This is a genomic window from Pseudonocardia terrae (genome assembly GCF_021343995.1).
In the GTDB taxonomy this organism is placed as follows: Bacteria; Actinomycetota; Actinomycetes; order Mycobacteriales; family Pseudonocardiaceae; genus Pseudonocardia; species Pseudonocardia terrae.
The window spans coordinates 1-56,310 of record NZ_JAJTTE010000046.1; the positions used below are offsets into that span (position 1 = coordinate 1).

The following is a 56,310-nucleotide window of genomic DNA, read 5'->3' on the forward strand; positions in this document are numbered from 1 at the left end:
AGCCAACCGAGCAGCCCACACTGCCGAACCGACCGTTCGACACCAGCCACCTAGGCCGTGTTCAAGAAGTCACGATCGATGGGCTTCTTGATCCAGATCGCGGCTGGCAAGGCGCCACACCGGCCTCGTACCGGGCGTACTCGGCCGCGGGCGGCAACGCCACCAGGCGCGATCTGGGCGCGAAGACCGCGATCAGGGAATTCTTGAACACGGCCTAGCACCGCCGCGGCCGGCCCCGGGTTCGCCAAGATCACCACCTGCGACCGTTTCCCGTCGGATATGACGGCTCAGCGGTCGCAAGCGGCGATCATGGCCAGAGCGCGCGCCCCGCCGCGGCCCTCCCGGCAGCTCGTGATCATCAGTTGGGACCGTTCTCCGCCACACACGGCGGCGTACGCTCACCACCGGCGATCATGTCGAGCAGCCTGCCGACCGCCGGCTTCCGTCTCGCGGACCCGTGATCGTCACCCGGGACCGTTCTCCGCCACACACGGCGGCGTCCGTCACCACCGGCGATCATGACCCCGGCGCCCTGTCCAGGCCTCACTCACGGGCGGGAGCGAGGACGAGCTGGTCCACCTCGCCCTCGAGCACCGCGCGGGCGTCGGCGTCGAGGCCGTCGTCGCTGACCAGCACGTCGGCCTCGGAGAGCTCGGCGATCGTGGAGATGCCGGCGGTCCCCCACTTCGTGCTGTCGGCGACCACCACGAGCCGCTGACCGGCCTCGACGAGCGCGCGGTCGGTCTCGGACTCCATGAGGTTCGGGGTGGTGAAGCCGCTGGCCGCGCTCATCCCGTGCACACCGAGGAACACGACGTCGAGGTTGAGCGAGCGCAGTGCCGCCACCGCGACCGGCCCGACAAGCGCCTCCGACGGCGTCCGGATCCCGCCGGTGAGCACGACGGTGCGGTCCGGGCGGCGGGCGGCGTGCAGGACCTCGGCCACCGCCATCGAGTTGGTGACGACGGTCAGGTCGGCGACGTCGGCGATCCGCCGGGCCAGTGCCCACGTCGTGGTGCCCGCGGACAGCCCGACCGCCGTGCCGGGCTCGACCAGCCGGGCAGCGGCCTCCGCGATGGCCTCCTTCTCCGCCTGCTGCCGGCCGGACTTGACCGCGAAGCCGGGCTCGTCCGTGCTGGCCGCGACCGGTCCCACCGCCGTCGCGCCGCCGTGCACCTTGTCGACAAGCCGCCGCCGGGCGAGGACGTCGAGGTCGCGGCGGACGGTCATGTCCGAGACGCCGAAACGCTCGGCCAGATCGGAGACGCGGACGGCGCCGCGCTCCCGCACCTGTTCGAGGATGAGCGCCTGACGCTGGCGCGCGAGGAGGCTCACGACCGCCCACCCTCGTTCCGCACCACATCGCACACAATGCAACGCCACCACACGGGCGTCAACGGGCCGTCCGGACAGATTCGTGCAGTATCGGCGCAGATCGTTGGGCCCGTGGGGTCGAACGATCCTCCCCGTTCGCACATCCTCGACCGATTCAGCCTGTCGGATAATGTTCAGTTTCGCGCGGGAAGGGGTACCTTGCGTCCCGACACGTACCACCGCACCGGGACCGGCGAGGGAGCCGCTATGACGCGAACCGGACGGGGCCGCACGGCGGCCCGGCTGCGAGGCGGACTCGCATGACGACCATCCTTGCGCAGGGGGGACAGACGGACCTCCGGCTGAACGCCTCTGTCCTCGACTACCTGCTCGTCGCCTTCTACTTCCTCCTGGTGCTCGGCATCGGCTACGCGGCCCGCCGGTCGGTGTCGTCGAGCCTGGACTTCCTGCTGTCCGGCCGCTCGATGCCGGCGTGGGTCACCGGCCTCGCCTTCATCTCGGCCAACCTGGGCGCGCTCGAGCTCATCGGCATGGTCGCCAACGGTGCCCAGTACGGCATCCCGACCGTGCACTACTACTGGATCGGCGCGATCCCGGCGATGGTCTTCCTCGCCCTGGTGATGATGCCGTTCTACTACGGCAGCAAGGCGCGCAGCGTCCCCGAGTTCCTCTACAAGAGGTTCAACCGGACCACCCAGCGCGTGCAGGCCGTGATCTTCGCGCTGTCCTCCGTGTTGATCGCCGGCGTCAACCTGTTCTCGCTCGGCCTGCTGCTGGAGGCCCTGCTCGGCTGGTCGCTGGCGGTGGCGATCCCGGTCGCCGCCGTGATCGTGCTGGCCTACATCACCCTCGGCGGACTGTCCGCGGCGATCTACTCCGAGGTCCTGCAGTTCTTCGTGATCCTCGCGCTGCTCATTCCGCTCACGATCTCCGGCCTGGCCCGGGTCGGCGGCTGGGACGGACTCAAGGCGGCCGTCACCAACGGCCCCGGCGGCGCCGAGCAGCTCTCGTCCTGGCCGGGCACGTCACTCACGGAGATCGCGAACCCGGCGCTGTCGGTGATCGGGATCGTCTTCGGCCTCGGGTTCGTGCTGTCCTTCGGCTACTGGACCACCAACTTCGCCGAGGTCCAGCGCGCGCTCTCCGCCAAGAGCATGTCCGCCGCGAAGCGCACGCCCCTGATCGGCGCCTACCCGAAGGCCCTCATCCCGCTGGTCATCATCATCCCCGGCATGGTCGCGGCCGTGCTGGTCCCGCAGCTGCAGGTGCTCAAGGCCGGCGGCACGACGGACGTCACCTACAACAACGCGCTGTCGCTGCTGATGAAGGAGGTCCTGCCGAACGGCATCCTCGGCGTCGCGATCGCGGGCCTGCTGGCGGCGTTCATGGCGGGCATGGCGGCGAACATCAGCTCGTTCAACACGGTGTTCACCTACGACATCTGGCAGGACTGGGTGAAGCCGGGCAAGTCGGACCGGTACTACCTGCAGGTCGGCCGGTGGATCACGGTGATCGGCTGCGTGCTCGCCATCGCCACCGCGTTCATCGCTTCGGGCTCGGGCAACATCATGGACTACCTGCAGTCCCTGTTCAGCTTCTTCAACGCACCGCTGTTCGCCATCTTCATCCTGGGCCTGTTCTGGCGGCGGATGACCGGCACGTCGGCCTGGATCGGGCTCCTGTCGGGCACCGCGGCGGCGGTGGTGGTGAACATCCTGGTCACCACCAACGTCCTCGCCCTGTCGAGCCAGGCGGGCAGCTTCGTCGGCGCCAGCGCCGCGTTCATCGTCGGCGTCCTGGTGGCCATCGGGGTCTCGATGGTGAGCACCCCGAAGCCGGCGGCGGAGCTCGGCGGGCTGGTCTGGAGCCTCACCTCGAAGGAGGAGCGTACCCACGAGAGCCACGGCGAGGACAGCGGTTGGTACCGCGACCCGAAGGTCCTCGCGGTGGGCGTGCTCGCGCTGACCACCATCCTCTACATCATCTTCTGGTAAGGGACGGGCCATGACGGAACCGGAAGGCCCCGCGACGGGTCAGGACACGGCGGTCTCGACCACCGCGTCGCGGCTGTTCGACCTGCGCACGGTGCTCGCGCTGCTGTTCTACGTCTACGGGATCGTGCTGCTCATCGTCGGCCTCGTCTCGACGACCGAGGCGGACATCGCGAAGGCGGGGGGCTGGAACATCAACCTCGTCACGGGGATCGCGATGCTCGTGATCGCGATCTTCTTCACCGTGTGGGTCCGGCTGCGACCGGTGAAGGCGCCGATCGAGGAGATCGAGGGGACGGCCGGCGACACTGCCGGTCCCCCCGGACAGTAGAGCCGGACCGTGCCCGGTCGGCTCCGCGGGGGCGTCAGCTGCGGGAGCCGACCGGGTACTGCGGGTTGAACGCGTGGAGCGTCCAGTCGTCGAAACGGCGGGCGGTGGTGCGGACCGAAGTCCAGAACGCGGTCATCTCTTCCTTCCCATCGGGATCTTCCCTGTGTGACCTTCTCTGTCGTGAGGGCCTGTCGCCGACCCTCGCCCTGTGTGACGACCTGATCTTCTGAATCGTTACCGAGGCCCTCCGCAACGCGAGTCGTGTCACACCGCGTACCCGAAAGCGGCGATGACGGCCGGGTGGTCGCGCCGGCCGGTAGCGTCGCCGGAATGCCGGATCCGCTGCTCGTGCTCGCCCGGGACGGCGAGCACGAGATCGAGATCCAGCGCTCCCGTTTCCTCTGCCGGCTGGCCCGGGTGCCCGACGCCGACGCCGCCGCCGCGGTCATCGCCGACGTCCGGCGCGCGCACTGGTCGGCCACCCACAACTGCACGGCCTTCCGCGTCGGCCGTGCCGGTGAGGTCCAGCGCTCCTCCGACGACGGCGAGCCGGCCGGCACCGCGGGCGTCCCGATGCTCGAGGTGCTGCTGCGCCGCGAGCTCACCGACGTCGTCGCCGTGGTCACGCGGTACTTCGGCGGCGTGAAGCTCGGCGCCGGCGGGCTGGTGCGCGCCTACGGCCGGGCCGTGTCGGAGGCCGTCGACGCCGTCGGCGTGCTCCGCCGGGTCCGGCACACCCGGTTCCTGCTCGCCGTCCCGCACGCCGACGCCGGGCGACTGGAGAACGCCCTGCGCGCCGCCGGGTACCCCGTGGTCGACGTCGGCTACGGGCGGGACGTCGAGATCACCGCCACCGCCGCCGAGCCGGAGACCTTCCGCGCCTGGCTGGCCGCGCGGACCGGGGGCGGCGTCGAGGCGGTCGAGGTCGGCGAGGTCGACGTCGAGGTCTAGGTCTAGGTCTAGGGCCTTGCCGCGGCGATGATCTTCAGGTCGGCGACGAAGGCCGCCAGCCGCTCCTGGCGCTCCTGGGGGTCCGACCGCAGGATCGAAGACGGGTGCACCGTCGGCACGACCGTGCGCCCGTCCTGTTCCAGCCGCTCCCCGCGGTGGTCGGTGATCCGGAAGTCCTGCCCGAGCAGGGACTTCGCCGCGACCGCGCCCAGCACCCCGACGACCGGCGGTCCGACCAGCCGCAGCTCGGCGTCGAGCCAGGGGCGGCAGGCGCGGACCTGGCGCACCGTCGGCTGCTTGTGGATGCGGCGTTTGCCGCGCTCCTCGAAGCGGAAGTGCTTGACCGCGTTGGTCACGAACACCTCGTCGCGGGCGATGCCGGCCTCGTCCAGCGCCTGGTCGAGCAGGCGGCCCGCCGGCCCGACGAAGGGCTTGCCCGCCTTGTCCTCCTGGTCGCCGGGCTGTTCGCCGACGAGCATGAGCCAGGCACCGCGCGGGCCCTCGCCCCCGACCGTCGGCCCGGCGGCCTTGTAGAGCTCGCACCCGGTGCACCCGGCCTCGGCCTCCGCGAGCCGGTCGAGGTCGGTCACGGACGGGCCGTCGGTGGCGGGCTCGGTCATGCGGGAGCAGTGCCCGTGCCGGGACCTGGTGAAACGCCCGGCAGCGCGAGTCGGGAGCTCGGGCAGCGCGAGTCGGGGTTTCCGGCAGCGCAAGTCGGGCGATCCGGCAACGCGAGTCGGACTTCGAGCGGCGCGAGTCGGACTTCGAGCGGCGCGAGTCGGGCATTCGGGTAGCGCGAGTCGGGGGCTCCAGTAGCGCAACTCGCGCTGCTGGAGCTCGCGGGTCGTCTCGCACACCTCGTCGACCGCGTGGATGTCGGTCGGGCGGGTGCTCCTGGCTGCTCCGCTCGCACACCCGTTCTCGTGCGTCACACCCGTCCGGGCGCGACCTCACATCACCCGAGCGCGTCGCACACCCCGTCGACGGCGTGTATCGCGGTCGACCGGGTGTGAGACGGCGGTACTGCCCGATCGGTTGCACGCCGGGCGCGCCCACGCGTCGAGGGCGCGCCGACTCGCGCCACCCGAACTCCCTACTCGCGCTATTGGACCTCCCGACTCGCGAGAGCCCGCAGCGCGACTCGCGGGAGCCCACAGCGCGACTCGCGGGAGCCGACGGCGCGACTCGCGGGAGCCGACGGCGCGACTCGCGGGCTCAGCTCAGGCGGGGGCGGAACCGCCGGCGGTGCGCCAGGCGGTGGAGTCGTCGACGCCGATCGTGCGCGCCCACACCCTGGTGAGCGACTCGAGCACGTCCTCCTCCTCGAACGGCTTGCCGAGGGAGAGCCAGACGTAGCAGGTGTGGTCGGCCATCGCGCCCAGCACCTGCACCGTCATCGACGGGTCGAGCGTCGGGTCGGCGATCCCGTCGGCCTGCTGCCGCTTGAGCACCCGCTCGAGCTGCGCCAGCCACGCCTCCCGGACGTGCAACCGCATCTCGCGCATCTCGGCGCTGAACGTGCCGACCTGCTCCATCAGCGCGATCATCCGGGCGTTCTCCCGGTAGACCTCGATGTAGCCGCGCAGACCGGCCCGGATGCGCTCCAGCATCGACGCGTCGCGCGGGACCACGGTGGCCGCCGCGACGTCGACCATCATCCGCTGGACCACGCTCTCGCAGACCTCGCGGAAGATCGTCTCCTTGGAGTCGAAGTAGCTGTAGAAGGTGCCCTGCGCGACCCGCGCCTCGGCCACGATGTCGGCGACTCGGGCGTCGACGAACCCCTTGCGCTCGAAGACGACGTGCGCCGCCTCGAGCAGCTGGTCACGGCGCTGCTGGCCCTTGTCGGTCTGCGGGCCGCTCTCCCGACGCTGCTGTTGTGGGTCGCTGGCGCCGGTGACCCGCCTGCCGCGGGTACTGCCGCCGCGCGATGCCATGGTCCGTCCCTTCGGAGCCGTCCGGCCCCCTGTCATCGCGGCCCCCGGGGTGGGGTACGGCCGCGCGTCACACCGTCCGGACGGACCAGTCTACCGGCGGTGACCTGCAGGGTCGCCGCGCGGGCGGTCACGACCCGGCCCGTCTGAGCTCGCGCTTGAGGATCTTGCCGCTCGCGTTCATCGGCAGCTCGTCGCGGCGCTCCACCTCGGCGGGCACCTTGTAGCGGGCGAGCCTGCCCCGGCACAGCTCGACGAGCTCGGTGGCCAGCTCCTCGTCCGTGCCGGTCCACGACGGCGCGCTGACGAAGGCGCGCACGATCTCGCCCCAGTGCTCGTCGGGCACACCGACCACGGCGCACTGCACCACGGCCGGGTGTTCCGCGAGCACGGTCTCGATCTCCACCGGGTAGATGTTCTCGCCGCCCCGGATGATCATGTCCTTCTTGCGTCCGTGCAGGTAGAGATAGCCGTCCTTGTCCCGGTAGGCCATGTCACCGGCCCGGAACCACCCGCCGGTGAAGGCCCGCTCGGTCTCCTCGGGCATGTCGAGGTAGCCGTCCATCACCATGTCGCTGCGGGTCGCGATCTCGCCGACCTCGCCGTCGGGGACGTCGTTGAGGTCCTCGTCGAGCAGGCGCAGCGCGATGCCGTACCCGGGCCGCCCGATCGAGCCCAGCAGCTCCGGCCGCCCGGCCAGCGCCAGCCGGTGCTCCTCCGGGGTGAGGAAGGCCTGCAGGCCCGCCTCGGTGCCAGCACCGAAGAGCTGCAGGAAGTCGCAGTCGAACACGTCCATCGCCCGGCGCAGCAGCGTCGGCGACATCGGCGCGGCGCCGTAGTAGATCAGCCGCAACCGGTCGTAGGTGTGGTCCGCGACCCCGGGCTGCTGGAGCAGGGTGCTGATCATGGTCGGGACGAGGAACGCCCCGGTGATCCGGTCCTCCGCCATGAAGCCGAGCACGGTGGCGGGGTCGAACTGCGGCAGGAGCAGCGAGGTGAACCCGGTCGCCACCCCGCCCAGCAGCCCGGCGATACCGGTGACGTGGAAGGCCGGCGCGGCGACGTACCGGATGTCGTCCGGCCGCGGCTGGTTGGTGATCATCCCGTGCTCGACGATCGCCTTCATCATCCCCTGGGACTGCAGCACACCCTTGGGGGTCCCCGTCGTGCCGGACGTGAACGCCAGGCCCAGCAGGTCGCGGTCCCGGCAGACGACCGGCGGCTCGGCGTCCTGCCCGGTCTCCACGAACTCGTCGAACGCGGTCTCCATCTCGATCACGAGCCGCAGCGACGGGTGCTGGTCGGCGAGACCCGCCAGCAGGTCCGCGTACCGGGCGTCGTGGAACATCGCGACGGCCTGCCCGCGCTCGAGGAAGACGTCCACCTCGGGCCGCATGAGCCGGTAGTTCAGCGGCATGTAGACCGCGCCGAGCTTGAGGCACGCCAGCACGATCTCGACGTACCGGTGCGAGTCGAGCGCCAGCACCGCCAGCCGGTCACCGCGCCCGATCCCCTGCGCCTGCAGCGCCGAGACCAGCTTGTTGACCCGGGAGTTGGTGAGGGCGAACGTGTGCTCCGTCCCGTCGGGGAACAGGAAGGCTGCCTTGTCGGGGTGGCGCGCCGCGGACAGCGGGAGCGCCTCGCCCAGGGAGAACGCGAGCGGGGCCGTCATGGGATCTCCTCGTCGAGACCGATGGTCGGGAAGGGGTGCTACTTGCCGGTCCAGACCGGCGGGCGCTTCTCGGCGAACGCGGTCGCGCCCTCGCGGGCGTCGTCCGAGGACGGGATCGGCGCGGCGAGCTCGGCCTGGCGGGTCCACTTCTCCGCGGCGGGCCAGCCGAGCGACTCGGCGATGATCCGCTTGCTGATCCGTACCGCGAGAGGTCCGTTGGCGGTGATCTCCGCGGCCAGCGCGAGGGCCGCGTCGAGCGCCCCGCCCGTCGGCACTAGGCGGTTGACCAGCCCGAGCTCCGCCATCCGCGGGGCGGGCACGTGGTTGCCGGTCAGGGCCAGCTCCATCGCCACGTGGTACGGGATGCGCTCGGGCAGCCGCAGCAGCCCGCCACCCGCCGCGACCAGGCCCCGCTTGACCTCGGTGATGCCGAAGGTGGCGGTCTCCGCCGCGACGACCAGGTCGCACGACAGCACGATCTCGCAGCCGCCCGCCAGCGCGTAGCCCTCGACCGCGGCGATCAGCGGCTTCTCCGGGGGCTGCTCGACGAGTCCGGCGAACCCGCGGCGACCGGCGTAGGGCCGCTCGCCGCGGACGAACGCCTTCAGGTCCGCACCGGCGCAGAAGGTGCCGCCCGCGCCGGTGACGATCCCGACCCGCAGGTCGGGGTCGGAGTCGAGGCGGTCCATCGCCGCGGAGACACCTTCGGCCAGGGCGACGTTCACCGCGTTGCGGGCCTCGGGGCGGTCGAGGGTGACCAGCAGGACCCCCTCGGCCGGGACGGTGACGCGAACCGGCTCGGTCACCCTCGGCCCCTCTCGTTGAAGGGCAGGTGGCGCTCGGGGTCCGGGTCCTTCGGCAGCCCCAGCACCCGCTCGGCGATGATGTTGCGCTGGATCTCCGACGTGCCGCCCGCGATCGAGTAGGTCTTCATCGCGAGGAACCGGTCGGCCGCCTCGCTGCCCTCCGCCGGGTCCCACGCCACGGCGTCGTCGGGTTCGAGGTCGGTGCCGAGCACGCCCAGCTTCTCGGCGAGCACCGAGTGGGCGAGCTTGCGGATCGACCCTTCGGCCGTCGGCGCGGCGTCGCCGGAGGCGACGAAGCTGCGCACGGTCGTCATCTGGAGGACCTTCTCCTCCACGTAGGCCTCGAGCAGCCGGTCCCGCAGCACCGGGTTCTCCCAGGCCCCGTTCCCGACGGCGCGGGCGATCAGCGCGTCCGCCTCCCCCGGTCCGACGGCGGGGCGCCCGGACAGCCCGTTGCGCTCCTGCATCAGCGTGGTGATCGCCACCGACCAGCCCTGGTTGACCGGGCCGATCCGCGCCGAGTCCGGCACGACGACGTCGGTCAGGAAGGTCTCGTTGAACTCCGCGTTGCCGGTCATCTGCTTCAGCGGCCGCGGCTCCACGCCGGGCGTGCGCATGTCCAGCAGGAAGTACGTGATCCCGCGGTGCTTCGGCGCCGCCGGGTCGGTGCGGGCCATGAGCAGCCCGAAGTCGGCGAGGTGGGCGTAGGAGTTCCAGACCTTCTGTCCGTTGACCAGCCAGGTGCCGTCCGCCTGCTGGACGGCCCGGGTGGACAGCCCGGCCAGGTCGGAGCCCGCGCCCGGCTCGCTGAACAACTGGCACCAGAACTCGCGGCCCCGGCGCAGCGCGGGCAGGCGCTCGGCCTTCTGCTCGTCGCTGCCCCAGTCCAGGATCGTGTGCCCGGCCAGGACGAGTCCGACGAAGTCCCGGTTGTGCCGCTCGGCCCGGTAGCGCGCCAGCGTCTCGGTGACGACGGCGCCGCGGTCCGCCGGGAGCCCCAGTCCGCCGTGCTCGGCCGGCCAGGTCGGCGTGGCCAGCCCGGAGTCGCCGAGCAGGTCGAACCACGCGGGCCCGCGCTCCGGGTCCTCGCGGATCGCCTCGACGGCGGCCAGGTCGCCGCGCGCGACGGCGGCCTGCCAGTCCTCGGGCAGGTGGGCCCGCAACCAGGCCTCGACGGTCGCGATGATCTCGGCGTCCGAGGCGTCGGCGGCGAGCGTGACCCGCTCGGTGACGGGTTCGGTTCCGGGTTGTGTCACGGTCATGCGGGGACCCCCTCGATGGTCACGCGGGACAGCAGGGCGGGCACCAGCTCGGCCCTGGCCTGCTGCGGGGAGCCGAGCAGCGCCCGGTCGGCGCGGGCCCGGCGCAGGTAGAGGTGGGCGTCGTGCTCCCAGGTGAAGCCGATGCCGCCGTGCAGCTGGATGGCGTCGAGCCCGGTCTGCAGGAAGGCGTCGCCGCAGTAGGAGCGTGCGATCGCGGCGGCCTCGACGAACTCCGGCGTGCCGGGCTCCTGCCATGCGGCGAAGTAGGCCGCGGAGTGCGCCATCTCCTGCCGGACGGCCATGTCGGCCAGCCGGTGCTTGACGCCCTGGAAGGAGCCGATCAGTCTGCCGAACTGCCGGCGGGTGCGGGCGTACTCGGCGGTCAGCTCGGTCGCCGCCGTCATGCCACCGACCTGCTCGGCCGACACCAGCACGGACGAGACCGCCCGGGCCCGGGCGAGCACGGCGCTGCCGCGGGCCGGGTCGCCGAGGGCGCGGGCGGGCGTGCCGTCGAACGTGATCCGGGCGGCGCGCCGGGTGAGGTCCAGGGTCTCCAACGGCGTCCGGGTCAGGCCGGTCGCACCCGCCTCGACCAGGTACGGCGCGGGTCCGGCGGGCCCCTGCGCGGCGACGACCAGCAGGTCGGCGTCGCCGCCGTCCACGACGACCGGAACGGTGCCGGTCAGCCGCCCGGAGGCGTCGGCCGTGGTCGACGTGACGGGGCCGCCGGCCGCGTCCCAGGCCTCCACCGCGAGGGCGGCCGTCAGGGAGCCGTCGGCGATCCGGGGCAGGTACTCGGTGGCCGGCCCGTTCCCGTCGGCGTTCCCGTCCCCGGGGTCCTCGGCGGCGAGCAGGACCGGGGCCGCGAGCCCGACGGTCGGCAGGAACGGGCCGCCGTGCAGCACCCGGCCCATCTCCTCGACGACGATCGCGAGGTCGAGCAGGGTGCCGCCGTACCCGCCGTACCGCTCGGGGAGGGCGAGGCCCTGCAACCCGACCTGCCCGGCGAGCTCGGACCACAGCGCGGGGTCGTGCCGCTCCCCCGCCTCGGCCAGTTCACGGGCCCGTGCGACGGGCGCCCGATCGGCGAGGACCCGCCGCACGGTCTCGCGCAGCCCACGGTGCTCGTCGGTCCACCCGAACTCGGGTTCACGCTGCTCTGCGTACACGGCCGACAGCGTGCAGCGGATGTGACGTCGGTGTCAATCTCACATTTTCGTACCGGCTGCGAGCTGGAGGATCGTCGGAAACTGGTGGTTGACATGACTGGGATCACGGTCGATATTGCCACATGACGACGACGTCACAATCACTCGCCGGTCCGCCCCTGGGCCGGCCGCCGGCGTCGTCCATCCGCCGACGATCGGGAGCGCCAACGCATGCTGACCGGCCAGGAGTACAAGGAGTCCCTCAAGGACGGCCGGAAGGTCTACTTCCAGGGCAGGCTCATCGAGGACATGGACGCCGAGCCCGGGCTGTCCGTCCCGCTCAACGCCGTCGCCGACGGCTACGACAAGTACTACTCGTCCGCCCCGGACGCGGTGAACCCCGTGGTCACCGCTCCGCGCAGCGCCGAGGAGCTGCGGGACCGCATCCCGGAGCTCATGGAGCTCGACCTGGTCCTCAACGTGACCTACCAGTCCCTGATGACCGTCCTGGTCGCCGCGGGCCGGCTGGAGGGCGCCGCCCCGCAGTACATCCCGCGCATCGAGGCCTACGTGGAGAAGGCCCGCCGGGACGACATCCGGATCACCGAGTGCATCACCGACGCCAAGGGCAACCGCAGCCTGCACCCGGGCAAGCAGGAGGACCCCGACGCGTACGTGCGGGTCGTCTCCCGCAGCGACGACGGCGTGGTCATCCGGGGCGCCAAGCTGCACATCAGCGGCGCCGCGCTCGGCCACGACCTGATGGTCATGCCGACCAAGACGATGCGCCCCGGCGAGGAGGACTACGCCATCGCGTGCGCGGTCCCGGTCAACTCCCCCGGCGTGCACATCACCAACACCACCTACCACCCGCTGCACGGCGACCCGCGGGACTTCCCGGTGTCGGCCCACGAGTCCATGCCGGACTCGATGTGCATCTTCGACGACGTGTTCGTCCCGAACGAGCGGGTCTTCCTCGACGGCGAGACCGAGCACGCCGCGGTGTTCGCGCACTCCCTGGGCCTGTGGGAGCGCCTCGGCGGCATCTCGTTCATGGTGCAGCAGGCCGACGAGCTCGTCGGGCTCGCGCACCTCATCGCCGAGGCCAACGGCACGGCGAGGGTCTCCCACGTCCGGGAGAAGATCGACGAGATGATGATCCACGCGACGCTGCTGCGGGCCGGGCTCGAGGCCGCGATCGCGAACGCGCACAGCACGCCCGAGGGCTACTTCTACCCGGACGACATGTTCACCAACGTCACGAAGTACCAGGGCGCCTCGCAGTTCGGCGTGATGGTGCGCCACCTGCACGACATCGCGGGCGGGGCCGTGGTCACCGCGCCGTCGATGGCGGACTTCGAGAACCCGACGCTGCACCCCTTCCTCGAGAAGTACATGAGCACGGGCGGCGGCATCTCCGGCGAGTACCGCTCCAAGCTGTTCCACGCGATCCGGGACACCACCGCGGACGCGTACGGCGGGTGGCACCTGGTCACCAACATCCAGTCCGGCGGCGGGCTCTACGCCCAGCGCCTGGTCACCCGCAAGAACTACGACCTGGACCGGGCCCGCGCCCTGGGTATGAAGGCCGCCGGCCTGTCCAGCTGACCGGGACCGGCCCGCTCCGGTCCCCCGAGGGAAGCAGGCCCGGCGGGACGCGCCCCCGACGACGTGGGCGCCCCGCCGGGTCGCTCTCCCCTGCCCGCGCACTTCCCCCGATGAACCCAGCGTGTCCCGCCGAAAGGGATGGATCTCGATGAAGAGAACGCTCGCCGCGGTCGCCTCCGCCGCGGCCGTGGCCCTCGCGCTCGCCGGATGCAGTTCCGGCGACAGCTCCTCCGACGCCTCGGGCGGCCTCTCCGGCCAGCCCGTCACCATCGGGGTCCAGGCCCCCATGGAGGGCGCAACGGCGTACCCCCAGACCGGCTACGGCGCGCAGGCCGCCGAGCGCTACGTCAACGAGAAGCTCGGCGGGATCAACGGCCGGCCCGTGAAGATCCAGCTCTGCGCGGGCGACGGCAGCCCCGAGACCGCCGTGAACTGTGCCAACCAGTTCGTGCAGTCGAACGTCGCCGCGGTGTTCGACGCCTACGACGCCTCGATCGGCTCGGCGGTCCCCGTGCTGACCTCCGCCAAGATCCCGATCATCGGTGAGCTCGGCGGCCAGGCCACGGCCGACGCGCTGCCCTGGGGCCAGGCCTTCTACTTCACCGGTCCGCTGGAGACCAGCGCGCTGGGCATGGTCACGATCCTCGACCAGCTGGGCAAGAAGAACGCCTCGCTCGCGGTCACCGACTCCCCCGCCTCGCACGGGTACGTCGACAAGCTCGTCATGCCGGCGGCGAAGAACCTCGGCATGAACGTCTCGCCGCTGTACGCGCCCGGCAACAACATGAACTTCAACGTCCTGGCGGCCACCGAGCTGTCGAGCAACCCGGACGTCGCGGGCATCATCGCGATGCCGGAGGACGGCTGCACCGGCCTGTTCAAGGCGCTGCGCCAGCAGGGCTACCAGGGCTCGCTGTTCGCGGGCTCCTGCTCGCAGTTCATCGCGCAGATGAAGCAGCAGGCGGCGGGCGCCATCATCCAGCCCCGCGTCTGGGTGCCCGAGTCCAAGGCGAGCGCGCCCGCCGAGGTCCAGAAGCAGCTCGGCGACTTCGACGCCGCCATGCAGGAGATCGACCGCGGCGACCAGCAGTCCGCGCGCTCGCTCTACTCGTTCGCCGGGATGGTCAACCTCGCCAACGTCCTGAAGGGCATTCAGGGCGACATCACGCCGGAGAGCATCACCGACGCGATGAAGAAGGTGAAGGACATGCCCACCTTCGCCGGGCCGCCCGTGACCTGCGACGGCAAGCAGTGGGCCGGCCGCCCGTCGTCGTGCAGCCACCAGGGCATCTTCTTCGAGGTCCAGCCGGACGGCTCGATGAAGCCGGTCGACCCGAACGGCTTCATCGACCTCGACCCGTCGAAGATGACGGCCGCCTCCTAGGCGGACCACGAGCGGACCCGCCGCCGGCGGTCCGACGAGGAGGAAAGCAGTGGGGACGTTCCTGCAGTTCGTGGTCCTGGGCCTGGGTCTCGGGTCCATCTACATCGGTCTCGGCACGGGCCTGCTGCTCGTGCACCGGGCCACCGGCATCATCAACTTCGCGCAGGGCGCGATGGCCATGTGGGGCGCCTACGTCTTCGCGCAGCTGCGCGTGGACGGGCGGCTCGTCTTCCCGATCGGCTCGATCGAGTTCGCCCGCCGGCCCACGGTCGCGGTCGCGGCGGTGATCGGTCTCGTGACGGCCTTCGTGCTCGGCCTCGTGGTGCACTACCTGGTGTTCCGGCCCGTGCGCAACGCCCCGGTGCTGGCCCAGGTGGTCGTGTCCGTCGCGGTCATGATCACCCTTCAGGCGCTGGTGGTCCTGCGCTTCGGGGCGAACAACATCGACGTCGCGTCGATCCTCCCGGAGGGCACGATCCACGTGCTCGACGTGGACCTGCCCACGCGCGAGATCATCATGGCGGCGATCATGGTCGTGCTCGCCGCGGCCGTCTGGGCCTACCTGCGGTTCACGCGCGCCGGCGTGGCCACCCGCGCGGCGTCGGAGAACGAGCGCGCCGCCGTGCTGATGGGCTTCTCGCCGGACCGGCTCGCCGCGGTCGCCCAGGTCGTCGCGGTGATGATCGGCACCATCTCCGTGATGCTCGGCAGCTCGCTGACCGGTCTGAACCCGGACAACTACACGCTCCTGGTCGTCCCCGCGCTGGCGGTACTGCTGGTCGCGCGGATGGAGTCCATCGGGGTCGTGGTGGTCGCGGCGCTGCTGCTCGGCGCGTTCCAGTCGGTGATCGGCCTGCTGGTGACCAAGTCCTGGTGGCCGGTGTGGGCGCAGTCGGGGCTGGACCAGGTCATCCCGTTCGCCGTGGTCATGGTGATCCTCTTCGTGCAGGGCAAGCGCCTGCCGTCGCGCGGCTCTTTGCAGACGCTGCGGCTGCCCGACGTGGCGATCCCGAAGCTCAAGCCGATCCCGGCCGTGATCCTGCTGGTGCTGGGCGTGGCGGCGCTGTCGCTCACCACCGGCACCTACCGGTTCGGCGTCACGACGTCGATCATCGTCATGCTCCTGGCGCTGTCCTACGTGGTCATCACCGGGTACCTCGGGCAGATCTCGCTGGCCCAGGGTGCGTTCGCCGGCGCCGCGGGCTTCTGCCTGTCGAAGGTGACCACGGAGTGGGGCGTGCCGTTCCCGCTGTCGCTGATCCTCTGCGCCCTGGTCGCCACCGCGCTGGGCATGCTCGTGGCCCTGCCGGCCTTCCGGATCCGGGGCGCCCAACTGGCGATCATCACGATCGCGGCGGCGCTGGCCATCGAACGCTTCGTGTTCAACAACTACACGCTCACGCCGCCCGAGGGAAACCCGATCGCCGACGCCACCCTCTTGGGCCTCAACCTGGGCGTCCGCGAGGGGCGCGACCTGTCCCGCATGGCGTTCTCGCTGATGGTGCTGGTGGTCGCGGCCATCCTCGTGTGGGTGTTCATCAGGGTCGCGTCCGGTGACACGGGCCGCACCTTCCTGGCGGTGCGCGCCAACGAGCGGGCTGCGGCGTCGAGCGGCATCAACGTCCGCAAGACCAAGCTGATCGGCTTCGCGATCTCGGCGTTCATCGCGGGCATCGCGGGCTGCCTCATCGGGTTCAGCCGCGGCCAGCTCTCCGCCGAGTCGTTCACGGTGTTCGCCGGCCTGCAGGTGCTCGCCGTCGCCTACCTCGGCGGCATCACCAGCGTCGGCGGTGCGATCGTGGCCGGCGTCCTCGGCCCGCTCGGCATCGTCTACGTCCTGCTGCGGGGCGTGTTCGACCTCGGCGAGTACTACCCGCTGATCTCGGGCCTCGGCCTCATCCTCACCGCGATCCTCAACCCGGTCGGCATCGCCGGCGCCACCCGCGAGCAGGTCGACTGGGTCAGGAGCAAGCTCCGCCGCGGCCCGGCAGCCGGGCCGTCCGCGGAGACCGGGTCCGCCGCACCCCGGAAGGAGCCGTCCCGTGTCTGACCACTCCGCGTCCGCCCCCTCCGCGCAGCGCGGGCTGCACGCCCGCGAGCTGACCGTCCGCTACGGCGGGCTGGTGGCCAACGACTCGGTGACCATCGACGTCGAGCCCGGCCGCGTCGTCGGGCTGATCGGCCCCAACGGCGCGGGCAAGACCACGTTCGTCGACGCCGTCAGCGGGTTCACCGCGGCCGAGGGCGAGATCACCCTCGACGGCGCGCGGATCGACGCCCTGCCGCCGCACGAGCGGCGGGCGGCGGGTCTGTCCCGGACCTGGCAGTCCGGCGAGCTCTTCGGCAACCTCTCGGTGGCCGAGAACCTGCTCGTGGCGGCCCGGACCGGTGGTTGGCGCACCCTGGCCCGCGACATCTTCGTCCGGCGCCGGCGCGGGGCGGGCGACGAGGTCGCGGCCCGGGCGCTGGAGGTCGTCGGGCTCGACGGGGTGGCCGACACCCTGGCCCGCGACCTCACCCTCGGCCAGCAGAAGCTCGTCGGTGTCGCGCGGGCGCTGGCCGGCGGCGCCGAGGTCCTGCTGCTCGACGAGCCGGCCGCCGGCCTGGACTCCATGGAGAGCCAGGCCTTCGCGGCGCGGGTCCGGTCGATCGCGGACTCCGGTCCCGGCATCCTGCTGATCGACCACGACATGTCCCTGGTCCTGGGCGTCTGCGACATCGTCACCGTGCTGGAGTTCGGCAAGCAGATCTTCACGGGCACTCCCGCCGAGGCCCGGACCGACCCGACGGTGGTGGCGGCCTACCTGGGCGCCCCGGTGGAGGCGAGCCATGCCTGAGTCCCCCGCACAGGAACCCACAGAGGCTTCGCGGGAGCCCCTGCTCGAGACCGTCGACCTGGCCGCCGGGTACAACGGCGTGGCCGCGATCCGCGGGCTGTCACTGTCGGTCGGGCCGGGCGAGGTCGTCGCGCTGCTGGGACCCAACGGTGCCGGCAAGACGACCTCACTGCTGGCGATGGTCGGCCTGGTGCGCCCGCTCGCCGGGGAGGTCCGGGTGCTCGGCGCGCCGCTGGGCCGGCGCCGCCCGCACCAGATCGCCCGGGCCGGTGTGCTGCTCGTGCCCGACGACCGCGGCATCTTCTACGGCCTCACCGTCCGGGAGCACCTGCGGCTCGCGGCCCGCAAGGCCGATGCGGAGCGCGAGACGCAGGTCCTCGACCGCTTCCCCGTGCTGCGGAAGCTGGAGGGCCGCCGGGCGGGCCTGATGTCCGGCGGCGAGCAGCAGATGCTGGCGATCGCGAAGGCGCTGCTGGCCCGGCCCAAGGTGCTGATCATCGACGAGATGAGCCTCGGGCTCGCGCCGAAGATCGTGCAGGAGATGCTGCCGGCGATCCGGGACCTCGCCAAGGAGGACGGCATCGGGCTCGTGCTGGTCGAGCAGCACATCGAGCTTGCGCTGTCGATCGCCGACCGGGGCGTGATCCTCAACCACGGCCGCGTCGTCCTCACCGGGGCGGCGGGCGACCTGCTCCGCGACCGGCACCTCGTCGAGGCGGCCTACTTCGGCGCGGAGCAGTTCGCCGACACGGAGGGCACGCTCGCCGGATGACCGCCGTCCTCGGCCCGACGACCGCCACCTCCACCGACGGGGTCCCGATCGCCTACCGGCGCCGGCCCGGTCCCGGGACGGTGCCGCTGGTGCTGGTCCACGGCACGTCCGCACACGCGGGCTGGTGGGAACATCTCCTGCCCGCGCTGCCGGACCGGTTCGCCGTGGTGAGCATGGACCTCGCCGGGCACGGCGACTCCGGGCGCCGCGCGGTGTACGACCTGGACTCCTGGTCCGAGGACGTCCTGGCCGTCGTCCGGCAGGCGTTCGACGGGCCGGCGGTGCTGGTCGGGCACAGCGTCGGCGGGCTCGTGGTGGCCGGGGCGGCGGTGCTCGACCCGGCCGCCGTCGCGGCCACCGTGCTCGTCGACTCGATCGTGGTCGACGGCAGCCCGGCCCAGGCCTCGGAGTGGCGGCCGCCGCGCGCGTCGCGGATCTTCGCCGATCTCGACGAGGTGGCCTCCCGGTTCCGGCTCACCCCGCCCCAGCCGGAGGCCGATCCGGGCGTGCTGCGCGCGATCGCCGAGGGCTCGGTGCGCGCGGTGCCCGGCGGCTACGCCTGGAAGGTCGACCCGTTGATCTTCGGCGCGGTCGGGAGACCGGGCATGTGCACGCGCCTGCCCGACCTGCCCGGCCCGGTCGCGGTCGTCCGCGGCGAGCTGTCGGTGCTGGTCCCGCCCTCGGCCGGGGCCGACCTGGCCGCACTGACCGGGCGCCCGGTGCCGCAGTTCGACGTCCCCGGCGCCCACCACCACCTGATGATCGACCACCCGGTCGAGCTGGCCGCGGCGCTGCAGGAGGCGCTCGCCGTCGTCTCGCCGCCCCAGAGGAGTTGAGTGCGCTGACCGCCTTCGCCGCCGTCCCCGACCTGCTCGCCGTCACCCCCGGCACCGAGTTGGGCCACAGCTCGTGGCGCGTGGTCGAGCAGCCGCGGGTCGACACGTTCGCCGACGCGACCGACGACCACCAGTGGATCCACGTCGACCGGGCCCGGGCGGCCGACGGGCCGTACGGCACCACGATCGCCCACGGCATGCTGACGTTGTCGCTGGTGCCGACCATGATCGGCGAGGTCGCGACCGTGCCCTCCGCGACCTTCGGCCTCAACTACGGCTTCGACAAGGTCCGCTTCACCGCGCCCGTGCCCACCGGCTCCCGCGTCCGCGCCGCCGTCAGCGTGGTCGCCGCCGACCCGGTCCCCGGCGGGGCGAAGGTGACCTTCCGCGCCGTCGTCGAGCTGGAGGGTTCCGACCGCCCCGCCTGCGTCGCCGACATGATCATCATCTGGATGGAGTAGACCCGCGGCTCCGCAGGCTGTGCGCGGTGAGTGGTGCAGGAGCGCTCCTCGCCGCGCACAGTGCTGTCCGGTGTCGGGCGCAGCCGCCAGGCGCTGTCGGGCGGCTCGGCCGTCCAGCGGTGTGGCTCGGCTGTCCGCTGTCAGCCGGCGTGCGTCGCTTCGGGGTGGTGCTGCTCGTCGAGGCCGGGGATCGGGATGCGGGCGAGGTGGGCCTCGCGTGCGACGGCGACCGTGGGCCGCACGGCGAAGAGGATCGAGCCGACGAGGAAGAGCCAGTCGGCCTGCAGCGTGAGGGCGTCGGAGAAGAAACACACGCTGCCGATCACGAACGCGACCGCCGCCGCGAACTCCACCAGCGTGTAGACCTTCTGGTAGCGGCCGTAGACCTCGCGGTGCCGCGGGGTCGCGGCCGGGCGGCGGGGGTCGAAGATCCGGCTGCGCGCGCTCCTCACCGGTGGGTCCTCCTCGATCGTCGTGGGCCGCGGGCTGTCGGCCCCCTCGTCGGGGGTGCTACCTCGGTGGTTGCGCCACGAAACCCTCACTCGTCCTCGGGGTAGGGCTCGCCGCACCGCCAGCACCGGTCCCGCGGGGCGGACGGGTCGTCCGTCGGCATGGCCCCGCAGGCCGGGCACAGCTGGTGCAGCCAGCAGACCGGGTCGCCGCCCGGCTCGTCGTCCCGATCGTGACCGCGCTCCTCTGTCATCCCACCACTGTGACGTGCTCCACCTCCTCGAAGTGGGAATTGAGTCGGGTCGACTCACGTTTGCTCAGTCAGACGCTGCGAACCCCGCCAGCGACCAGCATCGAGGAGACACACCATGAGCACCCTGATCCCGCGCCGCGACCCCTTCTTCGCCGAGTTCGACGCCCTCGTCCGCCGCGCCTTCGGTCCCTCCCCCGTGCGTTTCGCGCGCCCGGAGACCGGGTTCACCCCGGCCGCCGAGGTGGCCCGCGACGGCGACGACGCCCTGGTCTCCCTGGAGGTCCCGGGCCTCGACCCCGCCACCGACGTCCACGTGGACGTCGAGGAGGGCCGGCTCGTCGTGCACGGCGCGCGCCGTGACGAGCGCGACGAGGAGAACGACGGCCGCCGGTTCCGCGAGGTCCGCTACGGCTCCTTCCGCCGCAGCTTCGCCCTGCCGCAGCACGTCACCGCCGACACGGTGAGCGCCTCCTACGAGGCCGGCGTGCTCAAGGTCCGCGTGGCCGGCGCCTACGTCGAGCCGCAGAAGCCGGGCGTGACCAGCATTCCGGTGCAGGTCCCGACCGCCGCGCTGCCGGCGCAGGACGAGACCGCGGAGACGGGCTCCGAGCCGGGCTCCGAGCAGGAGTGATCCCGGCCGGTCGGGTGGTTCCGACCGACATCGCTGTGGCCTTCCTGGGTCGCGGCGGTGCGCCCGGCACGGAACGGCCGGTCGGGTGGTTCCGACCGAGGAGTGACGACGGCACCCCGCCCGATGGGCGGGGTGCCGTTCCGTTCTCGGGCCGCGCCGGTACCGAACGGGGCCGCTCCATCCCGGCGCCGTACTCCGTTGATCACCGGTCGTGGACCGCGACAGTCGAAAATCGACCGGCACTGTCCACTACCCGTGATCATGGCTCACAGCACGGTCACGACCCGTTCGCATGATCACCGCTTGTGGAGCGCGGACGTCGGAAAGCGACCCTCTCCGTCCACGACCGCCGATCACGGCCCCTCCGCACCCAGAACACTGCCTGATCACCAGCTCAGGAGCGCACTGGTCGGAGATCGACGGCCTCGCTCCAGACGAATGATCATGCCTCGTCACAGTGGGGCGAGCCCCGCTCTGTTCACCGATCCCGGAGCGCCACGGTCGAAGATCGACGGTCCCCGCCCGGATCCGATGATCATGGATCCCATACCGGGGAGGGCCCAGCCTGTGATCAGCGATCCTGGACTGTGACGGTCGGAGGTCGACGGTCCCCGCCCGGCCTCGGTGATCATGGCTCCCGCACAAGGGAGAGAGCGGCTGTGATCACCGATCCTGGACGGCGACGGTCGGAAATCGACCGCCCCGGTCCACGACCGATGATCATGGTTCCCACCCGCGACCCGGGCCAGGCGAGACCGGGCCAGCCGACATGACCACCGCCGTGGACCGCGGCGGTGCCCCTTCAGCGCTTGACGGCCAGCACCGGGACGTCGGCCTCGAGCAGCAGGCGCTGGGAGAGGCTGCCGAGCAGGGCCTTGCCGATCGGGGTGCGCTTCTTCATCCCGATCACCAGCAGGTCGACCTTGCCGGCGTACTCGTCGAGGGCGGCGAGGACGCAGTCGGCGAGGTCGGCGTGCCCGGTGCGCTCCCGGACGGTGATGGGCAGGTCGCTCGGCATCCCGACGACGTCGAGCGGGTCGAGGGCGAGGTTGAGCACGACCAGGTCCGTGTCGCGCAGGCGCGTCTCGTCGATCGCGGCCGAGAGGGCCGTCCGCCCCTCGGGCGAGTCCGGGACCGCCACCATCACCGTCATCGCGTCACCTCCGCCGTCTCCGCTGCCGGCCCGCTCGCGTGCTTGAACTCGCGCTCGAGCTGCTCCAGGGTGCGCCCCTTGGTCTCCGGCACGATCGCCTTCGCCACCAGCATGGCGCACACGCCGAGGCCGGCGAACAGGAAGAAGGTCGCGGAGATCCCGATGGCGGCCACCAGGATCGGGAAGAGCAGGCCGACCAGGAAGTTCACGATCCACAGCATCAGCCCGCACACGCCCATCCCGAGGCCGCGGAGCTTGAGCGGGAAGATCTCCGAGAGCATCAGCCAGGTCACCGGGGAGATCGCGCCCTGTTGGAAGGCCAGGAAGGTCACGGTCAGCGCCAGCACCACCGACGCGCGGCCGACGCCCTCGGGCAGCACCAGCGAGAACACGCCGACGAGCAGCAGCGCGCAGAAGGTCCCGATCTGCCCGACGATCAGCATCGGCCGGCGCCGCACCCGGCCGAGGAGCCAGATCCCGACGAACGTGGCCAGCACGGAGATGACCCCGTTGGCGATGTTGGCGATCAGCGCACCGTCCCGGTCGAAACCGGACCGGGTGAGGATCTGCGTGCCGTAGTACATGATCGAGTTCACGCCGGTGATCTGCTGCATCACGGCGATCGCCAGCCCGACGACCACGATGCGGCGGATCCACGGCACGGCGAGGTCGCGCCAACCGGCGGTCTGCGCGGCCTTGTCCTCCTCGGCCAGCGCACGGACCTCGGCGAGCTCGGCCTCCGCCCGCTTCGCGTCGCGCACCTGCTGCAGCACGGCGAGCGCCTCGCCGAACCGGCCCCGCGAGGCGAGCCAGCGCGGGCTCTCGGGCATCGCGAGCATGCCGACCCACAGCGCGACCGCGGGCAGCGTGGCGATCACCAGCATCCAGCGCCAGACGCCGCCGGCCTCGCCCCAGATCCCGCCGATGACGGCGTTGCACACGAACGCGAGCAGCTGGCCGCTCACGATCATCAGCTCGTTCTGCGTGACGAGCCGGCCGCGCCGCTCGGCCGGCGAGACCTCGGACAGGTAGGCGATCACCGTGACGGACGCGCCGCCGACGGCGAGGCCGAGGACGACCCGGCCGAGCACCATGACGCCGACACCGGGCGCGAAGGTGCAGATCAGGGTGCCGACGGCGAAGAGCACCGCCAGCCAGAGGATCATCGTGCGGCGTCCGCGGCGGTCGGAGACGCGCCCGCCGAGGAAGGCGCCGAGGGCCGCGCCGAGCAGCAGCGAGCTCGTGACGACGCCCTCGGTGGCCGGGGTCAGACCCAGGTCGTCCGTCATGTACGGCAGGGCGCCGTTGATCACGCCGGTGTCGTAGCCGAAGAGCAGGCCGCCGAAGGTGGCGACGACGGTGAGGAGCGTGAGCCGGCGGGCGTGCCGGCCGGGGGTCGACGGCGTCGTGTCGGTCTGCACGGCGTCGTGCGTGTCGTGGGACAAAACGATCCTTCGCGAGGGGACGGTGCCGCGAGGGGCACCGGCCCCTCGCGGCCGAGCGGTCAGACGGTCAGGCGGTCGGCGCCGAAGTGCTTCTCGATCAGGGCGGTGGCCTTCTCCCGCTGCCGCACGCTGATGCCCTCGGCGTCCTCCTCCCAGCCGAACACGCAGGAGGAGACCACGCCGTCGAACCCGACCGACGCCAGCGCGGCGAACACCGCGTCGAAGTCGACCTCGCCGCGGCCGATCTCGGCGTGCTGGTGCACCCGCACGGTCGAGGCGGGCGGGTTGACGATGTAGCGCAGCCCGTTCGACGCGGTGTGGTCCAGGGTGTCGGCCAGGTGCACGTAGGTGACCTTCTCCGCGGCGTGGGCGATGATCCCGGCGGCGTCTCCGCCGGGACCGCCCTGGTGGAAGGTGTGCGGGGTGCAGTACAGGAAGGAGATCCAGTCCTTGTTCAGCCCCCGCACCATGTCGACGGCGGCCTGCCCGTCCTCGATGAAGTCGTCCGGGTGCGGCTCGAGCACGAGCTTGACGCCCTCGCGCTCGAACACCGGGAGCAGCTCGTCGAGCGAGCGCAGGAACTGCGCCTCGGCGAACTCCGCGCCCTCCGGACGGCCGTTGAACTCCGAGTTCATCGTGTCCACGCCGAGGTCGACGGTGATCTGGATGGCGCGCTTCCAGGCCCGCACCGCGGCCTGCCGCTCCTCCTCGCCCGGACCCGACCAGCGCAGCACCGGCAGCACCGAGGCGATCCCGACCCCGGCGTCGGCGGCCCGCTTGCGCAACGTGGCCACCCCGGCGTCGTCGACGCGCGGGTGGCCGAAGAACGGGATGAAATCCGCCTTCGGCGACAGCTCCATCCAGCGGTAGCCCATCTTCGCCACGACGTCGGGCAGCTCGTGCACCGAGTGCGTGGCGTAGAACATCTGCGGGTCGAGGGCGAGCTTCACGGCCGCGCCTCCAGCTTCACCTCGGTGCGCCGGCCGGTGCGGACCGCCTCGATGCCGGCCTCGCAGATGGCGGCGGCGGCGTAGCCGTCCCAGGCGCCCGCGCCGTCGATCGCGCCGCGGCGGGCGGCGTCGACCCAGCGCTGCATCTGGGTGTCGTAGGCCTGGCCGAAGCGGACCACGAAGTCGGGGGCGATGGTGCCGCCCCAGCGACCTGCCTGCTTGACCACCAGGTTCTGGTCGAGCCCGATCGTCGCGCTGCCCTTCTCGGCGACGAGCTCGGTGCGGACCTCGTAGGCGACCTGGGTGCGCACGAAGCTCTCGACGGTCACCAGCCGGCCGGACTCGGTCTCGAACAGCACGAGCATGGGGTCCGAGACGCCCTCGGGCGCCGCCGACGTCGCCGCCCCGCGCAGCACGGTGACGGCCACGACCTCCTCGCCGAGCAGGAAGCGGGTGCAGTCGGCCTCGTGCACCACGGAGTCGGCCATGGCCATCTCCGAGTTGAAGGAGTCCGGCACGGTCGGGTTGCGGTGCGTGCAGTGCAGCATCAGCGGGGCGCCGACCGACCCGCTCGTGATCAGCTCGCGCAGCGCGACGTACTCGCTGTCGAACCGGCGCATGAAGCCGACCTGGATCAGGTCGCGGCCGCTCTCGGCCTGCGCCTTGACCACCTCGTACGAGGAGGGGCCGTCCATCGTCAGCGGCTTCTCGCAGAGCACCGGGATGCCGCGCTCGAGGCAGGCCAGGACCTGCTTCTCGTGGGCGAAGCCGGGGCTGGCCAGCACGACGGCGTCGACGTCGTCGGCCCCGATGGCCTCGAACGGGTCGGCGACGGTGCGGGCCCCGATCGGGCCGGCGACCTTCTCCGCCTGCTCGGCCGAGAAGTCGTTGACGACGGTCACGCGGGCGCCGCGGACGCGTCGGGTCAGGCTGTCGACGTGGAAGGAGCCCATCTTGCCCACGCCGACCACTGCGATGCGGAGATCCTCGGACATGTCGTGTCGTCCTCTCAGGCCTTCGGGGTGCCGATGTCGAGCCGGCCCGAGCAGCCGGCGAGGTAGGTGTGGGTGCGCCGCGCGATCGGCAGCGGGTGGTCCGGCGGGCAGGGGTACATGTCCTGCTCGACGATCGCGTAGATGTCGCGGTTCAGCCCCTCGACCGCGGTGATCACCTCGCGCATGTCCGGTACGCCGAGCGGCGGCTCGATCATGGCGCCGAGCTTGACGGCCTCCGGGAACGGCAGGTCCTCGGCCTCGACCCGGGCGATGATCGCGGGGTCGACCTGCTTGAGGTGCAGGTAGCCGATGCGCTCGGGGTACTTCTTGATCAGCGCGACGTTGTCGCCGCCGTAGTACGAGACGTGCCCGGTGTCGAGGCAGAGGTTCACGTACTCGGGGTTCGTGTTCTCGAGGAAGCGCTCGATCTCGTGCTGGTAGCCGACGTGGCTGTCCGCATGGCTGTGGAACTGCACGTGCAGGCCGTACTCCTCGAGGATGCGGCGGCCCAGCTCGTCCATCCCGGTGGTGAGCCGCTTCCAGCGCTCGTCGGAGAGGACCCGGTCCTCGAGCGGCGCGCCGGTCTTGTGGTCGCGCCAGGTGTCGGGGATGACCACGATGTGCTCGCCGCCGACCGCGGCGGTCAGCGCGGCGACGTCGGTGACCTGCTTCCACACGTCGTCCCACGAGTCGGGGCGGTGCAGGTGCTCGAAGACCGTGCCGGCCGAGATCTTCAGGCCGTGCTCGTCGCACTGGTCCTTGAGCTCGTTCGGGTCGGTGGAGAGGTAGCCGTACGGGCCGATCTCGATCCACTCGTAGCCGGCGCCGGAGACCTCCGAGAGGAACCGGTCCGCGGGGGTCTGGGCGGGATCCGACGGGAACCACACACCCCACGAGTCGGGCGCGGAGCCGATCCGGATCGTCGATGAAGGGGCCACGCTACTGCTCTCCCGGTCGTCCTCGGTGCCGTGTGCGAGGGTGCCCGGGTCGGACGCCCTCGTCGTGTGACTAGAGCGCTCTAGTCGCTCCGTGGCACACTATGGTGACCGCAAGGTGCGCATGTCAAGACATACCAGTGAACGCACCGCACCGAAGTTCCCGACCCCTGCATGACCTGCGAGGATGCCGCCATGGCCACGCCCCTCCCGCCGCGTCGCCGGCCGACGATGGTCGACGTCGCCGCCCGCGCCGGCGTCTCGCGTGCGCTGGTCTCCCTGGTCTTCCGTGGCCAGCCCGGGGCCTCCGCCGAGACCCGCTCGCGAGTACTCGCGGCGGCCGAGGAGCTCGGGTACCGGCCGGACAGCGCCGCCCGGCTGCTCGCCCGCGGGCGCAGCCGCACCCTCGGCGTGCTGATGACGGTGCGCGAGCCGTTCGAGGCCGACCTCGTCGAGGCCATCTACCCCGAGGCCGAGCGGCTGGGCTACGAGGTCCTGCTGTCCGCACGCACCCCCGGCCGGGACGAGGCGACGGCCGTCGAGGGCCTGCTCGCGCACCGCTGCGAGGCGATCGTCCTGCTCGGGCCGGACGTCGGCGACGCCTTCCTCACCGAGCTCGGCGCCCGGACCGTGGCCGTGGTGGTGGGGCGGGCCGCCCCGGGGCTCGACAGCGTGCACAGCGCCGACGCCGAGGGCGTCCGCCAGGCCGTCGACCACCTGGTCGGCCTGGGCCACCGGGACGTCGTGCACGTCGACGGGGGCACCGGGCCCAACGCCGCCGCCCGCCGGACCGGGTACCTCGAGGCCATGGCGGCGCACGGCTTCGGCGGCCGGGCACGGGTGCTGCCCGGCGCCTACCACGAGGACGCCGGGATAGCGGCCGCCCAGGCCCTGCTCGCCGGCCCCGAGCTGCCGACGGCCGTCCTCGCGGCCAACGACCGGTGCGCGCTCGGACTACTGGACACGCTGCGCCGCAACGGGGTCGACGTCCCGGGGCGGGTCTCCGTGGTGGGCTACAACGACGACCGGCTCGCCCGGCTCTCGCACGTCGACCTCACGACGGTCCGCCAGGACGCGGGCCTGCTCGCCCGGCACGCCGTGCGGGCCGCGGCCGCCCGCCTCGACGACCCCGACCTCGAGCCGGGCGAGACCGAGCTGACCCCCGAGCTGGTCGTGCGGGGGACCACCGCTCCCCCGGGGGTTCCCGGAGGGGCCCTCGCCGCGGACGTCGCTCCCTGACCTGCGGGGTTCCGCTCTCCCCGGCATGCGGGCAGCCGATCGACCCTGGATCCGGGTGCGCAGCGTGGCGTCGACGTGTCCATCGTGGCCGACCGCGTCCGGTCACCGATCCGCCTGGCGGTGTTCGCCCCGGACGCCCTGTCGGGCGCCGACGGTGCACACTCGGTGATCGCGCAGGCCGTCGGTGTCTCCGTCCGGGCGTCATGGGTACTGAACCTGATCGTGGCGGAACGGTGGCTGGCAGGATCGACCAGGTGGACGGCACGACCGGTCCGAACGGAACACACGGCACGGCGGGACCCCGAGCGGCGACGATGAGCGACGTCGCCCGGCAGGCCGGTGTGTCCCGGGCGACCGCCTCCTACGTGCTCAACCGGACGCCCGGCGCCCGGATCCCGGAGCAGACGCGCGCCAAGGTGCTCGCGGCCGCGGAGGCGCTGCGGTACGTCCCGCACGTCAGCGCGCGATCGCTGCGGCGGGGGCGCAGCGACCTCGTCGTCGGGCACGTCGACGGCAGCTCGATCCTCAGCGACCGGCTGCCCTTCTTCGGCCTGGTCCGGATCGCCTCCGAGGTGCGCAAGGCGGGCTACACCTTCCTCATCCATGGCGACCCCACGGTCAGCGGGCTCGCGGCGGCCCGGGCATGGCTGGCGTTGCGGCCCGCGGCCGTCGTCGCGACGCTCGACCGGTTCACCGAGGAGAGCATCGCGATGCTCGCCGAGGCGGGCACGGTGCCCGTGGCGCTCGGTAGGCGGTCGTCGGAACTCACCGCCACCGTCGTGCTCGACGACGGCGAGCTCGGCCGCGCCGCGTCGGGCCGGCTCGCCGACCGGGGCTGCCGGCGGATCGCCGTCCTCGGGTCGCACGACGACCGGTCCGCCGACCACGTCCTGGGCAACCGGATCGCCGAGGTGCTCGCGACCGCGGCCGAGCGCGGGCTGGAGGCCCGCTACGTGCCGATGCGCCCCGAGGTCGACGCGGCCGCCCGGGTCGTCGAGGAGTGGCGGCGGGGCTGGATGCCCGACGGCGTCGTCGGCCCGACCGACCGGCACGCCGGCCTGCTCCTCGGTGCCCTCGTCGACGCCGGGATCGACGTGCCCGGCCGGGTCGCCGTGATCGGGATGGACGACGATCCCTTCTGCGACCTGCTCCGCCCGCGCCTGACCTCGGTCGCGGCCGACCTCACCGGCGGTGACACCCCGCTCGCCGGGGTCGTCCTCGCCGCCATCGAGGGGCGGTGGGACCCGGGGCACGCGGTGCGCCGCTTCCCCGCCCGCGTGGTGGAGCGCGAGAGCGCCTGACGCCTGCCCGCCTCCGCGGGATCCGTCCGTCGCGGTCGGACTGCCCGCGCCCGCAGCGGGAACCCCGGGCGGGACGGCACCGGAAGGGGCGATCGACATGATGACGGTGATCACCGAGGTCACGCTCAGGCGCGGGTCCGAGCCGGAATGGGACGCCGCGATGCGCGACCGGCTGGGGGCCGCGCGCGGCCGGTCCGGCTGGGTCGGCGGGCAGCTGCTCATCCCGCTCGACGGGCAGAACACGAGGGTCGTGGTCGGGACCTGGCAGAGCCGCGCGGACTGGCAGGCCTGGCACGAGGACGAGGCCTTCGCCGAGACCCGCACCCGGATGGAGGGTCTGCAGGAGGGCGACAGCGCGCTCACCTGGCACGAGGTGGTGGTCGACTCGCGCGGCGAGACCTGACGCCCGCGGGCCACGGGAGCGGACGCACGCTGTGACGCCCCCGACAGCCGTGGCCCGACTATCGATCACGGAACCCGGCTATGCCCCCGGCGCCCCACCGACGGGCTGGCGAGCAGCTCGGCCACCTGGTCGCCGGTGCTGCCCCTGCTGGGGAGGCACGCCCACGTCGTCGCACCGGACCTGCTCGGCCACAGGGAGCCCGCGAAACCCCGGACCGGCGACTACTCGCTCGGTGCCTACGCGGCCGGCCTGCGCGACCGACGACACGGTCATCCCGCTCGCCCACAGCCTCGCCGCGCACGACCGGCTCCCGAGCAGCCGCCTCGAGGTCTTCGAGCGGACCGGGCACTTCCCCCACTCCGAGCGCCCGGCCGGCTTCACCGAGGTGCTGCTCGACTTCCTGCACACCACCCGACCGGTGCTCGGCGACACCGACACGTTCCGGCGCCGGCTGGTGGCGGAACGCCCTCGTCCCACCCCCGCGATCGTCCCCGTGTGACGACCCGGTTGGTGTGGGCCGGTCAGACGGCGCGGCGGCAGCGTGCCAGCGCCAGCCCGGCGACCACCGTCCCGGCCAGCCCCAGCACCAGCGCCGCGACGGCCCCGGCCAGCCCGTTGCCCGTACCGAGGCCGCCGGCGGCGTTGGCCGCGTGCAGCCCGCCCACGACCGCGCCGACCAGCCCCAGCACCAGGCCGACCACCGCCGCGGCCCGCCTGCCGAGGGGACCGACGCGATCGGCGGAACGGGCCAGTGCCAGCCCTCCGACGACCACGCCGACCAGCGCGAGCAGGGCGGCGACCGTGGGCACGGTCCGCCCCGTACCGAGCACGTAGCCGCCGGCGACGGACAGGTGAACGCCGTCCGGCGCGGCGAGCAGGTGGACGGACATCGAGGACTCCCTTCGGTTGCGGTGAGCCGGCCTGCAGGCCGGACCCGAACGGGAGCGATGGTGGGCGCCGGGCCCGGGCCCACGCGTCGGGCGAGGGGCGTCACTTCCGACTGCTGCCGGCGTCGTACGTCATCCGCCGGTGGTAGACGGCGTCGACCCGGGGCGGTAGGCCGAGACACCGCTCGCGGTGGATGCGCTCCCGGGTCGGCACCCGCGACCATGGAGCCGGGGACGGGCCGGATCGAGGGCGGGTGGATGGTCGACACCAAGGGTGAGCCGGTGCGGTGCGGTCCGTGGACACCGGTCGCGACCGACGCGGTTCTCGGCGTCTGCGCCGCGGCCGCGCTCCTCGTCACCGCTGTCGCCGGGATCGGTCCGCCCGTGGTGGACGCCCGCCCGCTCGACGCCGGAGCGGCGGCGCTGGCCGTCGCGGTCGCGGGCGCGATCACGGTGCGCCGCCGCCACCCCCTCGTGGCCGCGGCGGTGCTCGCCGCGGTCCCGCTCCTCTGGTTCCTCAGCCCCTATCCCGGACGACTCGCGGCGTTGGTCCCGTTGATCGGCTGCTACACCGTCGCGGCCCGCTGCGGCTGGCGGTGGGGCGTCGGAGCAGCCGCGGTCACCGCGCTCGTCCAGATCCTCGCGATCCGGGTCGTGCTCGGCGATGTCGAGACCGTCGGTGTGGTCCCGGACGCCGTGCTGCTGGCGGCCACGGCGAGCAGCGCCGGCGCGGCCGTCGGCTACCACCGTGCGGTGCTCGCCGCCACCCGCGCCCAGCACGCCCGCGAGACCCAGGCCCGCGAGGAGCGGGCACGCCGGCTCGCGGCCGAGGAACGGCTGCGCATCGCCCGCGAACTGCACGACGTCGTCGGCCACACCATGGCCACCGTCAGCGTGCAGGCCGGCGTCGGCCTGCACGTCGCCGAGCAGCGACCCGCGCAGGCCCGCGAGGCGCTCGCCACGATCAAGACGATCTGCGACGACGGCCTCGCGGACGTCAGGACGATCCTCGGCATCCTGCGCGCCGACGGCCCGGGTGGGGAACCGCGGGCGCCACGGGGCGGGCTCGACCGGCTCACCGACCTCTGCGACACGGCCGGGGCCACCGGTCTGCACGTGGATCTGGTGGTGGACGGGGAGCCGCGGCCCCTGCCCGCCCCCGTCGACCTGGCCGCCTACCGGATCGTCCAGGAGGCGCTGACCAACGTGATCCGCCACGCCGGGGCCGGCACCGTGCGGCTGGTGCTGACCTACGAGCCGTCGCGACTGCTCATCCGGATCCGCGACGACGGGCGCAGGACCGCGACGGACACCCGGTGCGGACACGGCATCGCCGGGATGCGGGAGCGGGCCCGCGCGCTGTCCGGCCGCCTCACCGCCGCACCGCACCCCGACGGCGGCTTCGAGGTGTGCGCCGAGCTGCCCGTGCCGGGCCCGCGATGACCTCCCGCGACGACGGCCAGCCACCGGTCGAGTCCGCGACCGACCCCGTCCGCGTGCTCATCGCCGACGACGAGGCCCTCGTGCGCAGCGGTTTCCGGGTCCTCGTCGAGACCGAACCCGGCATGGTCGTGGTCGGCGAGGCGGGCGACGGGGCGACCGCCGTGGAGCTGGCCCGGCGGAGTCGCCCGCACGTCGTGCTCATGGACATCCGGATGCCCGGCGTCGACGGCTTGTGCGCCACCCGCCGGATCGTCGCCGATCCCGACCTCGCGGGCGTCCACGTCCTCATCCTCACGACCTTCGACCACGACGAGTACGTCGTCGACGCCCTGGGTGCCGGGGCGGCCGGCTTCCTGATCAAGAACACCGAGCCGGCACAGCTGCTGCGCGGCATCAGGGTCGTCGCCGGCGGCGAGGCGCTGCTGTCCCCGGGCCTGACCCGGCGGTTGATCGCCCGGCTCACCGCGCGGGCGGCGATGCCCCGACCCGACCCCGACGCGCTGACCCGGCTCACCGCCCGCGAGCGGGAGGTCGTCGCGCTCGTCGCCCACGGCCTGAGCAACGCCGAGATCGCCGGAGAGCTCACCATCAGCCATGCCACGGCCAAGACCCACGTCAGCCGCGCCATGACCAAGCTCGGCGCCCGCGACCGCGCCCAGCTGGTGGCCCTCGCGTACCGGCACCGCCTCGTCGAGCCGCCTACCGCCTGACCGCGGTCGGTCACCCGGGCGGCCCGTCGGCCGCTACTCCGCGTCGTCGACGACGTGGACCGCGGCCTCCTCGGCCGAGGCGCCGGCGCCGTCGATGCCGACGTCGCGGGCCCAGGCGTCGGGGTCGGTGTCCGAGACGCCGCCCTCGGCCGCGTCGACGAGGCGCCCCGCGCGCGGGTTGCCGACCTGGTCGTCGCGCAGCTCGCCGTCCGTGTCGGAGGTGTCGGACTCCCAGTCCGCGTCCTCGTCGTCGTCGCCCCAGTCGTCGGGCACCTCGCGGGCGAGCCGGTGGTCGAGGTCCTCACCGGTGTGCTCGTCGGCGGGCGTGACCCCGTAGTCGTCGACGGCCCAGGGACGCTCGGGCGGCGAGTAGCCCTCGTCGAGGACGTCCTCCACCCCGTGGTAGTCCAGCGTGTCCTCGGGTTCGAGCTGGTCGGTGTCCACGTCCGGCCCGTTGTCGTCACGGCTCATGCGCGCCAGCCTGGCACTGCGCGGCGACGGCGTCGACGAGACCCCAGCGAAGGGCCGTCGTCGCGTCGCAGGGGGCACCCGACAGGGCGAGATGGAGGGTGCGCCACCGGCCGATGCGGCGCGGCAGGCTCACCGTGCCGCCGGCGCCGGGGATCAGCCCCATCCCGACCTCGGGCAGCCGGACGGTCGTGTCCGGCGCCGCCACGACGTGGCCCGCGAACGCCGGCACCTCGATCCCGGCCCCCACGCACGGCCCGTGCAGCCGGACCTCGACGCGGTCGCGCAGCGCGTGCACGGGCCGGGCGGCGCCCGCGCGGGTCCGGACCAGGTGCGCGGTGGCCAGGTCGGGGGCGGTGCCGAACTCGTCGAGGTCGCCGCCCGCGCAGAAGGCCGGGCCCTCCCCGTCGATCACCACCTGTTCGACGTCCGGGTCCAGCAGGGCCAGGTCGAGCCCGCCGACGAGGGCGTCACGCAGCTGCCGGCCATAGGCGTTGCGCCGCTCGGGCCGGTTGAGCGTGAGGTGCAGGACGCGCCCCGCCCGCGCGATCCGTACGGGCTCGGCGACGGTCGGAGGCTCCGGCCGCGGCCCGCGGCGGGCGAGCCACGCGCGGAACTCCGGGCCGCCGAGCAGGGTGGAGTAGGCGAAGGACTCGGCGTCGAGCGCGGCGGGGACGGGCAGCGTGCCGGACCAGCGCAGCAACCCGGCCAGCACGGTCGCGGCCTGCGGGTTCGCCCCGGCCGCGGTGTGCAGCTCCGCGAGCGCCGCGGCCGGATCGGGGACGCCGACGAGCTCCGGCCCGGCGTCGTGCCCCACCGGTACCAGCGTGAGCGCCAGGGCCCGGACCAGCGGCGCCCAGCCCGGCCCCGGCTCGCCCACCCCGATCAGGATCCGGTCCGACTCCTCCGCGATCCGGGCGAGCCGCTCGACGTCGATCGGCGGGCCGGTGAGATCCACGCCCAGCACCGCGCCGTCGACACGGGCGTCCGCGCCGAGCAACGGCGCCTGGTCGGCGAGGTCGGCGGGACGGACCGTGGGTGGCGTCATGACGGACCGAGCGTAGCCCCGTGACCAGCGGTTAGGGTGCAGCCGTGGGGAACGGTGCCGCGGCGGACTGGGCGGCGTCCGGCGTCGTCCCGCTGACCGGCCATCCGGACGGCCCTCCCCAGGTCCCGCCGGGCCGCGCCGCGTCGACCGCCGCCGAGCTGGGGTCCCTGTTCGGGATCGACGGGGCCGCCCTCCTCGCCGAGCGCGCCGCCTTCACGGGCCACCGCCGGGCCGGCCGGGTGTCGGTGGGCGGGAGCTGCCGGCTCCTGCCGATCGCCGACGGCTGGGCCGCCGTCTCGTGCGCCCGGCCGGACGATCCCGCCCTGCTCGGCGCGGTCGTCGAGCACCCGTTGCCCGACGACGACCCGTGGCCGCTCCTCGCCGCCGCCCTGGCCGGGATGCCCGCCCGGGACCTCGCCGACCGCGCCGAGCTGCTGGGGGTCGCGGCGGCGCCGGTGCGGTCCGGGTGCTCCGCCCCGCTGTCGCTGGGCGTCCCACGCCCGGTGACGGGCCTGCTGGTCGTGTCGTTCGCGGCGTTGTGGGCGGGCCCGCTGTGCGCGCACCTGCTCGCCCGGGCCGGAGCGCGCGTGGTCACGGTCGAGACGCCGACGCGGCCCGACGGCGCCCGCCGGGGCGAGCCGCGGTTCCACGCGCTCCTGCACTCCGGCGAGCGGTCTGTCGTGCTGGATCCGTCCGAGCCGGGCGACCGGCGCGCGCTCGCGTCGCTGGTCGAGGCGGCCGACGTCGTGATCGAGGCCTCCCGGCCGCGGGCGCTGCGCGGCTTCGGGCTCGACGCCGAGGCGGCGGTCGCGCACGGCGCCACCTGGATCTCGATCACAGCGGCGGGCCGGGCGTCGAACCGGATCGGGTTCGGCGACGACGTCGCGGCGTCGGCCGGGCTCGTCGCCCGCGACGCCGCGGGCCTGCCGGTCTTCGTCGGCGACGCGATCGCCGATCCGCTGACCGGGCTCACCGCGGCCGCCCTGGCCCTCACCGCGCCCGGCGAGCTGCACGACGTGGCGATGACCGAGGTCGTCGCCCGGACGCTCGACGGCAGCCCCGGCGGGTGCGCCCGCCGGGAGGGATCGGACTGGATGGTCGCCACACCGTCGGGACCGGTGCCGGTCGCGCCACCCCGCGCCCGCCCGGTGCCCGGCCCCGCGCCGGACTCCGGTACCGACACCGCGACCGTCCTCGCCGAGCTGGGGATCCGGTGACCGATCTCCTCCTGCGCGACGCCGAGGTGGACGGTGTGCGGGTCGACGTCCGGGTCCGGGACGGGCTGGTGGCGGCAGTCTCGCCCGTCGGAACGCTGCGCGGGCCCGCGGTCGACTGCGGCGGAGGTGCGCTGCTGCCCGGGCTGGTCGACCACCACCTGCACCTGCACGCGCTCGCCGCGGCTCGCCGCTCGGTCGACTGTTCGGGGCCCGATCTCGCGGCGGCGTTGGCCGCGGCCCCGGCCGACGGGCACGGGTGGGTCCGGGGCACGGGCTACCCCGGCGACGACCTCGACGTCCAGGGACTCGACGCCCTGCACCCCGATCGCCCGGTCCGGATCCAGCACCGCAGCGGGGCGCTGTGGGTCCTCAACTCCCGGGCGCTCGCGGCGCTCGGCCCGCTCGACCACCCCGGCGTCGAGCGGGCGGCCGACGGCACCCCGACCGGCCGGCTGTTCCGCGCCGACGACTGGCTCCGCGCGCGACTCCCCGGTTCCGGCCTCCCCGACCTCTCCAGTCTCGGCGTCGAGCTGGCGTGCTACGGCATCACGGCGGTCACGGACGCGACGCCCGACCTCACCGTGGCGGCGGCCCGGGCGCTCACGGCAGTACCACAGCGGATGACGCTGCTCGGCCTACCCGTCGAGGTGACCCCGCCGCCGGGTGCTGCGGTCGGTCCGCTGAAGATCGTGCTCGCCGACTCCGGGCTGCCGCCGTTCGACGAGCTGGTGGCGCGGATCCGGGAGGCGCACGCGGCCGGGCGCGGGGTCGCCGTGCACAGCGTGACCCGCGAGTCGCTGGTGCTGCTGCTGGCGGCTCTCGACGAGGCCGGACGGCACCCCGCGGACCGGGTCGAGCACGCCGCGCTGGTGCCGGAGGAGCTGGTCCCGGCGCTGCGGGGGCTCGCCGTCGTCACGCAGCCGGGGTTCCTGGCCGACCGGGGTGATCTCTTCCGGCGGGAGGTCCCGGCGGCGGAGCACGTGGACCTCTACCGGTGCCGCACGCTGCTGGAGGCGGGTGTCGGGGTCGCGCTCTCCTCCGATGCTCCCTACGGCCCGGTCGACCCGTGGGTGGTGATCGCCGCGGCGGCGACCCGCCGTACACCGGACGGTGCGCCGCTCGGGTTGGGTGAGGCCCTGGACGCGCGGCAGGCGCTGGCGGGGTATCTCGCCCCGCCCGACGACCCCGGCGGCGGACCCCGTCGGATCGTCCCCGGCACCCTCGCCGACCTCGTCCTGCTGCACTGCCCCCTCGCCCCGGCCCTCGCCGCCCCCTCCGCCGTGCGGGTGCGCGGGACGGTGATCGGGGGGCGGTGGGTGTACGGGTGCTAGCGTGCGGCGAGCTTCAGGTCCCGTGGGCCGCCCGGCGCGCACCGGCCCGGCCGGGACCTCGTCGTCGGGCGAGCGGAGGTTCATGATCACTGCTCGTGGACGGGGAGCGTCGAGAACCGACCGTCGTGGTCCAGAGGTAGGGATCATGGTCGGATGGGTCGCTCGGCGACGACGACCCGCACCTGTGCCGCCGACACCGCCGCCCTGTGGCCCCTCGGGAGCGGCGGCGCGGGCCTCGATGCCGGCCCCCTGAACAAGATCATCGAGGCCGGACCGCGAAGGTCGAAAACCGACCATCCCCGTCCAGAAGCGATGATCATGGATGGGAGTCCGGCCCGGAGCCTCGAACCGGGCGAGGCCGGCCAGGCCATGTCGCCCGACACCGCGCCCACCCGATCGTTCCCCGGCTCCCCAGCCAAGATCACCGTTGTTGGATGGAGAACGTCGAAAACCGACCGTCCCAGTCCAGCAGCAGTGATCATGGGCCGGTGGGCCGGGGTGGCGCCCTTCCACCCGCGGCCGCCGCCTCGGAGCACACGTGAATGGGCAGATCGGTGTCGGCCGTCGTTCCCGAGCAGCGACGCACCCTTGATCACGGCGGCACCCGGGCGACCCCACCGCCAGCCACGAACTGGATCACGAAGCCCAGCGATCGTGACTTCTCAAACAGAGTCCAGCAGACCTTCGAGCCCCCGGGTCAAGGTCTCCCGGGCCCGGGTCGCGTCGGCCAGATAGCCCGCCACCATCGCCCCGTCCCGCAGCATCATCAGATGCGCCGCGGCCTGCTCGCGGTCCGGGTGCCCGGCCGCGCCGAGCTCGCGCACGAACAGCGCCGTCAGCCACGTCCGGTGCTCGGCGACCGCCCGGTGCACGGGGCTGTCCGGGTCGGGGTACTCGGCGGCAGCGTTGATGAACGCGCACCCCCGGAAGCCGGGAGAACAGGACTGCTCCCCCATCTCCCCGATCACGGCCCGCAGCCGTGGCGCGCCGTCGGGAGCAGCCTCCGCGATCGCACGGACCGCCTCGTCCACCGCCCGCAGGTAGGCGACGACAAGGTCGTCCTTGCTCGGGAAGTGCCGGTAGAACGTGGCGCGCGTGACCGCGGCCTCGCCGATCACCCGGTCGACGCCCACGGCGCGGATCCCCTCGCCGTAGAACAGCGCGGACGCGGTGCGCAGCAGCCGCTCCCGCGCCTCGGAGCGGCCGACCGAGCGGCCGACCGAGCGGCCGGGCGGGCCGGGCGCGCTGCCGTGGGACGGGGAGTCGGCGAGCCGTGCAGGCATGCCGTCACCCTAACAGACAGAACGATCGGTCTTGCAATTGCCGGCGGAGCGTGCCAGGGTCGGCATCAGCCAGAAAGATCGTTCGTTCTACCCTGGGAGTCGATCATGAAGGTCCTCTACACCGCCGCCGCCATGTCCAGTGGGGACGCCCGCAACGGCCACGTCCGCTCGTCGGACGGGCTCCTCGACTTCGACCTGGCCACGCCGAAGGAGATGGGCGGTGCCGGCGGCGCCACCAACCCGGAGCAGCTCTTCGCCGCCGGCTACTCGGCCTGCTTCCACAGCGCGCTCAAGGCCGTCGCGCGACAGAAGAAGATCGACATCACCGACTCGTCGGTCTCCGCCGAGGTCGGCATCGGCCCGAACGACGAGGGCGGCTTCGCCCTCACCGTCGCCCTGCACGCCGAGATCGGCGGGGTCGACCAGGCCACCGCCGACGAGCTGGTGCAGGCCGCCCACCAGGTCTGCCCCTACTCGAACGCCACCCGCGGCAACATCCCGGTGACCGTCGACGCGACGGTCGAGTGACCTCCTGAGACACCCTGCCGACACACCACGGGCCCGGCACCGCCGCGGAGGTGCCGGGCCCGTCGTCGTCCGGCGTCAGTCGCCCGCGATCGGCTGCGGCGCGCGGTCCGACGGGGCCGGGACTCCGCCCGGAGCGGCCGCGCCGAGCGCGATCCGAACCTCGGTCGTCGAGCCCGGGTCGACCCGGACGACCTGGACGTCGGGCGCGTACCCGGCCGCCGTCAGCGTGTAGGTGCCGCTCGGCAGGTCGGCGAAGGCGAACCCGCCGGCCTCGTTCGTGCTGGTCGAGGCGACCACGCGGCCGTCGGCACCGACGAGGGTCGCGACGGCGTCGGGCACGCCCCGCCCGCTGCTCGCGGCGGTGACGGTGCCGCGCAGCTCCGCGCGGTTCGGCACGACGACGTCGTGCACCAGCGGAGTGCCGTCGGCCAGGGTCACGGAGGTCGCCACCGGCACCCCCGGCCCGGCCGCGGCCAGGGTGAACGCGCCGGAGGAGACCCCGGCGATCCGGTAGCGGCCGGCCTCGTCGGTGCGGGTGGTACCGGCGACGTCGCCGCGGGCGTCGATCAGCGTGACGGTGACCCCGGCGGCAGGGACGCCGGAGTCACCCTGCCGCACGATCCCGGACACCTCGCTGCCGCCGCCGAGCGTGACGTCGTGCCGCACCGGGCGGTCGGCCACGGCGACCATCGACGCGGAGGGCCGCAGCGAGCCGGCCGACACGACCAGCAGGTACGTGCCACCGGTGGTCAGGTGGAACTCGAAGCCGCCGTCCGGGTCGGTGGTGGCGCGCGCGACCTGCTCCCCTGTGCCGGCCGTCAGCGTGACGACGGCGTACCCGATCCCCGCCCCGCCGGTGCCGCCGACGAAGCCGTAGATCGCGGGCCCCACGCCCCCGGGATCGGTGGGGCGGTCGAGAGTCACGTGGTGCAGCATGGCGTGCCGGCCCCGGTGCCGGTCGTCGGCCGGGAGCTCGGTCGGGAGCTCGGCCGGACCGGCCGCGGTGACCGGCGCGGCGACGGCGCCCGCCGGCGCGGCGGCCGCGGCGACGGCTCCTGCCGGTGCCGGCAGGGGAGCCGCCCCGTCCGCCTCCGCCTGCTGCTGGATCCCGCTCAGCGTGCGCAGCGGGACCTCCTTGATGAACACGACCGCGAGCAGGGAGACGATCGCCAGCGCGCCCGCGACGAGGAAGATCCGGGCGGTCGCGTCGCCGTAGGCGCCGCGGACGATGTCGGCGACGAAGCCCGGCAGCTCGTTCAGCGAGCCGATCCCCACCTCGCCGGACCCCGCGCCCGTGGCGGGCACGCCGGCCGAGGACAGACCCTGCGTGGTGAGGTCCGCGACCCGGGTCGCCAGGATCGCGCCCAGCACCGAGACGCCGATCGTGCCGCCCAGCGAGCGGAAGAAGGTGACGACCGACGACGCGGAGCCCAGGTCCGTCACCTTGACCGTGTTCTGCACGGCCAGCACGAGGTTCTGCATGGTCATGCCCATGCCGATGCCCAGCACGGCGAGGTAGACGCCCATCAGCCAGATGTTCGTGGCGTGGTCGATCGTGGCGAGCAGGCCGAAGCCGCCGACCATCAGGATCGCGCCGGCGACGAGGAAGACCTTCCACTTGCCGAGCTTGGTGATCAGCATGCCGGAGACGGTCGCCGAGAGCGTCGAGCCGATGATCATCGGCAGGGTCAGCAGCCCCGAGGCCGTGGGCGAGTAACCGCGGGCGATCTGGAAGTACTGCCCCAGGAAGACCGCACCGCCGAACATCGCGACACCGACGGCGATGCTCGCGACGACCGCGAGCGTCGTCGTGCGCTCCTTGAACAGGTACAGCGGGACGATCGGCTCGGCGGCCCGCGACTCGACGAACACGGCGAGCCCGAGCAGGACGACGCCGATCGCGAGGAGCAGCCACGAGGTGCCCGAGGTCCAGGCGAAGTCGTTGCCGGCGAGGGTGACCCAGATGAGCAGGTCGCAGACACCGGCCGCGATCAGTGCCGCACCCAGATAGTCGATCTTCACCGCCCGCTTGACGACAGGCAGGTTCAGCGTGCGCTGCACGACGATCAGCGCGACGACCGCGAACGGCGCGCCGACCCAGAAGCACCAGCGCCAGCCCAGCGCGCTGTCCACGATCACGCCGCCGATCAACGGCCCGGCGACCGTGGCCAGCGACATCACCGCGGCGATCGGGCCGGTGTAGCGGCCGCGCTCCCGCGGGCTGATCATCGCGGCGATCACGATCATGATCAGCGACTGGAGCGCGCCCAGGCCCAGGCCCTGGAACGCCCGCCAGACGATCAGGATGTCGACCGAGTGCGAGAAGCCGGCCAGGATCGACCCGCCGATGTAGAAGACGATGCCGAGCTGGACCAGCAGCTTCTTCGAGAAGAGGTCGGCGAGCTTGCCCCAGATCGGGGTGCTGGCGGTCGACGACAGCAGGGTCGCGGTGACCACCCACGTGTACTGGCTCTGCGAGCCGTGCAGGTCCGTGATGATCGTCGGCAGCGCGTTCGAGACGATCGTCGCCGACAGGAACGCGGTGAACATCGCCAGCAACATGCCGGAGAGCGCCTGCAGGACCTGGCGGTGCGTCATGCCGCCGGCCTCACCGCTCGTCGGGGGCGCTGCCGGCGCGCTCGGCGCGACCGGTGTCTCGGCGCGGGTGGTGGACACGCGTGCTTCCTCGTCTCTGGGTGTCTCGGGGGGGTGTCTCGGGGTGTCGCGACTGCGTGCGGGGAGTGTCGGCCGGGGCGTGGCCCGGGCCGGCCGGCGGTCACCGGGTGGGCGCCGGTTCGGACCGCCGCCGCTGGGCGGGCGGGATCCGGTGCAGGTCCGCGACCAGACCGCGGAGCTCATCGGCGATCCGGCCGACCTCCTCGTCCGTGCGGTGGGCGAGGGCGGCGGCGACCTGCTCGGCACGGTGCTCGCGGTACGCGGCGAGCGCGGCACGCCCGCGGTCGGTGACACCCACCAGGTGGGCGCGGCGGTCCTGCGGGTCGGGACGGCGGGCGACGAGGCCGGCCTCCTCGAGGGCGGCGACCCGCCGGCTGATCACGGACGCGTCGACGTCGAGCGACGCGGCCAGCACCCCGAGGCGCTGCTCCCCCTCGGCCACGAGCAGGCCGAGCAGCCCGGCACGGGTCGGGTGCAGGACGCACGACGACCCCTCGGCGGGTGGCTCGGCGTCGGCCAGCTGGCGCGCGAGACGGCCGAGGCCGACGAACTCCCGGATGGCCTCCACGAGGTCCGACGCCGTCGACGTGCTGATCACGGCCCTCTCCCTTGGTTGCTACACGCAAGGATACTCTGATGCTTTCGCCATGCAATTTCTGGTCCGTCACCTTCGCCCCATCGGGTCCTCCGGGCCCTGTCCTCCCGGTCCGTCCCGCTCGGACCGCCTCCGCGGCGGGGCTAACCTGGCCGCGAGATGAGCGCCTCTCCCACCGCGGGCCGCCCGCGCGATCCCGACGTCGACCGCCGGGTCACCCGTGCGGCCGTCGAGCTGTTCGGCAGCCAGGGCTGGGCGGGGTTCAGCGTCGAGGCGGTGGCCCGCCGCGCCGGCGTCGGCAAGGCGTCGATCTACCTGCGCTGGCCGACGAAGGAGGCGCTGCTGGTGGGCGCGCTCGCCGACCGGGTGCCGCCCGTCGCGGACGTCGACACCGGGACCCTGCGTGGCGACCTCGTCCGCCTGGCGCGGCAGCTCCTGGACATGCACCTCGGCCCGTCCGGCCGCGCGTTCGAGCGGATGGGACTCGACGCCCCGCAGCTCCCCGGGGTGGCCGAGCGCTGGGAGCGGCACCGCGAGGCGCAGGTGCGGGCGGCGCGGGCGATGGTCCGACGCGGGATCGAGCGCGGCGAGATCGCCGCCGACACCCCCGTCACGCTGCTGCTCGACACCCTGTGCGGCGGGGTCGCGCTGCACGTCTCGTCCACCCCGGAGCGACTGCGGCCGAACATCGACGTCGAGGACTACGCGGAGCGTCTCGTCACGTTCCTCCTGCGCTCGGTTGAGTGAGCGACCCGGCCCGGGTTACCGTCCGAGCAGGTTTTCGGACGTTCGGCGTCCAGGAAGTGGGTGACCGGGTGGTGCAGAGGGTCCCCGCGGGCGGTGTCCCCGCGGGTGTGGAGGTCGTCGGGACCGCGCAGCGCGAGGCGTGGGCGGCGAAGGTGCTCCCGCCCGTCGAGCGGCTGGAGGCGGGCCTATGGTCCGTGCCGGTCCCGATCCCGCACAACCCGTTGCGGTACACGCTCAGCTACGTCGTCCCGGGCGACGACGGCGTGGTCGTCGTCGATCCCGGGTGGGACACCGACGAGACCTGGGACGCCCTGGTCGCCGGGCTCGGGGCCGCGGGCGCGGGCTTCGACGACGTCGTCGGGATCGTCGCGACGCACGTCCACCCCGACCACCACGGCCTGTCCGGCCGGCTCGCCGAGCGCAGCGGCGCGTGGATCGCGATGCACACCGCCGAGGCCGCGACGCTCCCCCAGCGGTGGAGCTCCGGCAGCGCCGAGGACCGCCGCCGGGTCATGGCCGGCTGGCTCTGCGGTTGCGGCGCGTCGGAGACCGACGTCGGCGAGCTGACCGGGCCGCGTTCCGGGGGACCCGACGGGTCGATGGCCGAGCCGGACGTCCTGCTCGACGACGGCGACGTGCTCCCGTTGAAGGGCCGCACCCTCCGCACGCTCTGGACCCCCGGCCACACCCCGGGGCACATCTGCCTGCTGGAGGCCGACGCGGGGGTCCTGCTGACCGGCGACCACGTCCTGCCGCGGATCACCCCGAACATCGGCCTCACGCCCAGCTCCGACGCCCCGGCCCTCGCCACCTTCCTCGACTCGCTCGAGCGCGTGGCCGTCACCGACGACGAGCACGGCGGGCTCACGGCGCTGCCGGCGCACGAGTACCGGTTCCGGGGCCTCGCCGCGCGGTCCCGCGCGCTGCAGGCGCACCACGCCGAGCGGTGCCGGGAGCTCACGGAGATCGTCCGCCAGGCCGGCGAGCCGACGATGTGGGAGCTGGCCGCCCGGCTGACCTGGTCGCGGCCGTGGGAGGAGGTCGGCCCGATGCGGATCGGCGCGCTCGCCGAGACCGCCTCCCACGTGCGCTACCTCGTCGACCGCGGCGAGCTCGAGTGCCTCGGGGGCGTCCCTGGCGCCATCACGGCGCCCGAGCCGGACCACACGCTGCGGGTCCGGCTCGCGCGCCGCGCCGTCGCCTAGACGCCCCCAGAGTCCTTCTCGATCAGCTCGCGCGCCTCGGCCTCGCTGGACACCGCGGGCTGGGAGCCGGCGAGTGGGCGGCGGGCGCTCTCGGCGAGCAGCCACACCGAGACCGCCCCGACGACCCCGGCCGCCATCAGGTAGTAGCCGGGCCAGTTGAGGTCCCCGGTGGCCAGCACCAGCGCCCCGATCACCGTGGCGGCCGTGCCGGCGAAGGCGGACACGAAGAGGTTGAAGGTGATCGACAGGCCACCGTAGCGGATCTCGGTCGGGAACAGCGCCGGGAGCGTCGACGGCGAGGTCGACGAGAAGCAGACCAGCATCAGGCCCATCACCAGCAGGCCGAGGAACGTCGTGCCGACCCCGCCCTGGCGCAGCAGCAGCACGGACGGCAGGCCGAGCACCACCAGCGCGACCGACCCGATCATGAGCACCGGGCGCCGGCCGATCCGGTCGCTGAGCCGTCCGAGGAACGTGATCACGGCCATGAGGATCACCAGCACGGCGATCTGCAGCAGGTTCGACGCCGACTCGCTGATCCGGTCCTCCGGCGGCAGCGTCTCCGTGACGTAGGTCGGGACGTACGCGGTCAACACGTAGTTCGTGACGTTCCAGACGACGATCACGCCGCCCGCGATCAGCATCTGCTTCCAGTACTTCGTGAAGATGAGCCGGAAGGCGCGGCCGGTCGGGGTGCCCTCCTTGGACTCCGACGACTTCAGCATCGCCTGGAAGGCGGGCGTCTCCTCCAGCTTCACCCGCAGGTAGAGCCCGATGACGCCCAGCGGCAGGGCCAGCAGGAACGGGATCCGCCAGCCCCAGCTCACCAGCTGCTCGGGGGTGAGGAGCCAGGTCAGGAACGTGACGAGCCCGGCGCCGAGCGCGTACCCGGTGAGCGTGCCGAACTCCAGCCAGCTGCCCAGGAACCCGCGCCGCCGGTCGGGGGCGTACTCGGCGATGAAGGTCATCGCGCCGCCGTACTCGCCGCCGGTGGAGAACCCCTGGATCAGCCGGACCAGCAGCACCAGCAGCGGCGCCGCGATGCCGATCGTCGCGTAGCCGGGCAGCAGGCCGAGGATCGTCGTGCCGGCGGCCATCATGATCACCGTGATCGAGAGGACCTTCGTGCGTCCGACACGGTCCCCGAGCGGGCCGAAGAACAGCCCGCCGAGCGGCCGGACGACGAAGGAGACGGCGAAGACCGCGAACGCGTACACGGTCGCCGTCGCGGGGGGCAGGTCGCTGAAGAAGACCTTGGTGATCGTGACGACGAGGTACGAGTAGACCCCGAAGTCGTACCACTCGGTGACGTTGCCGATGGCGGCCGCGCCGACCGCCCTCCGGATCGTCGCCTCGTCGGTGATGGTGATCTCGTCCAGGGTCAGCCCGGAGTCGTGTCCCTCGTCGGCCACTACATGTCCTTCCGTCATACCGCCGGGGAACGCTAGTCGCGGTACCACGGGATTGCAGGACGGAACGATCAGGCGTGTTGCGCGTTCGCGCTGGTCAGGAAGCTTCGTCCGATCACGTGGCGGGAGTCGCACGATGGCGGCGGCGCCCGGGTACCCGGCGAACCGCGCCTCATCCGCGGTCGCTCCGCCCGCTGCGGGCGAGCCCGCTCGCTCGCACACCGACTCGCCGCGGCCCTTGCACGTGCGGCTCGCCCACCCGGTTCGGCCCACACCTACTGCTCGCCGGTCCCACATCCATCCCGGCGTCGCATGCCCGTTCCGACCCGGCCGCACACCCGCGAAGTTGGTCACACACCCACTCCCGCGCGGCACACCCACTCCTGCCCGGTCCCACACCCGCAGAGTTCGTCGCAACACCCCGTCGACGGCCCGCGGGGAGCACTTTCGGGTGTGCGCGGGTCGGGCAGTCGTCGAGAGCACCGCAACGCCTCCCGAACCGGTGGCACCCGGTCGATCACGCCAACCGCGCGGGCCCACTGCGCACCCCATCCGGCGCGCCACAACCGGTTGTCCGCGGCGCCACTACTGCGGTGTCCGTCGCACACGCTGTCGACGGGCTGCGAGACACGGCGTCCGATGTGCGAGCGTCGATCAGCCGTCGAGAGCGCGGCGGAGGCGGGCGGCGACCGGGCCGAACTCGCGGAGCTCGCCCCAGGTCCAGCGCAGGACCGTCCAGCTGGCGGCGCGGATCGCCTCCTCGCGCACCTTCTCCGCGAAGACCGCGTCGCCGGCCTCCTGCCCGGGTGCGAGCAGCCGCCCGTACTTCACGCGGCCGTCGAACTCCCCGACCACGCGCTGCTCCCGCCAGGCGAAGTCCACTCGCCCGTCGGCACCGTGCGCCACCCGGGGAACGACGAGTTGCAGGACCGGCGGCGGGAGACCGGCCGCTACGATCGCGATCCGGCTGCGGGACTCCCCCGCGCTCTCCGCACCGTCGGCTGCGAACCGTCCGACCCGGCGCGCCGCCGGTCCACCCGGCCAGCCGGTGGCTCTGCCGATCGCGTCGTCCCAGTCCACTCGCGTGAGCGGTGCCCGCCCTGGCGTGCGCGCTCGCCGCAGGTCGAGCGCAGAGTCGACGGCGACGACGGCCTGCTCGTACGGCAGCGTCCGGGCGAGGTCGACCGCAGTGCGGGCCAGCGAGGTGACGGCGACGCCGTCGACCTCGACGACTTCGTCGTCGTGCAACCGCGCGGTGTGCAGGTGGAGGCGGCGCGACGTCCGGCCGCCACTGGTCGCGTCACGGGTGACATGCACTTGGTCGAGCCGGACCGCCCACAGCCGTAGCCCGTGCAGCACGGCTGCGGAGGCGTGGCTGATCACCGAGCCCTTCGCCAGCAGCGGCAGCGTCGCCTGCACCAGTAGGGCGTGCCGTGCCTCGGGCGTCTCGAGACGGTCGTCGGCCGGGTCGGTAGAGGCGCCGCGTCGAACGAGCGCGAGTGTGCCGGAGCTGCGCATCCGCCGGATCTCGGCGGCAGTGGAACCCGCGTCGAGCAGGGAGCGCCGGGTGCGGAGGCCGTGGGGGTCCATGGGTGGGAGGGTGCCGGTCGACGGGACGGTGCCGGGTCGACTCGCGCCATCCCGTCACGATCGCGAACGACCGGCACCGGATCACACAGCCGGAACGGCGCGGCGCAGCCGGAACGACGCAGCACAACCGGAACGACGCAGCACAACCGGAGCCGCGGCGCAGAAGGACACTGCGGCCCGGGCGTCCGCTGCGTGCTGTGCGGGGGAGCCGGAGCGGCACAACCGGAGCGGCGCGACACAGCTCGTCGACGGGGTGTTCCGCGCCCCTCCCGGGTGTGACCAGGCGCCCGAGTGGGTGTGGGAGGGGCGAGCGGCTGTGTCGGACGGCCCGAGTGGGTGTGGGAGGGGCGGGATGCGGGATCCGGTGGATGTGCGAACCGGAGCGCCTCAGCGGCGTCGGCGGTCGTGGAGGTCGGTCGGCCGGAACCGACCGGTGGGAAGGCAACAACCGCGGAGGCTTGCAGGGCCAATGCCCCGGACGGCCCGTACGCCGGCACACCCCCAACGCACGACACCCGTCGCCGACGGGGTGTGCCGAGCTCTGCACGCGTGTCCGGACGCCGGAGCGGGTGTGAGAGGGCTGGCGGGTGGGGGAGCCGTCGGCTCAGTGGCGTCGACGGCGGCCGTGCCGGAGATCGGCGCAGGCCAGGCAGGTGTCGGCGGCGGGGAGGGCCTCGAGGCGGACCTCGGGGATGACGGCCCCGCAGTGGGCGCAGCGGCCGTAGCCGCCCTCACGCAGGCGGTCTGCGGCACGGTCGAGGGCTGCGATCTCGTCCCTGGCGCCGCCGAGCAGGCCGAGGAGCTGGGCGCGCTCGTAGCCGATCGTGACGCCCTCGGGGTCGTGCTCGTCGTCGTGCGTGGTCAACGCCTGTTGTTCCGCGAGCGCCGCGACCTGCACCTCGAGAGCCGCGGCCCGGGCGACGGCGGCGGCGCGTGCCGCCGCGATCCGGTCGGCGGGGCGCGACGGACCGGCCGACGACAGCTCCGTCGGCTCTCCAGGGTCCGCGGCGGAGCGCGCGACGGCGTCGGGGCCGGGATCGGGAGGCATGCCTCCACTCTCCCGGCCCCGCCCGTCGACCGCAGCTCCTCCCGACCGACTCGCGCTACCCCGACTCGCGCCCCGGTCGTCGCGACTCGCGGAAACCCACACCCCGACTCGCGGAAGCCCACACCCCGACTCGCGGGAGCCCACAGCCCGACTCGCGCTACCGGAACCGTCGAGTCGCAGGGGCTCAGACCGCCGCGGGCGCCCCGACGAACCCGGCGAGGCGGCTGGTGATGATCTCCTCGGCCTCCCGGACGATGCGGGTGATCAGCTCCTCGCAGGTCGGGATGTCGCGGATGAGCGCCTGCACCATCCCGGCCGACCAGATGCCGTGGTCGAGGTCGCCGGTCTCGTAGACGACCGCACCGCGCTTGCCCGCCACGAGGTCGCGGACGTCCTCGAACTGCGCGCCGGCCTTGAGCTTCTCGACGACCTCGCGGGACACGGCGTTGTCGGCCACGCGGGCGGTGTTGCGCAGCTGCCGGAAGATCAGCTGGGTGTCCCGCTCCCCCGCCTCGACCAGGCGGTCCTTCACGTTCTGGTGGATGCCCGACTCCACGGTCGCCATGAAGCGGGTGCCCATGTTGATGCCGTCGGCGCCCAGTGCGAGCGCCGCGGCGAGCCCGCGCCCGTCGCCGAAGCCGCCGGAGGCGATGAACGGGATCTCCAGGGCGTCGGCCGCGGCGGGCAGCAGGATCAGCCCGGGGACGTCGTCCTCACCGGGGTGCCCGGCGCACTCGAAGCCGTCGATGGACAGGGCGTCGACGCCCAGGTTCTGCGCCTTGACCCCGTGCCGGACCGAGGTGCACTTGTGGATCACCTTGATGCCGGCGGAGTGGAAGTGCTCGAGGTGCTCGACGGGGTTCGACCCCGCGGTCTCGACGAAGGGCACGCCCTCGTCGATGATCACCTGCCGGTACTCCGCGTAGGGCGGCGGCACGATCGCGGGCAGGATCGTGAGGTTGACACCGAAGTTCTTGTCCGTCAGCTCCCGGCACCGCCGGATCTCCGCCCGCAGGTCCTCGGGGGTGGGCTGGGTGAGGGCCGTGATGAAGCCCAGGCCGCCCGCGTTGGCCACCGCGGCGACGAGCGGCGCCCGCCCGACCCACTGCATGCCGCCCTGCGCGATGGGGTGCTCGACCCCGAACAGTTCCGTGAAGCGCGTCCGCATCCTTGCTCCGCTCCCCGCCCGCCGGGGGCCGCACCCGCCCGGTGCGCCCGGCCGCGAGAAGCCCCACTGAACGAACGATCGACTAGTCCTCGTCCCCGTGATCGTGCCCGTCGCGCGCGCGGCGCGTCAATGAACTCCGGCTCACGTCACGGCGCTCAGGTCACGGAGCTCAGGTCACGGAGCTCAGGTCACGGCGGAGGCCGCCCGGACCGGGGACCGCAGGAACATCTCGTCCGGCCACGGCCCCGTCCCGACGACGGCGGCGAAGTGCCCGTCGATCCACTCCCGCTCGGCGGCCCGGTGCCCCGCGGCGTCGGCCGGCTGTGGCAGGCCCGACCAGCCGCACTCGCACCGGGGGATCACGGCGACGTACGCGGACCAGCGGTCCCGGACGTCGGTCCAGATGTCGGTGGCCCGGCCGGCGGCGTCGAGCCCGGCGACGTAGCCCTCGTGCTCGTCCGTCGACTCGTCGGCCGCCGGCCCGATGTACAGCATGGGCGCCACCCTGACGCCCGGAAGGTTGCCCCGGGAAGGACCCGGGGACTTCCTCACCCGGCGGGTCCGCGAACGGGCCCCGTGGACCGACGAGCGGCGGCCACCGCGGACACCCCGGACACACCGGAGCCGCCACGACCGCTCGCGAGGTCGTGACGGCTCCGGTCCCCGGTGGGCAGGTCGGCTAGTTGACACCGCCGACGAGGCCGTAGGCCGGCGCGATCGCGTCGAAGACCCCGAAGGTGGGGTCGTCGATCGGGACCGGCACGTGGTCGGTCGCCCACACCGGGTTGCCGGCGACGGCGGGGCCCGGCTCGGTCGGCGGCTCGGCGATGACCGGGGCGGCGTTCGCCGTGCCGGCGAGCGCACCGCCGGCGAGCGTGGTCAGGGCGAGCCCGCCGAGCACGCCGGAGGTCACACGGATCATGGATGGTTCCCTTCTGGTGATCAGCAGATCGAGTCGGCCGGCTTGGGGTTCGTGTGCCCGAACAGCGGCCGCAGCCGCAGCCCCACCCACGTCCCGGCCAGCGCGACCACACCCCAGATCCAGCCGTGCAGGCTGAACGAGGCGATCCCGGAGAAGTAGGCGCCGATGTTGCAGCCCCCCGCGAGCCGCGCGCCGTACCCCATGAGGATCCCGCCGAACACCGCGCCGACGGCGATCTTCCAGGGGATCCGCTTGTGCAGCATGAAGGCGCCGCCGACGGCCGAGGCGACCAGCGCGCCGATCATGATGCCGAGGTCGAGCACCGAGATCCGGTCGGCGAGGACCGGCCCGGCGAGTGACTTCGCGTTGGCCGGCTGCTGCCAGAACGCCCAGTTCTGCGGCTCGGCACCGAACCACTGCAGGACCTTGGCGCCCCACAGCCCGAACGCCGATGTCACGCCCCACGGCTGGCCGGACACGAACAGCACCGCGGCGTTGAGCACGGCCAGGACGATCGCGCCGACCCACAGCGGCCACGAGCCGCGCAGCACGCGGGCGATCCCACGGGCCGACGGCGGCCGCTCGACCGGCGGCGGGTTGCGGCGCCTGGCCACCCAGTACGTCGCGCCCGTGATCACCGCCAGGACCAGCAGCGATGCGGCGACGGCCCCGGGGACGCCGCCGAAGACGTCGATCAGCGAGATCGAGGGGCCCTGCGGCACGACGTCGTTCCAGAACGGGAAGGACAGCGCGGCGAACACCGAGCCGACGATGAACCCGATCAGCGTCAGCACGATCGCGCTCTGCCCGCTACCGACCGCGAAGAGGGTGCCGGAGGCGCAGGAGCCGCCGATCTGCATGCCGACACCGAACAGGAAGGCCCCCACGACCAGCCCGATCCCGACCGGCGAGACGTAGCCCTTGGGGTCGCCCGAGAGCCCGATGCCCGTCGCGAAGATCACGCCGAACAGCACCGTGGCCACGCCGAGCATCACCATGTGCGCCCGGATCGCCGCACCCTGTCCGACGGCCACGAGCTGGCGCCAGCCGGAGGTGAAGCCGAAGCGGGAGTGGAACAGGGTGAACCCGAGGGCGAGGCCGAGCGCGCCGGTGCCGACCGTGGTGGCCGGGGCGACCCGCGAGATGCCCCACAGCAGCAGGGCCGCCAGCAGGACCGCCACGGCGGAGGGGATCCACTTGACCGGCGGCGCCGCGCGGTCGGCCGGGCCGAACGCGGCCCGCTCCTGGGCCGGGACCCCGCGCAGGGCCCGCACCAGCGGGTTCCCCGCCGGCCCACCCACCGGATCGTCGAGCACGGACATGACTGGTCTCTCCTTCACGAGGGATCGAGGGGGGCACTCACCGGGACGACGGTGCCGTTCGGGAACCAGGCGGCGGGGTTGCCGCCGCCGTGGTGCCCGTCGGTCTCGCCCGGCGGGTTCACGGTCATCGGGACGTCGACGGGGGCCGCACCGAACAGGGTGGGGCGGTCGTCGAGCGGGACGCCCGAGTGGGCGGCCCAGCGGGCGTACCCGGAGGTCGAGGGCGCCTCGCCGGGGAACGCCGCGCCGACCTCACCGGCGTAGCGCTGGGCGAGCTGGTCCTGCGGGTTGAAGGCCAGCGGCACCACGGACGACGACGTCCGCGTCACGACCCCTGCCGTCAACAACCACGGGGCCAGATACGTTCCGCCCAGATGGGTCGGGGTCTCGAGGGCCCGGGCCGAGGCCTCCTGCAGGGCCACCGCGGCGGGCGCCCAGCCGGACACGACGATCAGGGCGCTGTCGGCGTCGGGCCGCTCGACGAGCCGGGCGCCGGCCTCGGTGGCCCGGGTCCGGACGAGCTCGGCCGCCGCCCGCGAGCGGGGCGAGTCGTCCGCCACCACGCGCACGCTGCGCACCCCGTGGTCCGTGAGCGTGCGCACGGTGGCCCGCAGCGCTCCGGCGTCGGCCTCGGAGAGGGCGTCGCCGGGACACCCGCCCGCCCCGGCCCCGACCTGCGGGGCCGGCTCGCCCGGCCGCTGCCCGACGAGGTCCCCGAGCAGGGCGGCCGCGCACTCCGGCCCGTCCGGGCCGGTCAGCGCACCCTCGGCGGGGGTGGCCGCCGCCGACCCGGTGTCCACGGGGACGGTGCTCGTCACGCCGCCGGCCGTGACCGTCAGCGTGCTCGCCCCCGCGGGCAGGTCGACGACGGCCCAGCCGCCCGCCGCACCGTTTCGCGCCGTGAACGGGACGGCGGGGGCGGACGTGTCGGACGAGACGCTCGCCCCGGAGGGGAGCGTCGGGCCGTGCTGGTGGCCGCCGGTGGCGAGCGCGACGGGCCGGACGGAGCCGCCGCCGGGAGCCGGGTAGCCCGTCCCGGAGAGGCGGACCAGGTTCGGGCCCGGCCGCATCGGGGCGACCAGCACCGCGAGTCGCTCGGCCCCGGCGTCGACGGTGCGCAGCAGCGGTCGTCCCGGCTCGGGACCCGGTCCCGGCAGGGGCAGCGCCGCGAGCAGCGCCGCCGCCGCGAGCCCGGTGACGCCGGCGACCCCGGCGATCCGGTACAGCTCCCGCTCCCGCAGCCGGCCGGCGGGCCGCAGCGTCGCGAGCCACCCGACCACCACGAGCGCGGGCAGCACGACGGCCGCGAGCCCGGCCAGGCCGTACCCGCTCCCCGTGAGGTCGTGGGCGGTCTCCGGCCCACTGACCAGGAGCTGCGCGATCCCGGCCGCGACGGCGACGGGTCCCGCGGTGATCGCGACCCGGGCGAGCACCCCGGACCGCGGGGCCACGCCCTCGTCGTCCGGGGGCCGGGCCACCGCGGCGAAGGGCTCCGTCGGCGCCTCCGCGGCGGCGCGGCTGCGCACACCGGTGAAGGGCACACCGGCAGAGGGCACACCGGCAGAGGGCACGCCGGCAGAGAGCACACCCGCGACGGGCACACCGGCGACCCCGGTGACCCTGCTCGCGGACGGCACGGACCCGGCCGGGACCGCGGGTTCCCCCACCCGCGGCCCCGGCGCGGGCCCGGCCCGCCGGGACACCGCGGCCGCGACCGCCGTGGCCCCCACGAGCACGCCCGAGGCGACGGCGTAGACCCCGTCGAGCGCGAAGGCGAGGCCGGTGTGCGCCGACCCGAGCTGCGCCGCGAGCAGCACCAGCAGCAGCGCCCCCGGGGCGGCCGACCAGCGGGTCCCCAGCAGGGCCGCGGCCACCAGGGCGAGCACCACGTGCGCCGCGGTGCCGAGCACCGACACCGATCCGGTGAGATGCGTGACCTCGGCCGCGGCGGCCACGACGCCCGCCGCCACCCACGCCGTCACCTGCAGCCCGCGCGAGGCGTATCCGGCGAACAGGCCCCGCGCCCCGCCCTGCCGCCGAGCACCGACCACGCCGTGGACCAGGGCGATCCCGCCCGCCAGTGCGGTGCCGACCAGCAGGGCCAGGCGCAGCAGCACCACGCCCGCCCCCGCCTGCTCCCCCAGTGCCGCTGCCGCACGCGCGGCCGGGGTGGCGGTGGCTGCGAGGGCGGTGCCCCCGCTCGCCACGAGGGCGAGCGGGAGCACCACCACCGACGCGGCGGCCGCCCGGCCGCGGCGCACCAGGGCGCGCCGCGACCGGGAGACCCGGTGCCGGGTGTTACTTGATGTCGGCATCGTTCGTCACGAACAGCATCGAGTGGGGCTTCGCGTTGCCGAAGGCGCCGTGCGGCCAGCGCTCCCGGTTGAACGAGATGCAGGTGTCCCCCGTGTTCTCGTCCTTGAAGTCCTCGTCGAGCTTCAGCTGCCCGTCCTTCTCGATGTCCACGATGCAGACGCGGTGGTCGCCGTCGGTGCCGGTGCGGGCCACGAAGTAGTTCGCGGTCGCCAGGCGCTTCGGCTGGTCGGTCTGGTGGTAGAAGCCGTCGTCACCCAGCGTCAGGGTGTCCAGGGCGCCCCAGTGCGGGCCGCCGGCGGCCACACCCGGGTTGATCGCCTGGTGCCCCTTGAGCGTCGGGCAGTCGGACTCCGCGCCACCCCCGGCGATCTCGTCGGCGGTGTCGATCGAGCAGGTGGCCTTGTCGCCCGCCTCGACCAGCTTCGAGATGTCGAGCGCGATCACGCCGCCGGAGGTGCCGGGGTCGTCCTCGCCCAGCGCGCCGGGCTTGCGGCCGATGATGGCGTGGTACAGCGTCGTGTCGTCCGGGCTGGTCTGCAGCCACCCGCCGTTGGAGCTCGGACCGCCGTTGTCACCGGCGGCCGGGTCGAGCTCCTTCACCGCGTTGGACAGGTCGTAGATCTCCCGCCATTGCGGCTCCGGCACCGTGATGTCCGGCGTGTAGAACAGCGCACCACCCTGCATGGTCTGGGCGAAGGCGCCCTTGTGACCCGGCAGGTTGGTCACCGTCGTCTCCATCGCCGCACGGTTCTCGTTGTGCAGCGGGTCCTGGCCGTTGGACCGCGGGCCGGTCGGCAGGTAGGACACCGACTTCACCTTGGGGTGGTTCAGGTCGGAGATGTCCCAGGTCCGGACCGTGGGTCGACGCAGGTACGGCGACGGCGCCTTGACCGGGTCGAGGATGATCGTCCGCGGCTCGGCGTAGTCACTCGTGACCATGGTGTTCAGGTCCTCGCGGACCTGGATGCCGTGCGGGTTGGCGCAGCTGGGCTGGCCGAGCGCCGGCATGTTGAGGCACTGCGTCGGGTCCTCCGGCGTGCTGGTCGCGGCCGGGGCCTCGACCAGCTTCTGCCCGTCCGGACCGAACCGGACGACCTCGCCCGGCGTGCCCGCGAACCCGTTGCCGGTGCGGACCTCGCCGTTGGAGTAGGTGCAGGGACCCGGGACGACGGGGCCGCCCATGTAGGTCCCGTAGGCCGTTCCGTCCTTCAGAACCCAGTACGCGTCCGGCACCGACCCGCAGAGGGTTTGGCTGGGGAGGCTGATGCCGGACAGCTTGAGCTCCGGCAGCGCGGACACGTCGAAGACGTAGGTGGCCGCCGAGAAGAGGCCACCGGCGTAGATCTTGTCGCCCTTGCGCCACGAGTACTGCATGTGGTGCGGCTCGTTCTCGACCAGCGGGCCGACGGTCGCGGTGTTGACGACCTTGCCGTAGCTGGGCGAGCCCTTCGTGACGTCGACGACCGCCATGAAGTCCGGGCCCGGCAGGGCGTTGCGGACCTTGTCGGTCGGGTTGGTCAACGAGCCCGGCAGGTTCTTGACGTCCGGGACCGCGGTGTCGGCGACGTTCTCGTCACCGGCCCACACGACCATGTACTCCGGTCGCGTCGACGCCTCGTGCGAACCCTCGGCGGCGTCGGTGTCGATGTTGTTCTCGACCCAGTAGTCCTTGCCGTCGGCCCCCTTGAGGGAGGACTTGACGGTCTGGACGTCGGCGTACGCGTCGCCGCCGGGGAGGGTGGTCACCCCGGCGACGACACCGAGGGCCAGCAGCCCCAGAAGGATCTTCTTCTGCGTGGATGGTCGGCTTCGCAAGCTTTGCCTCCGTGCGCGCATCCCGGCCTCAGCTCGGCAGCAGTCGGCCGGGCGCACCCGCCGCCGACTGGGTCAGCCCGGCGATCGGGACGCCGGCGGGAGCGAAGTCGCGGGCCTGGTTCAGCAGGTCGCCCTGCTCGAACGCCGTGTACGACGGCTCCACGTACGGGGCGGTCGGAGCCGGGGCGGGCTCCTCGTCGTAGTGGGCGGTGAGCAGCGGCGCCAGGTCCGGCACCAGGTCCGGGGTCACGGCCTGGGCCGGGCCGCTGAGTCCGACGACGGCGGCGCCCGCCAGGGTCGCGGACCCGGCGAGCCGGGTCAGGGCCGACCGGGGTGGTCGGTATCGGTGTCGGGGCACGGGGTGTCTCCACTTCTTCTCATCTGGGGAGCGAACGGCGGCGGACCGGCACCCGGGGATCCGTCCGGGTCCGATATGGACGGACGTGCGACGGTGGGGCGGGCGGCGGTGGGCACGCACGAGGCACACCGGGAGTCACGAACTCGGCCGGACGGACGGTGCGCCCGAGGGAGGGCGAGAGGCGAGGGGCGGCCCGGAGGGGCCCGGGCCTCAGCCCACCGTCGCGCTACACAGCGCGCTCGCCACGCGACGCAGGTCGACGTGACGTCGACAGGCGAAGCAGTCGGTGAGGCGCATGGCCGGAACTGTGTCATCCGGACGGAGCAGTGACGATCACCGGGGTCGGACAGAGGGCCGTCCCACGCCGTTCCGGAGCCATTTCGGACCCGTTTTCGTGGCCGGGGCCACTCGAATCGACCGTTCTCCGGGCCTTCTTCGGGTCGAACGGCGGCCTGTGACCCGCACCGAATTCTTCACGCGATCGTGTCGGCCGAGCCGGGAACCGATCACCTGTCAGCGTCCCGACCTGCCGTTCTCCGACCACTTCCCCGAGTGGGTGACAGTTGCTCCGCGGGTGGATCTTCACGCAGCGTGAACAGTACCGCCCGGCCGACGGAATCGGAGCGGGAAAGCGACAGGAATGGGCTCGACCCATCGCCGATCGGACAATTGCCGTCGATCTGGAACGCCCGATCACGCAATGTCCGGTCATTCCCGCGCGCCTTTCCGCGGCCCGGATCACACTTGACCGACACACGGATCGCGACCTACCGTCGTCGTCAGGTCAAGAGCGCCAGCGCCAAGCCCCGGCTCGCTGGCCGGCAACCCTCCTCCGCGGTGGGGTGCTCCGGGTGACGACCGGGCCGCCGCGCACCCGCGGCCGGCAAGCGCGGACCCTCACGTCCGGCACCTCGTGCCGTACCGGGTCCTGAGTGATCCGGGAGGATCCACGATGTCCGACGTCCGTACCCAGGCCGTCCGAGGGCCGCTCTGCACCGAGGCTCCCGGCTGCACCGCCGCGGAGGAGCCCACGCGCACCGCGACCACCACAATCCGCGCGACGGCAACCTCGACCACGACGCCCACCACGACGCCCACCAGGACCCAGGCGCCCACGCCCCTGCCAGAGCTGGTCGGCACC

At 73.3% G+C, this 56,310-nt stretch carries 54 protein-coding genes and 1 riboswitch (1 of these 55 only partly in view); of the genes, 24 read left to right on the forward strand and 30 right to left on the reverse strand.

Annotated features, from left to right (window positions below):
* Positions 1-218, forward strand: a 218-nt coding sequence (locus LWC33_RS25780; protein ID WP_233307261.1) for a hypothetical protein, incomplete at its 5' end; no start/stop codon positions are given.
* Between the two features lie 325 nt (positions 219-543).
* On the opposite strand, the gene LWC33_RS25785 is transcribed toward LWC33_RS25780, so the two are convergent.
* Positions 544-1,335 carry a DeoR/GlpR family DNA-binding transcription regulator gene (locus tag LWC33_RS25785; RefSeq protein ID WP_233307262.1) on the reverse strand — a complete coding sequence of 264 codons (792 nt, stop codon included), beginning with the start codon at positions 1,333-1,335 and terminating at the stop codon, positions 544-546.
* A 299-nt stretch (positions 1,336-1,634) separates the two neighbouring features.
* On the opposite strand from LWC33_RS25785, the gene LWC33_RS25790 reads away from it, so the two are divergent.
* From LWC33_RS25790 to LWC33_RS25800, 3 genes are all read left to right on the forward strand, one after another.
* Positions 1,635-3,329 (forward strand): sodium:solute symporter family protein, encoded by a 1,695-nt coding sequence (locus LWC33_RS25790; protein WP_233307263.1) that lies wholly within the window; start codon positions 1,635-1,637, stop codon positions 3,327-3,329.
* 10 nt (positions 3,330-3,339) lie between these two features.
* Entirely contained in the window at positions 3,340-3,657 is a 318-nt protein-coding gene (locus LWC33_RS25795) for a hypothetical protein (RefSeq protein ID WP_233307264.1), read from the forward strand.
* Between the two features lie 330 nt (positions 3,658-3,987).
* Positions 3,988-4,608, forward strand: a complete 621-nt coding sequence (locus tag LWC33_RS25800; RefSeq protein ID WP_233307265.1) for a YigZ family protein — start codon at positions 3,988-3,990, stop codon at positions 4,606-4,608.
* A gap of 8 nt (positions 4,609-4,616) precedes the next feature.
* On the opposite strand, the gene LWC33_RS25805 is transcribed toward LWC33_RS25800, so the two are convergent.
* The 6 genes from LWC33_RS25805 to LWC33_RS25830 form a co-directional block, all read right to left on the reverse strand.
* Complete coding sequence (locus tag LWC33_RS25805; RefSeq protein ID WP_233307266.1) at positions 4,617-5,228, reverse strand: UdgX family uracil-DNA binding protein; 612 nt, start codon at positions 5,226-5,228, stop codon at positions 4,617-4,619.
* Between the two features lie 600 nt (positions 5,229-5,828).
* The gene (locus tag LWC33_RS25810; protein ID WP_233307267.1) at positions 5,829-6,545 is read right to left on the reverse strand and encodes a TetR/AcrR family transcriptional regulator; all 717 of its coding nucleotides are present in this window, start codon (positions 6,543-6,545) and stop codon (positions 5,829-5,831) included.
* Between the two features lie 127 nt (positions 6,546-6,672).
* The gene (locus LWC33_RS25815) at positions 6,673-8,214 is read right to left on the reverse strand and encodes a class I adenylate-forming enzyme family protein (RefSeq protein WP_233307268.1); all 1,542 of its coding nucleotides are present in this window, start codon (positions 8,212-8,214) and stop codon (positions 6,673-6,675) included.
* A gap of 38 nt (positions 8,215-8,252) precedes the next feature.
* Positions 8,253-9,020: a crotonase/enoyl-CoA hydratase family protein gene (locus LWC33_RS25820; RefSeq protein ID WP_233307269.1), complete on the reverse strand. Its 768-nt coding sequence runs from the start codon at positions 9,018-9,020 to the stop codon at positions 8,253-8,255.
* Positions 9,017-10,282 (reverse strand): acyl-CoA dehydrogenase family protein, encoded by a 1,266-nt coding sequence (locus LWC33_RS25825; RefSeq protein ID WP_233307270.1) that lies wholly within the window; start codon positions 10,280-10,282, stop codon positions 9,017-9,019. Before LWC33_RS25825 ends, LWC33_RS25820 begins: the two co-directional genes overlap by 4 nt.
* A complete protein-coding gene (locus LWC33_RS25830) occupies positions 10,279-11,451 on the reverse strand; it encodes an acyl-CoA dehydrogenase family protein (RefSeq protein ID WP_233307271.1) in 1,173 nt (390 codons plus the stop codon). Before LWC33_RS25830 ends, LWC33_RS25825 begins: the two co-directional genes overlap by 4 nt.
* A 210-nt stretch (positions 11,452-11,661) precedes the next feature.
* Here LWC33_RS25830 and LWC33_RS25835 point away from each other — a divergent pair, with 210 nt between their 5' ends.
* From LWC33_RS25835 to LWC33_RS25865, 7 genes are all read left to right on the forward strand, one after another.
* Positions 11,662-13,038, forward strand: a complete 1,377-nt coding sequence (locus LWC33_RS25835; protein WP_233307272.1) for a 4-hydroxyphenylacetate 3-hydroxylase N-terminal domain-containing protein — start codon at positions 11,662-11,664, stop codon at positions 13,036-13,038.
* A 148-nt stretch (positions 13,039-13,186) separates the two neighbouring features.
* On the forward strand, positions 13,187-14,422 hold the full coding sequence (locus LWC33_RS25840) for an ABC transporter substrate-binding protein (RefSeq protein WP_233307273.1): 1,236 nt from the start codon (positions 13,187-13,189) through the stop codon (positions 14,420-14,422).
* A gap of 49 nt (positions 14,423-14,471) precedes the next feature.
* Complete coding sequence (locus LWC33_RS25845; protein WP_233307274.1) at positions 14,472-16,472, forward strand: ABC transporter permease; 2,001 nt, start codon at positions 14,472-14,474, stop codon at positions 16,470-16,472.
* Positions 16,465-17,259: an ABC transporter ATP-binding protein gene (locus tag LWC33_RS25850; RefSeq protein ID WP_233307275.1), complete on the forward strand. Its 795-nt coding sequence runs from the start codon at positions 16,465-16,467 to the stop codon at positions 17,257-17,259. Before LWC33_RS25845 ends, LWC33_RS25850 begins: the two co-directional genes overlap by 8 nt.
* Complete coding sequence (locus LWC33_RS25855) at positions 17,252-18,031, forward strand: ABC transporter ATP-binding protein (protein WP_233307276.1); 780 nt, start codon at positions 17,252-17,254, stop codon at positions 18,029-18,031. Before LWC33_RS25850 ends, LWC33_RS25855 begins: the two co-directional genes overlap by 8 nt.
* Entirely contained in the window at positions 18,028-18,867 is an 840-nt protein-coding gene (locus LWC33_RS25860) for an alpha/beta fold hydrolase (RefSeq protein ID WP_233307277.1), read from the forward strand. Before LWC33_RS25855 ends, LWC33_RS25860 begins: the two co-directional genes overlap by 4 nt.
* The gene (locus LWC33_RS25865; protein WP_308191006.1) at positions 18,864-19,328 is read left to right on the forward strand and encodes a MaoC family dehydratase; all 465 of its coding nucleotides are present in this window, start codon (positions 18,864-18,866) and stop codon (positions 19,326-19,328) included. Before LWC33_RS25860 ends, LWC33_RS25865 begins: the two co-directional genes overlap by 4 nt.
* 140 nt (positions 19,329-19,468) lie before the next feature.
* On the opposite strand, the gene LWC33_RS25870 is transcribed toward LWC33_RS25865, so the two are convergent.
* The gene (locus LWC33_RS25870) at positions 19,469-19,780 is read right to left on the reverse strand and encodes a YrhK family protein (protein WP_233307278.1); all 312 of its coding nucleotides are present in this window, start codon (positions 19,778-19,780) and stop codon (positions 19,469-19,471) included.
* 86 nt (positions 19,781-19,866) lie between these two features.
* Positions 19,867-20,031 carry a hypothetical protein gene (locus tag LWC33_RS25875; RefSeq protein ID WP_233307279.1) on the reverse strand — a complete coding sequence of 55 codons (165 nt, stop codon included), beginning with the start codon at positions 20,029-20,031 and terminating at the stop codon, positions 19,867-19,869.
* 115 nt (positions 20,032-20,146) lie between these two features.
* On the opposite strand from LWC33_RS25875, the gene LWC33_RS25880 reads away from it, so the two are divergent.
* On the forward strand, positions 20,147-20,662 hold the full coding sequence (locus tag LWC33_RS25880) for an Hsp20/alpha crystallin family protein (protein WP_233307280.1): 516 nt from the start codon (positions 20,147-20,149) through the stop codon (positions 20,660-20,662).
* Positions 20,663-21,464: 802 nt separating this feature from the next.
* Here the strand turns inward: LWC33_RS25880 and LWC33_RS25885 are convergent.
* The 5 genes from LWC33_RS25885 to LWC33_RS25905 are packed head-to-tail and all read right to left on the reverse strand — an operon-like array spanning position 21,465 to position 26,143.
* Complete coding sequence (locus LWC33_RS25885; RefSeq protein ID WP_233307281.1) at positions 21,465-21,815, reverse strand: universal stress protein; 351 nt, start codon at positions 21,813-21,815, stop codon at positions 21,465-21,467.
* Entirely contained in the window at positions 21,812-23,260 is a 1,449-nt protein-coding gene (locus LWC33_RS25890; RefSeq protein WP_255692928.1) for a sugar porter family MFS transporter, read from the reverse strand. The genes LWC33_RS25885 and LWC33_RS25890 overlap by 4 nt, the downstream gene beginning before the upstream one ends.
* A 59-nt stretch (positions 23,261-23,319) precedes the next feature.
* On the reverse strand, positions 23,320-24,210 hold the full coding sequence (locus LWC33_RS25895; protein ID WP_233307282.1) for a sugar phosphate isomerase/epimerase family protein: 891 nt from the start codon (positions 24,208-24,210) through the stop codon (positions 23,320-23,322).
* On the reverse strand, positions 24,207-25,205 hold the full coding sequence (locus tag LWC33_RS25900; RefSeq protein ID WP_233307283.1) for a Gfo/Idh/MocA family protein: 999 nt from the start codon (positions 25,203-25,205) through the stop codon (positions 24,207-24,209). Before LWC33_RS25900 ends, LWC33_RS25895 begins: the two co-directional genes overlap by 4 nt.
* Before the next feature lie 14 nt (positions 25,206-25,219).
* Positions 25,220-26,143, reverse strand: coding sequence for a sugar phosphate isomerase/epimerase family protein (locus LWC33_RS25905; protein ID WP_233307284.1), 924 nt, complete (start codon positions 26,141-26,143; stop codon positions 25,220-25,222).
* 192 nt (positions 26,144-26,335) lie between these two features.
* On the opposite strand from LWC33_RS25905, the gene LWC33_RS25910 reads away from it, so the two are divergent.
* The 4 genes from LWC33_RS25910 (at position 26,336) to LWC33_RS25925 (ending at position 29,582) form a co-directional block, all read left to right on the forward strand.
* Positions 26,336-27,379, forward strand: coding sequence for a LacI family DNA-binding transcriptional regulator (locus LWC33_RS25910; protein ID WP_233307285.1), 1,044 nt, complete (start codon positions 26,336-26,338; stop codon positions 27,377-27,379).
* 314 nt (positions 27,380-27,693) lie between these two features.
* A complete protein-coding gene (locus tag LWC33_RS25915; RefSeq protein ID WP_233307286.1) occupies positions 27,694-28,680 on the forward strand; it encodes a LacI family DNA-binding transcriptional regulator in 987 nt (328 codons plus the stop codon).
* 97 nt (positions 28,681-28,777) lie between these two features.
* Positions 28,778-29,083: an antibiotic biosynthesis monooxygenase family protein gene (locus tag LWC33_RS25920; protein WP_233307287.1), complete on the forward strand. Its 306-nt coding sequence runs from the start codon at positions 28,778-28,780 to the stop codon at positions 29,081-29,083.
* Positions 29,084-29,315: 232 nt separating this feature from the next.
* Complete coding sequence (locus LWC33_RS25925) at positions 29,316-29,582, forward strand: alpha/beta fold hydrolase (protein WP_233307288.1); 267 nt, start codon at positions 29,316-29,318, stop codon at positions 29,580-29,582.
* A gap of 22 nt (positions 29,583-29,604) precedes the next feature.
* Here LWC33_RS25925 and LWC33_RS25930 read toward each other — a convergent pair whose 3' ends face one another.
* Entirely contained in the window at positions 29,605-29,973 is a 369-nt protein-coding gene (locus tag LWC33_RS25930) for a DUF6223 family protein (RefSeq protein ID WP_233307289.1), read from the reverse strand.
* Positions 29,974-30,192: 219 nt separating this feature from the next.
* Here LWC33_RS25930 and LWC33_RS25935 point away from each other — a divergent pair, with 219 nt between their 5' ends.
* On the forward strand, positions 30,193-31,413 hold the full coding sequence (locus LWC33_RS25935) for a sensor histidine kinase (protein ID WP_233307290.1): 1,221 nt from the start codon (positions 30,193-30,195) through the stop codon (positions 31,411-31,413).
* Positions 31,410-32,123 (forward strand): response regulator, encoded by a 714-nt coding sequence (locus tag LWC33_RS25940; protein ID WP_233307291.1) that lies wholly within the window; start codon positions 31,410-31,412, stop codon positions 32,121-32,123. The genes LWC33_RS25935 and LWC33_RS25940 overlap by 4 nt, the downstream gene beginning before the upstream one ends.
* Positions 32,124-32,156: 33 nt before the next feature.
* Here LWC33_RS25940 and LWC33_RS25945 read toward each other — a convergent pair whose 3' ends face one another.
* Together LWC33_RS25945 and LWC33_RS25950 are read right to left on the reverse strand one after the other, a co-directional pair.
* Positions 32,157-32,594, reverse strand: coding sequence for a DUF5709 domain-containing protein (locus tag LWC33_RS25945; RefSeq protein WP_233307292.1), 438 nt, complete (start codon positions 32,592-32,594; stop codon positions 32,157-32,159).
* Entirely contained in the window at positions 32,584-33,639 is a 1,056-nt protein-coding gene (locus LWC33_RS25950) for an enoyl-CoA hydratase/isomerase family protein (RefSeq protein WP_233307293.1), read from the reverse strand. Before LWC33_RS25950 ends, LWC33_RS25945 begins: the two co-directional genes overlap by 11 nt.
* Positions 33,640-33,683: 44 nt before the next feature.
* Here LWC33_RS25950 and LWC33_RS25955 point away from each other — a divergent pair, with 44 nt between their 5' ends.
* The gene (locus LWC33_RS25955; RefSeq protein ID WP_233307294.1) at positions 33,684-34,856 is read left to right on the forward strand and encodes a CoA transferase; all 1,173 of its coding nucleotides are present in this window, start codon (positions 33,684-33,686) and stop codon (positions 34,854-34,856) included.
* Entirely contained in the window at positions 34,853-36,187 is a 1,335-nt protein-coding gene (locus tag LWC33_RS25960; protein ID WP_233307295.1) for an amidohydrolase family protein, read from the forward strand. Before LWC33_RS25955 ends, LWC33_RS25960 begins: the two co-directional genes overlap by 4 nt.
* 662 nt (positions 36,188-36,849) lie before the next feature.
* Here LWC33_RS25960 and LWC33_RS25965 read toward each other — a convergent pair.
* Entirely contained in the window at positions 36,850-37,470 is a 621-nt protein-coding gene (locus LWC33_RS25965) for a TetR/AcrR family transcriptional regulator (protein WP_233307296.1), read from the reverse strand.
* 102 nt (positions 37,471-37,572) lie between these two features.
* Between LWC33_RS25965 and LWC33_RS25970 the strand changes: the two genes are divergently transcribed.
* Positions 37,573-37,998, forward strand: a complete 426-nt coding sequence (locus LWC33_RS25970; protein ID WP_308191007.1) for an organic hydroperoxide resistance protein — start codon at positions 37,573-37,575, stop codon at positions 37,996-37,998.
* Positions 37,999-38,073: 75 nt separating this feature from the next.
* Here LWC33_RS25970 and LWC33_RS25975 read toward each other — a convergent pair whose 3' ends face one another.
* Positions 38,074-40,674: an MFS transporter gene (locus LWC33_RS25975; protein ID WP_233307298.1), complete on the reverse strand. Its 2,601-nt coding sequence runs from the start codon at positions 40,672-40,674 to the stop codon at positions 38,074-38,076.
* 100 nt (positions 40,675-40,774) lie between these two features.
* The gene (locus LWC33_RS25980) at positions 40,775-41,272 is read right to left on the reverse strand and encodes a MarR family winged helix-turn-helix transcriptional regulator (protein WP_233307299.1); all 498 of its coding nucleotides are present in this window, start codon (positions 41,270-41,272) and stop codon (positions 40,775-40,777) included.
* Positions 41,273-41,428: 156 nt separating this feature from the next.
* Between LWC33_RS25980 and LWC33_RS25985 the strand changes: the two genes are divergently transcribed.
* Together LWC33_RS25985 and LWC33_RS25990 are read left to right on the forward strand one after the other, a co-directional pair.
* On the forward strand, positions 41,429-42,016 hold the full coding sequence (locus LWC33_RS25985) for a TetR/AcrR family transcriptional regulator (RefSeq protein ID WP_233307300.1): 588 nt from the start codon (positions 41,429-41,431) through the stop codon (positions 42,014-42,016).
* Positions 42,017-42,084: 68 nt separating this feature from the next.
* A complete protein-coding gene (locus tag LWC33_RS25990; RefSeq protein ID WP_233307301.1) occupies positions 42,085-43,221 on the forward strand; it encodes an MBL fold metallo-hydrolase in 1,137 nt (378 codons plus the stop codon).
* On the opposite strand, the gene LWC33_RS25995 is transcribed toward LWC33_RS25990, so the two are convergent.
* The 10 genes from LWC33_RS25995 to LWC33_RS26040 all read right to left on the reverse strand — a co-directional run bounded on the left by LWC33_RS25995 (position 43,218) and on the right by LWC33_RS26040 (position 55,169).
* A complete protein-coding gene (locus tag LWC33_RS25995) occupies positions 43,218-44,633 on the reverse strand; it encodes an MFS transporter (RefSeq protein WP_233307302.1) in 1,416 nt (471 codons plus the stop codon). The two genes, LWC33_RS25990 and LWC33_RS25995, sit on opposite strands and share 4 nt — an antisense overlap.
* 651 nt (positions 44,634-45,284) lie before the next feature.
* Complete coding sequence (locus LWC33_RS26000) at positions 45,285-46,220, reverse strand: hypothetical protein (RefSeq protein WP_233307303.1); 936 nt, start codon at positions 46,218-46,220, stop codon at positions 45,285-45,287.
* Positions 46,221-46,824: 604 nt separating this feature from the next.
* Positions 46,825-47,268 carry a TraR/DksA family transcriptional regulator gene (locus LWC33_RS26005; RefSeq protein WP_233307304.1) on the reverse strand — a complete coding sequence of 148 codons (444 nt, stop codon included), beginning with the start codon at positions 47,266-47,268 and terminating at the stop codon, positions 46,825-46,827.
* Between the two features lie 184 nt (positions 47,269-47,452).
* On the reverse strand, positions 47,453-48,436 hold the full coding sequence (locus tag LWC33_RS26010) for an NAD(P)H-dependent flavin oxidoreductase (protein ID WP_233307305.1): 984 nt from the start codon (positions 48,434-48,436) through the stop codon (positions 47,453-47,455).
* A gap of 183 nt (positions 48,437-48,619) precedes the next feature.
* Entirely contained in the window at positions 48,620-48,931 is a 312-nt protein-coding gene (locus tag LWC33_RS26015) for a hypothetical protein (protein ID WP_233307306.1), read from the reverse strand.
* Positions 48,932-49,115: 184 nt separating this feature from the next.
* Complete coding sequence (locus LWC33_RS26020; RefSeq protein ID WP_233307307.1) at positions 49,116-49,358, reverse strand: hypothetical protein; 243 nt, start codon at positions 49,356-49,358, stop codon at positions 49,116-49,118.
* Positions 49,359-49,378: 20 nt separating this feature from the next.
* Positions 49,379-50,680, reverse strand: coding sequence for a YeeE/YedE family protein (locus LWC33_RS26025; protein WP_233307308.1), 1,302 nt, complete (start codon positions 50,678-50,680; stop codon positions 49,379-49,381).
* Between the two features lie 14 nt (positions 50,681-50,694).
* Entirely contained in the window at positions 50,695-52,995 is a 2,301-nt protein-coding gene (locus tag LWC33_RS26030; RefSeq protein WP_233307309.1) for a hypothetical protein, read from the reverse strand.
* A complete protein-coding gene (locus tag LWC33_RS26035; RefSeq protein WP_233307310.1) occupies positions 52,979-54,832 on the reverse strand; it encodes a selenium-binding family protein in 1,854 nt (617 codons plus the stop codon). Before LWC33_RS26035 ends, LWC33_RS26030 begins: the two co-directional genes overlap by 17 nt.
* A 7-nt stretch (positions 54,833-54,839) precedes the next feature.
* Positions 54,840-55,169 (reverse strand): hypothetical protein, encoded by a 330-nt coding sequence (locus tag LWC33_RS26040; RefSeq protein WP_233307311.1) that lies wholly within the window; start codon positions 55,167-55,169, stop codon positions 54,840-54,842.
* A 782-nt stretch (positions 55,170-55,951) separates the two neighbouring features.
* Positions 55,952-56,065, forward strand: a riboswitch (SAM riboswitch).
* 56 nt (positions 56,066-56,121) lie between these two features.
* Between LWC33_RS26040 and LWC33_RS26045 the strand changes: the two genes are divergently transcribed.
* A protein-coding gene (locus LWC33_RS26045) for an aminotransferase class V-fold PLP-dependent enzyme (protein ID WP_233307312.1) crosses the window boundary here: on the forward strand, positions 56,122-56,310 show its start. It continues 1,293 nt past the right edge of the window; the window shows 189 of its 1,482 coding nt (coding positions 1-189); it begins with the start codon at positions 56,122-56,124; its stop codon lies off the right edge, out of view.

What these genes read in the sequence shown, in the direction of transcription:
- LWC33_RS25985 (WP_233307300.1), top strand. Translation starts at nt 41,429, where the DNA reads ATGAGCGCCTCTCCCACCGCGGGCCGCCCGCGCGATCCCGACGTCGAC.
- LWC33_RS26035 (WP_233307310.1), bottom strand. Translation starts at nt 54,832, where the DNA reads ATGCGCGCACGGAGGCAAAGCTTGCGAAGCCGACCATCCACGCAGAAG.
- LWC33_RS26015 (WP_233307306.1), bottom strand. Translation starts at nt 48,931, where the DNA reads ATGCTGTACATCGGGCCGGCGGCCGACGAGTCGACGGACGAGCACGAG.
- LWC33_RS25940 (WP_233307291.1), top strand. Translation starts at nt 31,410, where the DNA reads ATGACCTCCCGCGACGACGGCCAGCCACCGGTCGAGTCCGCGACCGAC.
- LWC33_RS26025 (WP_233307308.1), bottom strand. Translation starts at nt 50,680, where the DNA reads ATGTCCGTGCTCGACGATCCGGTGGGTGGGCCGGCGGGGAACCCGCTG.
- LWC33_RS25930 (WP_233307289.1), bottom strand. Translation starts at nt 29,973, where the DNA reads ATGTCCGTCCACCTGCTCGCCGCGCCGGACGGCGTTCACCTGTCCGTC.
- LWC33_RS25840 (WP_233307273.1), top strand. Translation starts at nt 13,187, where the DNA reads ATGAAGAGAACGCTCGCCGCGGTCGCCTCCGCCGCGGCCGTGGCCCTC.
- LWC33_RS25790 (WP_233307263.1), top strand. Translation starts at nt 1,635, where the DNA reads ATGACGACCATCCTTGCGCAGGGGGGACAGACGGACCTCCGGCTGAAC.
- LWC33_RS25795 (WP_233307264.1), top strand. Translation starts at nt 3,340, where the DNA reads ATGACGGAACCGGAAGGCCCCGCGACGGGTCAGGACACGGCGGTCTCG.
- LWC33_RS25885 (WP_233307281.1), bottom strand. Translation starts at nt 21,815, where the DNA reads ATGACGGTGATGGTGGCGGTCCCGGACTCGCCCGAGGGGCGGACGGCC.
- LWC33_RS25945 (WP_233307292.1), bottom strand. Translation starts at nt 32,594, where the DNA reads ATGAGCCGTGACGACAACGGGCCGGACGTGGACACCGACCAGCTCGAA.
- LWC33_RS25900 (WP_233307283.1), bottom strand. Translation starts at nt 25,205, where the DNA reads ATGTCCGAGGATCTCCGCATCGCAGTGGTCGGCGTGGGCAAGATGGGC.
- LWC33_RS25915 (WP_233307286.1), top strand. Translation starts at nt 27,694, where the DNA reads ATGAGCGACGTCGCCCGGCAGGCCGGTGTGTCCCGGGCGACCGCCTCC.
- LWC33_RS25815 (WP_233307268.1), bottom strand. Translation starts at nt 8,214, where the DNA reads ATGACGGCCCCGCTCGCGTTCTCCCTGGGCGAGGCGCTCCCGCTGTCC.
- LWC33_RS26000 (WP_233307303.1), bottom strand. Translation starts at nt 46,220, where the DNA reads ATGGACCCCCACGGCCTCCGCACCCGGCGCTCCCTGCTCGACGCGGGT.
- LWC33_RS25950 (WP_233307293.1), bottom strand. Translation starts at nt 33,639, where the DNA reads ATGACGCCACCCACGGTCCGTCCCGCCGACCTCGCCGACCAGGCGCCG.
- LWC33_RS25965 (WP_233307296.1), bottom strand. Translation starts at nt 37,470, where the DNA reads ATGCCTGCACGGCTCGCCGACTCCCCGTCCCACGGCAGCGCGCCCGGC.
- LWC33_RS25810 (WP_233307267.1), bottom strand. Translation starts at nt 6,545, where the DNA reads ATGGCATCGCGCGGCGGCAGTACCCGCGGCAGGCGGGTCACCGGCGCC.
- LWC33_RS25935 (WP_233307290.1), top strand. Translation starts at nt 30,193, where the DNA reads ATGGAGCCGGGGACGGGCCGGATCGAGGGCGGGTGGATGGTCGACACC.
- LWC33_RS26020 (WP_233307307.1), bottom strand. Translation starts at nt 49,358, where the DNA reads ATGATCCGTGTGACCTCCGGCGTGCTCGGCGGGCTCGCCCTGACCACG.
- LWC33_RS25860 (WP_233307277.1), top strand. Translation starts at nt 18,028, where the DNA reads ATGACCGCCGTCCTCGGCCCGACGACCGCCACCTCCACCGACGGGGTC.
- LWC33_RS25875 (WP_233307279.1), bottom strand. Translation starts at nt 20,031, where the DNA reads ATGACAGAGGAGCGCGGTCACGATCGGGACGACGAGCCGGGCGGCGAC.
- LWC33_RS25855 (WP_233307276.1), top strand. Translation starts at nt 17,252, where the DNA reads ATGCCTGAGTCCCCCGCACAGGAACCCACAGAGGCTTCGCGGGAGCCC.
- LWC33_RS25910 (WP_233307285.1), top strand. Translation starts at nt 26,336, where the DNA reads ATGGCCACGCCCCTCCCGCCGCGTCGCCGGCCGACGATGGTCGACGTC.
- LWC33_RS25880 (WP_233307280.1), top strand. Translation starts at nt 20,147, where the DNA reads ATGAGCACCCTGATCCCGCGCCGCGACCCCTTCTTCGCCGAGTTCGAC.
- LWC33_RS25805 (WP_233307266.1), bottom strand. Translation starts at nt 5,228, where the DNA reads ATGACCGAGCCCGCCACCGACGGCCCGTCCGTGACCGACCTCGACCGG.
- LWC33_RS25920 (WP_233307287.1), top strand. Translation starts at nt 28,778, where the DNA reads ATGATGACGGTGATCACCGAGGTCACGCTCAGGCGCGGGTCCGAGCCG.
- LWC33_RS25800 (WP_233307265.1), top strand. Translation starts at nt 3,988, where the DNA reads ATGCCGGATCCGCTGCTCGTGCTCGCCCGGGACGGCGAGCACGAGATC.
- LWC33_RS25825 (WP_233307270.1), bottom strand. Translation starts at nt 10,282, where the DNA reads ATGACCGTGACACAACCCGGAACCGAACCCGTCACCGAGCGGGTCACG.
- LWC33_RS26030 (WP_233307309.1), bottom strand. Translation starts at nt 52,995, where the DNA reads ATGCCGACATCAAGTAACACCCGGCACCGGGTCTCCCGGTCGCGGCGC.
- LWC33_RS26005 (WP_233307304.1), bottom strand. Translation starts at nt 47,268, where the DNA reads ATGCCTCCCGATCCCGGCCCCGACGCCGTCGCGCGCTCCGCCGCGGAC.
- LWC33_RS25835 (WP_233307272.1), top strand. Translation starts at nt 11,662, where the DNA reads ATGCTGACCGGCCAGGAGTACAAGGAGTCCCTCAAGGACGGCCGGAAG.
- LWC33_RS26010 (WP_233307305.1), bottom strand. Translation starts at nt 48,436, where the DNA reads ATGCGGACGCGCTTCACGGAACTGTTCGGGGTCGAGCACCCCATCGCG.